The following is a 57088-nucleotide window of genomic DNA, read 5'->3' on the forward strand; positions in this document are numbered from 1 at the left end:
TCACGCCGTGGACGAATCCGACGAGCATCCACTGCGCGACCAGTGCCGCCTGCCGCTCGACGACGGATTCCAGAAAGGCCAGATACCGATTGCCGTCACCGCTCACCGGCAGGTGAGCGAGACCGGGGTAGTGGCGCTCGATGGCGTAGTCGGCCAGCGGCGCGAGGAGATCGCGTTGACGGGCGGCGAGTTCGAAGGTGCCGACCCGCAGGTGACTGGCCGCGATTCTCGCGAGCACCGCACCCGGCTCGGCGCCGTCGCGGTTGACGTCGCGTCCGGTGGCCACGACCGAGAGCGATCGGGTGGTCGGGATGCCGAGCGCGTGCATCGCCTCGCTGACGAGATACTCACGCAGCATCGGGCCGACTACCGCGAAGCCATCACCGCCACGCGAGAACGGTGTCGGCCCGGAGCCTTTCAACTGCAGGTCGAAGCGATGGCCGTCGTTGTCGATCAGCTCACCCAGGAGCAGGGCCCGCCCGTCGCCCAGGAGCGAGGCGTAACCGCCGAACTGGTGACCGGCGTAGGCGGTCGCCACCGGATTCGCGTCGGCGGGTGTCGCCGCGCCCGAGAGGACCGCGATACCGTCGTCGGCGCGCAGCGCGTCGCCGTTCAGCCCGAGAGACTCCGCGAGTTGCTCGTTCAGGACGAGGAGCGCCGGCTCGGGGACCGCGGCGCCCTTCCATGACACCGTCAACGGTTCCAAGGTCTCGGCGAAGGTGTTCTCGAGAGTGCCGATCGCGGTACTGGTCGAGGCGGGGGAGTCAGGTGGGGCCACGCGTCCCACCCTAGTCAGATTCCGGCGGCATCGACCGGTCACGATCCGAGCAGTTCCCGCCCGGGGTGGGCACCTCTCCAGGCGGTGATCGCCGCGTCCCACTGTGGTCCGTCGAGGGTCGTCACCGACGCCGGGAACAGGGCGTCCTCCTCTTTGGCGATGTGCGCGTACAGATCGAACATCTGTGTGCGGAACCGCTGCTGATCGGCCGGCGTCGCCAGATCCATCGTCCGGAGGAACTCATCGAGCACGCGATGCTCGGCGATCAGCGGATCGATGTACGGCGCGAACTCGTCGCCGCTGACCAGGAGTTGGGCGAACAATCCGTCCTCCTCGCCACGCCAGTGGGACCGCAGTTCCTCCGCGAGTTCGGCCGCCGACGCCGTCGCACGGGGGATGTCTCCGAGGTCGAGCGATCGAACGGCGTCGTCGGCGAGATTCACCGCTGTTTCGTGCTCGGCGGTGTAATCACGCAACAGCGGCATCTCACGGCATCCGCAGTACTGGCACATGGCACGCCCTTTCGCCGGTTCCTGTCAGCGTATCCATGCGGTTGCCTGACATCGGGCGAGTGCGGCGAAAGTACCGTCACGGATAGGCGATACCGGTGTACTGCTCGGCGAACTTCCAGAGTCGCGCGCCGACGGCCGCGTTGCGCACGACGGGGATGCTCGGCACCGGAACCGGAGCGCCGGTGAGCTCGAACGGGCCCGACGGACCGAAGTATTCGCCGCCGACGGCGTTCCGGTCAGTGGCGGCGCGGAGCACCGGGAGAGCGCCGGTGCGCGCGTCGTTGATGAACCAGCGCAGCAGTGGCCAGGCCAGTCTGCTGTGGTAGATGCGCTGAACGATCCGGGGTCGCTCGCGCATGACGCCGGTCCGCGCCGCACCGGGATGGGCGGCGAGCGAGATCGCCGACGGCCCGGCGGCGGTGAGTCGGCGATCCAGTTCCTGCGCGAAGATGAGCTGGGCGAGTTTGGCCTCGGCGTAGGCCCGCATCGGGGCGGTCGTGGTTCCGACTCCGAGGCGAGTGGGATCGAGGGCCTTCGAGCGATGCGCGAGACTGCCGACCGTCACCACCCGAGCCGCCGGAGCGTTGAGCAGTCCGTCGCGGAGAAGTCCGATGAGGGCGAAGTGCCCGAGAAACGTTGCTGCGAATGCTGATTCGACGCCATCTGCATCCCTGACCACCGCTGTCGGAATGTATCCGGCGTTCGCGACGACGATGTCGATGGTCGAGCGTTCGGCAGTGATCATGTCGGCGCATCGGCGGATGGACTCGGCATTCGCGAGATCCAGCGGAACCACGGAGACGTCGGCGCCAGGGCACTCGGCGACGAGTCGGCCACGAGCGTCCGCGGCGGTGCGTTCGTTCCTGCAGGCCATGACGACTGTCGCGCCCAGCTGTACGAGCCCGCGCGCCACCTCGAAACCGATTCCGGAATTGGCGCCTGTCACGATCGCGATCCGCCCGCTCTGATCGGACGCGTCGTCGATCGTCCACGGTGTCACGGCGCGCCTCTTCGGCATTCGTGGTCCTCCAACGCTGTTCTCGTCCAACCGCCTTGCGGCGGTCGGCACGACCACGCTACCGGTGCGCCAACACCTGCACGCCATCAGGATCGCCTCGACCGCCGGACTCCGTCGTCGGGTCAGTTCCGTCGGCGTGATCAGGCGCGATGCCGCGATCGGACGATCTGTGGATAGCGTGATTTACGGCATCTGTCAGCGCGCTTACTGTCCTGCCATGACTTTCAACGCAGAGCAGACACAGGCATGGTCACCGTCGAACCTGGACCGGGTTCGGTCCGAACTCCTGCACGGCTACCAGCGAATCGAACAGACGTTGGCGCAGGGTTCCGACGATGGCGACCTGATGGCCGGCACGATGGTCACCGGCGCGAAGCTCGCACTGGAGCGTGCTCGCCCGACGTGGTTGTCGTCGAACGCCGTGGACACTCTCAGTTGTATGTTGATCTCGCCGGCGAAGACGGACGCGTTGATCGGGGCCGGCCACTACGGATTCCTGGTCTTCGAGCATCCGATCACCGAGACGACGCTCGGTTCGGCGGAGCCGTCCGGGACCGGGCCGATCAACGGCCTCGTGTGGTGGGCGGCCGAGTTCGACGGCCACGGCCTCCGTCAGGACTCCGACGTACCGAATCTGGTGGTGGTGCACGCACTCTCGACCCGCGTCAGCAGTGAGCTGCCGTGGCAGCCGATGGTCTGGGAGGATTCCGAACTCACCGACCTCGGGATGTTTCCGCTGCCGCTGGGGACGGAGATGACGCCGCCCTCCGTCAAGCAAGACGACCTCGCTCCGGCCATTCAGCTGCTGCTCGCGTACGGACAGGCTGTCGAGTCGGGACGTGTCCTGTACGGGGACGTGGAGGGCTGCGCGCCGCAGCTTCCGGTGCCGCGGGAAGTCGTGGTCGTGTACCCGGCGACGGAGTGAGACACGCCGGGGTCACGCCCGGCGTGTGGACGCCGGTGCCTGGCCGGGAGCCGAGGCGGGAAGACCGAGTTCGGCGGCAGCGTCGTGAAGGCGGACGTCGTATGCAACGAATGCCGTCAGGGCACTGCCGAGCTGGGACGCCGCGGCCAGGTGGATTGCGTCGACGGACCGGAGGGTCGATGGGCCGATGACTGTCGCCTCGTCGACGACCGTCTCGCTGGTCGGAATTGAGTCGAGGCCGTCGAGCATCATCCTCGCGTCGTCCAGTAGCCCGGGCTCGTCCAGGCGCGCGACGGTACGCATGACTTCAACTCGCGCCAGATCGCCACTGACAAGGTTCTCGCCGGAATTGACCTGAGTGTCGAGCCAGCTGACAAGATCGGCCGACTCGGCCTCGGCGACCAGAAGTTTGACCAAAGCGGACGTATCCAGATAGATCACTGCTCGTCGCGCATCTCGGCAAGGACATCGGACACACTGCTGCGCCGACCGTGAAGAACCCGAGGCTGCATGTCGGTGATACGGCGTGGCCGCCGGGCCGGATTCAGAACGCCGGCGCCGATCAATGACTGTCGCGACCGCACCTCTGCAGGCACTGGCACCAACCGAGCGACAAGGCGACCGTGGTTCGTGACCGAGCACATTTAGTGCCATCGGAGTGTTCATGGGTGATGAAAGGTCTCCGAGGGATCAAAGGGAGCGGGTCAGGCCACGGATTATTCGTCACAGTGACAAATTGAACCGGGGGGCGACCCCAGAACGAACAGACTCCCAGCCGGTTTCCCGGTCGACGCAGCGCGTGCACACACGGCCTGGCCGACCGAATCTGTCGGTGCCTGTGATTTATGGTGGCAGCACGGGTGGACGGTTGAGAGGATCGCCGCGTCGACGTTAGGACCGAGGCGACAAGTGTTCGAGCTGCATGCGTGACGAACCCAGGTCGTCGTGACTGGAGTCAGAGATCTTTTCCGTTCTGAGTTTCGTTCTCGGTCAAGCTGAGCAAGACGTTCGTTTCCCGAGTGATGGCCGGATGCACCTAGACATGAGGTTTCGGCAGACGTTCTTCAGGACGAACTGGTAACGAGACGTGTTTGGCTGAACTCGTCGTAGTTAACGTGCCGATAAGATACATTATGTAAAGTCAACCTCTGCGTATTGCACCAGATGAATCATCATCGGCGTTCGGCCCCCGGCCCCCACTGCCGACGCTACACCAGCAACAATCAGCAAGAACGTAGAGAATCCGCAGGCGGAATGCCGCCGCTCGTCGCGCGCCAAGTGCTTCAGAGATGGTTGCGGAGCGGTTCCATCCAATGCTTCGACCTGCGGGTATTGCCTTCTCGTCTCATCAGATGCATCATTGAATCATCAAATGAAACCGGTTTTTCGGAGGTTTCGATGCAGGTCGACGAGGTCGGACGCGTTCATCTCGTGGAGTCTGTGCCCCTGCTGCGGCCGGACGAACGGGTCGTGGAGTCGATGCTGGACGGCTGGCGCAACCAGCAGTTGTCACGCAATCTTCAGTTCGACACGATCGATCAGCGAGCGCGGTGTGTGCGCCGTTTCATCGAGCACTCCAACGAAGAACCGTGGAACTGGACGCCGGCCATGGTCGAAGAGTTCTCCGCCGACCTGCGGTCAATCCATCATGTTGCGCACGCGACGCTGCGTGGTTATCACGCCGCGTTGCGCGCGTTCTGCTCGTACATCAGCAACCCGGACTACGGCTGGGACCTGGTGTGCGAGCAACTGTTCGGCACTCACCCGGCACAGGTCTTTCACGATTGGAACACCGCTCGACACATACAGCAGTATGACGGCCAGCCGACCAAGCGGCCCTATACAAAGCAGGAACTCGACGCCCTGTTCGAGCACGCCGATGATGAGGTCGCCCGGATAGGTTCGACCAGTCGCAAAGGCTGGCAGGCTGCCTATCGCGACGCAACGATGATGAAGCTCTCCTACGGGTACGGGTTGCGATTCAACGAGGTCCGCCACCTGCAGACCGTCGATTTCGCCCGCAATCCGCACGCCCGGGAGTTCGGACGCTTCGGGGTGTGCAAGATCCGATACGGCAAGGCTCACCGAGGGTCGCCTCCCAAGCCTCGCTCGATACTGACCGTATGGCGGTGGACACCGCCGGTCATCGAGGACTGGCTGGCCAATGGCCGCGGCGATCCCGACTGCCTGGACATGTTCCCCAGCGAGCGCGGCGGGCTCGTCGTCGAATCAACATTGCTGCGACGAGTACGCCGGTACTGCACGGACGTCGGTATTCCCGAGGGTGTAGACCTGCATTCGTTTCGCCGCTCGTACGCGACGCATCTGCTTGAGGACGACTGGGACCCGCGGTTCGTTCAGGACCAGATGGGCCACGAGTACGCCTCAACCACTGGGATCTATCAGTTCACATCTGATGAGTTCCGCCGGTCGACGTTGCGATCAGCACTCGATCGAACGATGCACCAGGCACTGCACAGCGCAGAGGAAGGCACCCCGAAATGAAGAGACACGTCGACTACACATGGCGCCTGGCCGAGCTGATGGCAGCTCGAGGGATGAACAACACCACGGACCTCATTCCGCTCCTCGCCGAACGCGACATCTCTCTCTCACGGCCACAGGTCTACCGCCTGGTCAACCAGAGACCCGAACGCGTCTCACTGCAACTGATCGCGGCCCTGTGCGACATCTTCGGCTGCGGCCCCGACGCCCTGGTCACCGTTACCGCGGTCAACGCACGCGAACGACACACCGCAACCAACAGCGGCCCGAACGTCGTACCACTCGACCGCACAACGCGCCCACGGCGGGCCAACATCCTCGATGAATAGGTTCGAAATGAGGTAACCGAGATGCGCCCACACGGATTGAAACCGCACACACCAACCCGCGGCCGACCCCGGCTGGCCGATGGCAAATGGATCTGCGACCGATGCGGACGATCCACTACCCGCATCCAAGCTCGCTGGCCCGAAGGTCGCGTGTGTTTCACCTGCTGGTTCACCGCGATTCATACTCACGGGATCTGCCCCGCATGCGGCGCCGAACGACTCCTCCCCGGCCCCACCACACCATCAGGAATCCCCTTGTGCGCACCGTGCGCTGGTATTACCGATGAGTTTCACTGCCGACGATGCGGAGAAGAGAACGGCCACCATCGCCGCGACATCTGTGCGCGGTGTGCGGTCCGCGAGGACCTGTACGGACTACTCGGCGGCAAACCTTCCGATCCGGTGCTGATAGGCCTCGTCGATGCCCTCTGCTCAGCAAAGCGTCCGGAATCGACGATCGTCTGGAAGCGCTCACCACGAGTCCAGGCCCTGCTGCGCGGCCTCGGCGACGGGTCGATCGCCGCAACGCATGACGGTCTCGACGAGCATCCCGGCCGGGCCACCGAGCATCTGCGGGCTCTCATGCAGCACCACGAGCTCCTCCCGCCGAGAGACCCGTGGCTCCCCCGGTTCGAGCACTGGATCGAGGACAAACTCGATGGGCTGCCCACCGAGGTCGCTCAACCAGCACGACATTTCGCGACGTGGCACCATCTGCGGCGTATTCGCCAGATCGCCGATTCGGGCCAAGACACCCAGCCCGCCGTTCGATCAGCCAAGCAGGAGATCACCGAAACGGTGAAGTTCCTGAGCTGGCTCCATGAGGCCCACGGTCGAACGATCCAGACGTGCACGCAACACGACGTCGACCAATGGATCGCCGCCGGACCGACGACTCGGCACGCCATCCGCACGTTCCTGGTCGTCAGCAAACGCACCAAGCTCAACACCACCGTGACTCTCGATCCTCGATACGCGCAGACCTGTCCAGCGCTCACCCAGGACCAGCGCATCGCCTGGATCGGCGAACTCGTCACCACTCGCAGTGAGGCACTTCCCTATCGAGTCGCCGGCGTCTTGATTCTGCTCTACGCTCAGCCACTCAAAGGGATCGTCCGAACCCGCACCGCAGACATCGCCGATGGCGACCCCATGACCATCATTTTCGGTCGACACCCCGTCGACGTTCCCGAACCGTTCGCTGAACTCGTTCGCGAACTGCTGCACAGCAGAACAAATCTCCGAACCAGCGACGATGACAACCCCTGGCTGTTCCCCGGAACTCACGCGGGCCACCACCTGCATCCCGACACAATCATGCACCGTCTACGCCACCTCGGGCTGAGTAACCTCGGCGCCCGCAACAGCGCTCTGGACGATTTGGTCGTCGAATGCCCACCACCGGTCGTCGCTGACGCCCTGGGCTACAGCCATCAGGTCGCGTTCAATCATGCCGAACACTCAGCCGGAACGTGGGCACGCTACACAGGTCGACGGATCCGATGACACCCCGCTCAAACGAGAACTGATCGTTCAGCAGCAGGTGTTGAGGACCCCGCGAAGCGCTTCGAGATTGACAGGTTCAGCCCGGTAGAAATTGTTCACACCGCGACGTTGCGAGGTGACTAGGCCTGCGCCGCGGAGCTGGTTGAGGTGATGCGTCGCGGTGCCGCCGGAGACACCTACCGCACAGGCGAGATCGCTGGCGGTCATCTCGCGAGTCGGATCTGTCATCAGCAGAGACATCATCCGGATGCGAGTCGGGTCGGCGAGAGCTTTGAGTCGCAGCGCGAGCTCGACCGCATTCTCGGTCGACATCGGCCCGGCCGCCAGAGGTGCGCAGCAGATCGGAGCACTGACGTCGATCACTGGCAATGACTTGGGCATATTTCCAAGCTACCAAAGCCTTTGACATACATCAAAGCTATGGGTACAACGGAGTGGTCAGACACTTCGACATTCCTCAAAGCCTTGGAGGCTCTCATGTCCCGCGTTCAACTCGCCCTCAACGTCGACGACCTGGAAGCGTCGATCGCGTTCTACAGCAAGCTGTTCAACACCGCCCCCGCGAAGGTCAAGCCCGGCTATGCGAACTTCGCGATCGATGAACCCGCACTGAAGCTGGTCCTGCTGGAGAACCGCGGCGAGGGTGGCACCATCAACCACCTCGGCGTCGAGGTCGACTCCAGCGAGACCGTGCACGGCGAGATCGCTCGCCTGACCGGCGAAGGACTGTTCACCGAGGAGCAGATCAACACCACCTGTTGCTTCGCCACTCAAGACAAAGTGTGGGTCGGCGCTCCTGACGGTGAACGCTGGGAGGTCTACACCGTCCTGGCCGACTCGGACACCTTCGGCGAGGCACCCGCGCTCGCCTCAGAAGGCTCCGACCTGGGCCTGACGCAGGCGTCGCAGGACTCGTCAGCGTGCTGCACACCGGCTTCCTCGTGCTGCTGAACCTGCGGTGATTTCGAGCTGGCGAGGGGCGTCACTGCTGGGTGGCGCCCCTCGTGTTGCGACCAATATCGATCAATGTCAATATCGATGCATGTCGAAACCATTGGGGATTGAGATCCCGCCGGTGCGGTGTTCGTCGCTGGTGCGGGAGCCGTTGACGCCCGAACGGTCGGTGCAGGCGGCCGTGGTGTTCAAAGCGCTGGCCGATCCGGTGCGGTTGCAGTTGTTCAGTTTGATCGCCAGCCATGACGGCGGCCAGGCGTGTGTGTGCGACATCTCTCCGGCGGTCGATGTCTCGCAGCCGACGGTCTCCCATCACCTGAAGGTCCTGCGGACCGCCGGCCTCCTGGAGTCCGAGCGCCGCGGATCCTGGGTGCACTACCGGGTTGTGCCAGCTGCCCTCGACATCGTTGCCGCCATCGTGGCACCACTGACCGGGAAGGCTCTGGCATGAGCGTCCAGACGCCGAGCCGCAGCGTCGCCGGCAAGTTGTCGACGCTAGATCGGTTCCTTCCGGTGTGGATCGGGTTGGCGATGGTCGCCGGGCTGCTGCTCGGCCGCCTCATTCCGGGCCTGAACACCGCCATCGACAAGATCCAGATCGACGGGATCTCCCTGCCGATCGCACTCGGGTTGCTGATCATGATGTACCCGGTGCTGGCGAAAGTCCGCTACGACCGCCTCGACACCGTGACCGGAGACCGCCGCCTGCTCATCGGATCGCTGGTCCTGAACTGGGTGGTCGGCCCGGCACTGATGTTCGCCCTGGCGTGGCTGCTGCTGCCGGACCTGCCCGAGTATCGCACCGGCTTGATCATCGTCGGCCTGGCCCGCTGCATCGCGATGGTCATCATCTGGAACGACCTCGCGTGCGGTGACCGCGAGGCCGCGGCCGTGCTGGTGGCGATCAACTCGGTGTTCCAGGTCCTGATGTTCGCCGTCCTGGGCTGGTTCTACCTGTCGGTCCTGCCCGGCTGGCTCGGCCTTGAACAGACCACCATCGACACCTCACCATGGCAGATCGCCAAATCAGTACTGATCTTCCTCGGCATTCCCCTGCTCGCCGGCTACCTCAGCCGCCGGATCGGCGAACGCCGCCGCGGCCGCGACTGGTACGAACAATCGTTCCTGCCTCGCATCGGACCGTGGGCCCTGTACGGGCTGCTGTTCACGATCGTGCTGCTGTTCAGCCTCCAAGGCGACCAGATCACCTCCCGCCCCGGCGACGTCGCCCGCATCGCACTTCCGCTGCTGGCCTACTTCGCGATCATGTGGGGCGGCGGCTACCTCCTCGGCGCCCTCCTGGGCCTGGGTTACGAGCGCACCACCACCCTCGCGTTCACCGCCGCGGGCAACAACTTCGAACTCGCGATCGCCGTCGCGATCGGCACCTACGGCGCCACCTCCGGCCAAGCCCTCGCCGGCGTCGTCGGGCCCCTCATCGAGGTCCCCGTCCTGGTCGCCCTGGTCTACGTCTCACTCGCCCTCCGAAAACGCTTCACCCCCACCACTTCTCAGCCCACCGAAAGGGATTTGCCATGACACCGTCCGTGCTGTTCGTGTGCGTCAAGAACGGAGGCAAGTCCGTGATGGCCGAAGGTCTCCTGCGCCAGGCCGCGGGCGATGCGATCGAGGTGCACTCAGCCGGCACACGCCCCGGCACCGCCGTCAACGCCCTCTCCGCCGAGGCTCTCGCCGAGGTCGGCGTCGACATCACCGGTCACGTCCCGGTCGGCATCGACCCGGCCCTGCTCGCTCGCGTCGACAAAGTGATCACCCTGGGTCGAGAAGCCGTCGTCGACGTCCCCGGAGTCACCGTCATCAACTGGGATACCGACGAGCCCTCCGAACGCGGCATCGACGGCATCGAACGCATGCGCCTAGTCCGCGACGACATCACCGCCCGCGTCCGAAACCTCAGCAATGAACTTACGAAGTAAGCCCTCGTTCAATAGACGACGGAAGCAACGCTGACTCGGTTCCGGTCTCGGCCGCTATACGCACGGATGCAATACGCAGGGTGTCCACTAGTAGCTTGACAACCCGCTGGTATAGCGAAAAGCGCTCGCTACCGCGCAGTCTCGCTCGATACGATTCCGACCGATTCACTTGCTGGGAGTCTGCTCCTGAGGCTGGTCGGTTGAGTTCCAGTAGAAGGGTAGGAAGCGCCTGATGGCCTGTCGGATTAGCGAGCTGGTGCTCGAGTGTCACGACCCTGGCGTTGTCTACAGCCATCGTTCGACGTGGCTGCATTCTCAGGCGGCGTGCATCTCGAATGCGTTCCTCCTCATTATCGGAATCGGCGTGGAGCCCAACGTCGACCTCGCCGCCGCCGCAGACCTTCGACCTCGCCGCCGCAGACCTTGCCGTTGACATGGCGTCGTCATCGACGGCCACGCTTGGACCAGTGATCCCGACGTCGTGGCCGCCGGGGATTGCGCCAGCCACGACATGGCCCGCTACGGACGTCGCATTCGCCTGGAGTCCGTGCCGAGCGCCGCCGAGTGGGCCAAGGTCGCTGCCGCGACCATCTGCGGAAAGCCTAAGGAGATAAAGGCGCTCCCCTGGTTCTGGTCGGATCAATACGATCTCAAGCTCCAGATCGCCGGGCTCAACACTGGATACGACGAAGTCGTCCTCAGTGGAAACCCGACCCGTGACTGCGACTTCACCTGCTACTACCTACGCAGTGCGGAGCTGATTGCGGCGGACTGCATCAATCGTCCCCGCGATTTCATGTTCAGTAAGCGGGTCATCACCCAGCAGCTCCCCATCGGCCGCGCCGAACTGTCACCCGCCGGTGCAGTGTGAGGCGACTCTGCCTTGAGGGCGATCGATGTGAGTCGGCGAGCGATACGCAATTCGAAAGGACGAACAGGTCCAAACCTCATTCGGCGCGTCCACTGACGAAAAGTCGCGGCTTCGATAGCCTGGCTCGCGAATCGGCCTTTCCCGCCGAGCTCGACATCGACCCATGGGCTATGCATGCCCCAACCTGGAACGCATCCTGGCAATTGACTGGTCTTCGACACCAACGCCCCGCGACTCGGAAAGGACGGCATATGCTCCGCAAGACCTACATCCAGGGTTACCCCCATCAGATCGGGGGCCACTGTGGTTCAGGCGCGATGCGAGATCTGCTGCACTGGCACGATCTCGGGTGGGACGGACCGCCCAGCGAAGGGCTCGTATTTACCCTCGGGGGCGCCTTGGGGTTGTCCTATCTTCGATCGAATGCCCTCGTTCCACCGCTGTATCTGGTGGGACGAGGTGCCGACTTCGAAGTCGACCTACCCCGCCGGCTCGGCGGGCAGGTCCAGGTCCTCACCACCGATGATCCAGAGGAGGGATGGTCGTGGGTACGCGACGAAATCGACTCCGGTCGACCAAGCCTGGTGTGGGGCGACATCGCCGAGCTACCGTATCTGAGGGTCCAGATGCAGATGAGCCGCCACGACATCGTCGTAATCGGCTACGACGAGGACGCGGGCGTAGCGTTCGTCGTAGACAACGACCGGGCCGAGGTGCAGGCGGTCCCCTTCCACTCGCTGGCTCGGGCCAGGTCTTCGACGTCGTTCCCACAGCCGACGCGCCACTGCACGTATCGCATTACCTGGCCGAGCGAGCTCCCCACTATCGGCGACACTGCAGCGGCAGCGTTTCGGCAGTCTGCTGACAACTTGCGTCAGGCATCGGGGGCAAGCATCGCCGATCTCACCGCAGCCAGCGGTGCCGAGGGCTTGGCCGCTGCGGCAGCGCTGGCCGCCGACGTCCACGCCTGGGCCGACCTTCCAGATGACGAACTTGAAATCTTACTGTTCGGCCTCGGCGCGTTCATCGAGAAGGCAGGCACCGGCGGCGGGTTGTTCCGACGCTTACTCGCCGAGGGGTGCGCTGAGGTCGCAAGACTGACTGGCGACCTCGCCACAGCAGACCTGGCGCAAGCCGCCGACTGCTGTGCGCGGGCCTGGACCGAGACCGCGCGCGCCGGGATCCAGCGCGGTGCTGATGTGCGAGCTCGCCTAGATGCGGTGGCCGAGGCCGCCGGTCGACTGCCAAAGGAGGAGACTGATCTTGTCGAGGCTTTGGAACTTGCGTCCAGCTCGTTGGCGACTGCAGACCACTAACCGTCGTCTCGTGGAAATAAGATCAGGAGCCCATTATGTAAGACGAAGTTGTTGTAGAGAACGGCGTTACACGGGGAACACGTTTTGTTGCGGTGGAACTTTGATATATCTCTCAAAAGAGAACGCTAGTGACAAATACACCATGGACGCATCCCGCCGGCACACTCGACGGGGTCGCTGCGCGACCAGCTCATCGAACTGATGTGAGTAGTTCGACCAGGACAACGACGCCGAGCAACGAACCGACACCGACGCCATGATCAGGACCATCACCAGGTTCGCTTCGATCAGTGAACTCGAGTGGGCCGGCAGGCTGCCTGAACATATGGGCGGTGGAGAACAGCAAAGGCCTCGGCCATCCTGTCGCTGTGGCTGCTCGAGCAGGGGAATCGGTTGTCGATGTCCCTCCACCGAGACCGCCCGAGTGCGCCAGCTCTCCCGCGCGGCGGGCCGCTGATGCGGTGCGGGCGGCGCAGCGGGACCGGCAACAGGTACTCGACTGTGAGGCGGCGGGTGACAGCCGGGGTTGCAGCAACCACAAGGTGAGCCCGGCAGGTCGTCCCACGCCGCGGCGATCGCGCCGCCGTGCGCCATCGCCGAGAGTCGTGACATGCAGGGGCGCTGCGGCAAAGAGGGAAGCTTGTCGGCTGAGCAGCGGGTAATCGACCAGTACCGCCAACCATTTGAAGCCATTCTGCAAAGCTCTCATGCCCGCGAGGAACTAGACGACTTCGACATCGAACTCGCAATGTGCCAACTTCTCGGACCGCTGGTATTTCGCACGAAGAACCGGGCTACGAAACATCGACCGGCACGACTGCGCGCACATCGTTGACGACTTCCTCGCCGCCCACCAACGCACACACACCCCTCAACCGGAACGCACGATCAACCCGACCGCAACGCAAAGAATCGGTCGAATCGCGCCGCCACTGGCAAAACAAGTTCGGCGAATGGCTCGCTGCCAAACATGGTCAGTCCACTTAGCGGCGGGACGCGAACCCGGGATGACTGAATGGCAGACCACGTGAGAAGGCGACGCCTATGGTCGCGCCCGCGCCATCGATGATTCCCCACGTCGTTTCCAACAGGTGTGCGGCGAAGAACTTGTCGTCCACCCCTTGCTCACGACCGCCGTCGGTCCACCACTGCGTCGCAGATAGACCAGAACCCAGAATGGACGCCACGGCCATGGGAATAATCGAGGTATCTGCATGAATACGCTGCAGAGATTCAGTAAACCGACCGGCGATGACCTCCATCACCGACCTCAATTGCTCCGCAACTCCGCCGCTTCCCGATCCGGAGTACTCAAACAAATGATTCGCCATGAGAAATCTGACGACCACGGGATGTTGCCCGACGAGCGCGACGTACGACTGGATAGACGAGCGAACCATGTCGTCGACCGAAGCATGTTCTTGCTCGGCAAAAATTGTGACTTGCGCCGACTCCCACATCAACGCCCCGAGCTTCGCCGCCACCGCCCCGTTCAAGCCCGCTTTGTCGCCGAAATAGCGGTACAGCTTCGGTTTAGATACCTCGGCCTCCGCAGCGATGTCGTCCATGCTGACGCCTACGCCACAGCGTTCGATGGCCCGTATGGCCGCCTCGACCAGCTGTGCGCGTACCGCGACCCGATGTTCATCCCACCGCGTGCTACGGGCATCACGCACCCGACGCTGTACCTGAGATGGTGCGGAGGAAACGCGACGGACGACTGACATTGTGGAAGCAACGATACCGGAAGGGCCCTCCCCCCGCAATCATCAGCTATGTGCGTCCGGTCATAGGCATCAAGAGTTAGCCTTTCTCCGTGGCTGCGTCCAATCGCGCCACCGCTTCGTTGAAATCGTTCGGTGCCTCCATGTTGATCATGTGACCGATCTGCGGCAACACCACGAAATCGTGCAGCTGGCCGCGCTGCTGCAGCCGTTCGGCGAGATCGGTGGAATGAACCTCGGGTGTCAACCTGTCGGCAGAGCCCACGATCACTGTCGTCGGAACCGCAAGTGAGTCGACTCCTTTGCTGACATCGATAGTGGCCAGGACCCTGCCCCACATTCCCCGAACCGCAGGGGGGCAACGCAGTACTATCTCAGAACACTCAGCCACAACGTCGGCCGACGCGTGTGGACCCATCGTCCCGTACTTCACCAACCGCTGGTTGAAGCGCGTGTCGAGCATCTCCGGCCCCGCCATGGCGAGCCCGGCTGCGAAGGCCCGCTCCAATGAGGCGCGGAATCGGCGCGGCGACCTAATCAGCGTCGATCTACTTACCAACTGGGAGGGTCCAGTGCTCGCCAAGACGGCACCGCGGGACAGGAGGGGCACCGACTCCGGGTGCTCGGCAGCCCAACCCATGACCGACATCCCGCCCATACTGTGACCGGTCACCAATGCCTTACGACTCGACGTGACGACAGCCCGCAGGACAGCCTCGAGGTCGTCGCCGAGGACCGACGAAGAGAAAGGGGTATGACCCCGGTCACTCCAGCCGTGCCCTCGTTGGTCATATACCACCACACGGTGTGTGTTGGCGAAGTGTTCGATCTGAGGTCTCCAGAATCGGCCCTGGCAAGCCCACCCGTGGCTGAACACCAACAGCGGCGCATCATCACCCAGCCCGTACTCCTCAACGAACAGCCTTGTGCCGTCAGTGGAGAGAACCTCCCGCGACCGCCGCGACAGTAGGCCAGCTCCCGAAGAGTCAGAGGTCATCGAGTCAGAGGTCATCGAAGCTCACCGTCACAGCGTCGGTGAGCGGAAGTGCCTGGCACGCGAGTCGCTCACCGTCCTCAATGTCATCGTCGACGAGGATGTTGTTCTGCACCATGTCGACATCACCCTCGATGAGCTTGCACACACACGCGCTGCACGCGCCCTCTCGACACGAGTACGGGGCGTTGTGCCCTCGTGAGAGCAGCACATCGAGCAGCGGCGTGTTACGTGGCCACTCCGTGGTGATGCACTCTCCGTTGAGATAAACCGTGGCCGTCGCCACACCCTCATCGTCACTGAGTCGACGCAGTGTGGCGGTGTCGAACGGGTCACCCGCCAGCGACTGGAACACCTCCCGATGTACATCCGAATGGTCCACTCCACACGCGGTGGCAGACCTTTCCACCAGATCCATGAAGGGGGAAGGGCCGCAGGTGAAGATCACCGATCCCTTGTGATCACGAATCATCTTCTCGACAGCCTCGGATGTGGGGATCCCGTTCTCCGACTCAAGCCAGTCGACCAAAGTGAACCGCTCGGGGAATTCGGATCTGATCTGCTGAAGCTGGCGCTCGTACATGATCGAATCGGCGTCAAGGTTCGCGTAGAACAGGACGACTTCCCCACTGCCCGACACCAGTGCCGACTTCACCAGCGACAGGATCGGCGTGATGCCGCTTCCGCCGGCGAAGAAAAGCATGTCGACGTCGAGGCTCTTAGCGGTAAACTTTCCCGACGGCGTCAGTACGGTCATTTCCATGCCGACGGAGACGTTGTCGCACAACCAGTTTGACGCGTATCCCCCAGCGGTGCGCTTCACCCCGATCTCGAGGCGGAAGTCATCGACATGAGGTGAACTGCTCAGCGAATAGCATCGTGCGACGTGGCCCGTCTGGTCGGACGGGATCTTCAGCGTAATGAACTGCCCGGGTAGATGCTTGAAATCGTCGACGATCTCGTCAGGCACTTCGAAGGCGATGCTCACCGAGTCCTTGGTCTCTTGCACGACCTCCGACACGGTCAGCGTCCGCGATCGCGCGGTGGTGCCCGGCCGATTCTCCTGCTCGACGGTCATTTGATGATTCCCCGCTTGCGAGCGAAGGCGTAGCCCGCGCGGGTGATAGGCGCAGAGATGTCCTGGTAGCGCGGACCCACAACGCGTGCGACAAAGTCGAAGCCCCGTGCGTCTGCGCCGATCAGCACTCGGGGCTTCTTCTTGTCCATTCCCTTGAGGATGGTGGACGCCGCTTTCTCCGGAGTGGTCCTGGCGATGCTGTTGAACATTGTGGCAATGGTGGCGGTATCTGCCCCCATATCGGATACACCCCGAGCGTTATTGACGATATTTGTCTTGACGCCGCCGGGGTGAACGCATGTCACTGTGACCGGATGCCGACTGATCTTCATCTCTTGGCGAAGCGCTTCGGTGAAGCCACGCACACCGAACTTGGCGGCGTTGTAAGCACTTTGACTGGGAATACCGACCAGACCGAAGACGCTGGAGGTATTCACCAGATGACCATCACCGGAGGCGATCAGATAAGGCAGGAAGGCCTTCGTCCCATTGACGACACCGCCGAAATTGATACCCATCAGCCAGTCAAAGTCCTCCCAAGACATGTCAACAACGTCGGCGCCGAGGGCGACGCCGGCGTTGTTGAACACCATGTTCACGCACCCGAAAGATGACTGGACGCTGTCGGCGTAATCCTGGAAGGCAGCACGATCTGCCACGTCCAACACGGCGGTCTCGACTTTCGCCCGATGCGCGGTACGGCACATAGCCGCCGTCTCCGCGAGATGCACCTCGTCGACGTCGGACAAGGAAAGGCTGGCCCCGCGTGCGGCAAGTTGAAGCGCAAGGGACCGGCCGATCCCTGAAGCGGCTCCCGTGACGACTGCGACCTGGTTCGCATAGTTATCTGTTGTCGAACTACTCACTGTTGAATACTCACTTCTCGATGACCTACGGCTGGGTTGTCAGGCGATCTCGTACTCGGCGGGCTTGAAGTCCTTCGTCGCTCGCCAGTACTGCCAGGTGAACCCGGGCCACACCGTACGGTTGACACCCTGCGAGTCCAGATACCAGCTCGTACACCCGCCGTTGGTCCATACCCCCTTGGCGAGCTTGTGCTGAATGTTCTTGTTGAAGTGTTCTTGAACCTCGGGCCGCACATCTACACGCTGCGCTCCGCGACTGTCGACGGCGTCGATGGCCTTCATGATGTACTTGATCTGCTGCTCGATCATGAATACGACAGAGTTGTGTCCAAGACCTGTGTTGGGCCCGAGCAGGAAGAACAGGTTCGGGAAGCCCTCGGTGGTGATGCCGAGGTGGGTGTTGATGCCCGTCCGGTGCCAGTGCGACGGCAAGTCTTCGCCCCGGGCGCCCTTGAGCGCGAGTTGATCGAATCCGTCTGTGACATGGAACCCTGTGGCGTAAATGATCACATCGACAGGATGTGACACGCCGTCAGCGGTGACGATAGAATCCGCGGTGACCTTTTCAATCCGATCACTGATCACTGTCGTGTTGGGCGCGGCGAGTGCAGGGTAGTAGTCGTTCGATCCCAGGATGCGTTTGCATCCGATGCGGTAGGACGGCATCAGCTTTCTGCGTAGCTCAGGGTCGGCGATAGAACGCTCGATGTTCCATTTCGCCACTTTTTCGATTGGTCGCATAAGGTTGGAGTGGCCGTTGAGCCCGAAGGCCAGGCTCTCTGCGCCCCAGTAGACCGACCACCGAGCGAGGCGGCGTGTGATAGGGATCTTGCTGAGCACGGTCCGAAGTGCCGTCGGCACCGCGAAGTTCTTGCGTGGAAGTACCCAAGCCGGGGTTCGCTGGAAGACCGTGAGTGTGCCGGCCTCCTTCTGCACGAATGGCACGAACTGAATCGCGCTGGCACCGGTGCCAATGACGGCCACCCGCTTGCCCTGGAGATCCACCGTGTGGTCCCACTTTGCCGAATGGAATGCCTGGCCGGCGAACTCATCGATTCCGGGGATGTTCGGATAGTTCGGGATGTGCAGAGCGCCGACACCGGACACGACGTACTGCGCGATGTACTCCCGGCCCGACTCGGTACGCAGGTGCCACCGAGATTCGGACTCGCTCCAGTATCCGGAGACCAACTTCTGCCCAAAATGGATCTTCTGAGTGACACCACGCTTGTCGGAGATCTCTTTCAGGTACTGCTCGATTTCGGGCTGCGAAGACCACACCTTCGACCAACTACCGCGGCTCTCGAACGAGTAGGAGTACATCAGTGACGGCACGTCGCATGCGCATCCTGGATAGGTGTTGTCGCGCCACGTCCCACCGACAGAGTCGGCCTTTTCCAGCACGATGAAATCGCTATACCCGCGCCGGCGGAGCTGCACGGCCATACCGAGGCCAGAGAAGCCGCTGCCGATGATGAGTACCTTGGTAGTTATGGGCTCGGCTATTCCCGGGTCTGTCGCCGTGGCGGCGCGCGCCGCGCGCTTGGTGTTGGAGGACGGCATTGAGTGAAAATCTCCTGATCAAATACAGCAAACGGACCTGCACGGCGCGGGAACGCGTCGCAGGTGTGAGAATGTCATCCACCCGAGCCCACGAACGGAGACATCCGAACGTGGGGTCGGGGGATGGACTGGTGGCCGCGCGGACCCGGCCGGGTGTGGTTAGCGCAGATCGTCGGGCAGGCTGCGCGTTGCGCGCCACATCGCCATCGTGAACTTCCCCTCCATCATCCCGGCCTCGTGGAAGAACCGGATCATCGGCTCGGACATGAACTGCAAATTGACCCGATAGTTCGGGCTCGTCTGCTGCGTCCAGAGGCCGCGCAGACGGTTGATTCCGACAGCGGGGTACACCTTCGGATTGATGAGCAACGGGTACGCAAAGTTCGCAACGGCCGCCAATACGCCTCGATGCCAAGCGCGCGAGATGCGTCCGCGACGCTGCATCCCCTCCACCATTTCCAGCCGCGCGAAGGTGATGTGGCGGGCCTCTTCGAGAACGTGGATCTTCATGAGCTGGCGCAGCTGCGGCTGCATTTTCGGGTCATTCATCGCCTCACGCTGAGCGCGGTCGAGTATCTCTTCGATGAGCAATGTCGCGCCGGATACAGACGGGCCGAGAGGCACAAAATGCAGAATCTTCGCGAAGCCCAAGAATCCCTTCGGCAACTTGTACGGCGCCAGTCCCGTCTTGTTGATCAACCGGGCAAACATCGTCGAGTGACGTGCCTCGTCGCCGATCTCGTTAAGGGCGTAGAGGGCCCTTTGATCTGTCAGGGCACCTTTGGCAGATGTTCGGAGCAGCGCCGAGCTGAGCAGATTCTCCGCGTAGATACCGAAGCTGAGAATGCTCACGATCTCGTGACGCCCGAGCTCCACCTTCTGCTCATCGCTCATCCTCTCCCACAGCTTGGTGCCGTAGAGCGAGACACGATGCTCGGGCAGGAAGTACTTTCCCTCCTCCCAGGGCGAGTCCCAATCGATGTCGATCTCCGCGTCATAGAATTTTTCGGCCGCCGCCCGCAGCAGTCGGCCGGCAGATCTCTGCATGTCGACAGGCTTGCGGGCGCTGACACGCGCAACGCCTTCCGTCGAGAAGTCGGGCTTGATCTCCACATTTTGAACGGTCATGTGACACCTCCGTTGTGTTCCGGGCCGAGTTGAGTCTCGACTTCATACCCGATACTCTGGGTACCCGATACTGCTAGTGTCACTGCCAGTGTGTTCTTTTGTCAAGGCTTGATGTGAAGAAAGTGAGCTTTACGTGTCTGACGACCACGATCTCGACTACTCCGGCGTGGGCACCTTGGTGTGCCGCGGCAAGGAGATTGCTGTCCGGGTGAAAATCAAAGGCTATTTCCAGCCCCTCAACGGCTTGTACACCTGGTACGGCAGGATCGACAAAAATGATGCGCTCGACGCCCTCCTCGCGGGCAGGCGCACGGTTGCTGTCTTCGTGACACCAGAGGGCCGCGCCGAGTGCGTCGTGGGCGATCCTGATTTCTGGGACCGCTATCGCATTACGGGCACGAGCAGGCCGCCGTACCACATCCCCACCACGCTCGAAGACGTGGAGTCGATAGCAGAGAGTGAACATCACAGCTGACCGACCCGCACGGAGCCGCCTGTGGGGCGTTCCCCCAATCCAATGAGTCCGAGAGGAAGTTCGTACGTGGCCAGGTCGTCGATCGTTCACAACCGTCCATCAAGGCGTTCTGCCGGCACCGGTGAGTACAGCGCTCAACTGGAAAAGGTCGCCTGGTTCACGTTGCGGCGCAAGGGATTCGTGGCGTCGGTCTGGGTCGTGGTTGCGGTCGGCTTAGCGGTGCTATTCCCGCAGCTGGAGTCCGTGATCCGACAGCAGTCGGTGGACCCGATACCCGCGGGCGTACCGTCATTTCAGACGCTCGACCGGATGGGTGAGGCGTTCAATGAGAAGGGGGCCAAGACCACCGTCTTCGTCGCCATGGAGAACGACAGGGGTTTCTCGGACGCCACCCGCGCCAGGTATGACGAATTGGTGACCGCACTGCGTGCGGACACGGAACACGTCATCGCAGTCCGCGATCTGCTCGGCGACCCGCTCACGGAGAGTCAGGCGCTGAGCAAAGACAAGAAGGCGTGGTATCTGCCTATCGGTGTCACCGGGACGTTGGGCGGGCCGGACGCTGCCAACGCCGTGGAAGCGGTCCGTGACACCGCGAACGAAATCTTCAGTGGTACCGACACGATTGTTCGGGTGACCGGTCCACCTGCCACGTTCACCGACCAGCTCGCGGTGGGTGAGACCGATCTGGTCGTGATCACGCTCGCCACGGTGCTGTTGATCGCCGGGATCCTGCTGGTCGTCTACCGATCGATCTTCACCGCTCTCATGCCGCTGCTGGTGGTCGGCATGAGCCTGGCAGTGGGCCGCGGGGTGCTCTCGGGTCTGGGCGAATTGGGCATGCCCGTGTCTCAATTCACCTCGATGTTCATGACGGTAATCATCTTCGGCGCCGGAGTCGACTACTCCGTATTCCTCATAAGCCGGTATCACGAGGGCATCCGGGCGGGCGATACCCCTGACGTGGCCATTGCGAACGCCAACGCAACGATCGGTCGCGTGGTGCTCGCGTCCGCAACGACAGTTGCCTTTGCTTTCTTAGCGATGGCGTTCGCCAAGCTCAGCGTGTTCAACACGCTCGGCCCGGCGTGCGCGATCTCTATCGCCTTCGGCTTCCTGGCAACCGTCACTTTGCTGCCCCCCGTGCTGTCGTTCGCGGCAAAGCGTGGCGCGGGGCTACCTCGTCGTGACCTCACCAGACGGTACTGGCATCGGGTGGGAACGGGGGTGATCCGGCGTCCGGTCCCGCTGCTCGCGGTGAGCCTGGTGGCACTGATCGCTCTCGGCCTCATCGCGACCACCATGACGATCACCTATGACGATCGGGAAGGTCAGCCGCCGGACACCGGAAGCAACGAGGGATACGCGCTGCTGAACCGGCACTTTCCCAAAGACACCATCATCTCCGAATTCCTTCTGGTGGAGTCGAACAAAGACATGCGCACCGGCCAGGGACTGGCCGATCTTGAACAGATGGCGTCGCGCGTCGCGCAGACTCCCGGTGTCACCCGCGTTATCGGGGTGACTCGCCCGACGGGTGAGAAGCTTGAGCAGGCTGAGTTGTCATGGCAGAACGACCAGATCGGTAGTGGTATCACCGAACAGACCGGTGACGCACAGTCGCGGAAGGGCGAACTGGAGCTACTGAGGACCGGGTCCTCACAACTCGCCGACGGTCTTGCTTTGCTGAACGAGCAAATCACCACCAACCTCGCGCCGCTGTCGGGGTTGCTCGAGCAGGCCTCGTCGGCCGGCGAGCAGCTCAGCCAGTATCGTCCGCTCGTCGATCAGCTGGCTGCTGCGGCGCCCGCACTCGATGAGTTTTCCCAACAAGCTCCCGAGCTGTCTCGAGTGGCACGACAAGCACAGTCGGCTGCCGACTCCGTCGCACCGGCGTTGAGTGCACTCGATGCTCCCTGGTGCGTCCAGATCCCGCAGTGTTCGGCCTTGCAGACACAGACCTCGGACATCCGCGCATTGGCCGACAACCAGTCCCTCGGTCGTTTCGCGGACTTCGCTACCCAGCTCGGTGGAGTTGAGGGCCCGGGAACGGCGGACCTCGCGCAGTTGCAGAGCTCATTGAACGTCCTCGACTCCGCGCTGCAGACGATCAACGGCCAGGACCTCGGCAGTCGGTTGTCACAGCTCCAGACGGGCGTCCGAGCGCTCGCCGACGGGGCCCGACAGCTGTCCGGCGGTGTGAGCGCATTGGTGGACAGCAACGTACAGCTGCTGGCGGGCCTGTCTCAAGTGGCCGCCCAGCTACGCGCGCCCGCCCGGGACATCGGCAACACTGACTCGGCAACGGGATTCTACCTACCCGCCGACGCGTTCAAGGATCAACAGTTCAGCCAAGTGGCGCGCCAGTTCATCTCGCCGGATGGCAAGACTGCTCGCTTTGTAGTGCAGACCGCCTACGATCCGTATACCGCGGATGCCATGACGTTGGCGAACAGTCTGTCGAAGGTGGCCGAGGACGCCATGCCGAACACCACGCTGCAGGGTGCGCGCGCATCTGTCGCCGGGTTCCCGGCGATCAACGCCGACATCCAACGACTTCTGGCGTACGATTTCAAGTTACTCGGATTCGGAACGCTCCTGATAGTCGGCCTGATCCTAATGCTCTTACTCAGGGCGATCGTCGCACCGATCTATCTACTGGCCACTGTCGTTCTCAACTACGCAGCCGCTCTGGGCATCGGTGTCCTAGTTCTGCAACACATTTTCGGCAATGAAATTGCCTGGCCGGTCCCGCTGGTGTCTTTCATCGTTCTAGTGGCAGTGGGGGCCGACTACAACATGCTGTTGGTTTCCCGGCTCAGAGAGGAATCGGTGGCCAATACCCGGCTCGGAGTTCTGCGCACCGTCGCATACACCGGCTCGGTCATCACCTCGGCCGGTTTGATCTTCGCGGCGAGCATGTTCGGACTCATGCTGGGATCGATCGACGTGATGGTGCAGATCGGCTTCATCATCGGTATCGGGTTACTCCTGGACACCTTTCTCGTCCGCACGATTGTCGTCCCTGCGCTGGCAGCATTGTTCGGCGAGGTGAGCTGGTGGCCAGGGAGGGTGCACCGCCCGGCCGGTGAGCCGGATTCCACCGAGGGCGGGCTTCGGGTGCGACACCGGGTGACGGTCGACTGACCGGCGGCGAGCGGCGAGGTTTCCGTCATCCCCCACGCTTGGATTTGCATGCACGAACCTGTCGGCGAATCCCTCGATTAACGACTTGCCGCACCGGCGCACCACCGCAGGCGACCAGACTAATCGACGAAAGATCCACATCCAGGGTGCGATGCCCGGCGGGACCGGTTGCCACCAACGGCACCAGGAAACTGGCTCTTCCTGATTGACGGTGCGTAGAACGGGTTCTACCGGGCACAAGATGTAGGTCGGGTTCGGCGGCGGCGAGCCGGGGATGCGGGCGGGTCCTGTGGTGTGAAGATGAAAGCTCCTACACCTCATCACTCACACCGACAGGACCCTCGTTGCAGCGTAGCGCCATTGCCGACACGATTTGCCGCACGATCGAACTCGGGGTGACGATCACCGATGCCGCTCTCGACGGCGAGGATCGCACACACCTGTTCTGCGAGGTCTTGGCCCCGAAGAGTAGCTGCCCGAGGTGCGAGCGGGCGGGTCGGTTGCGTGATCATGTCGATCGTGAGGTGGCAGATCTACCGATCGTGGGCCATCCGACCCGGTTGCATCTGAGGGTGCCGCGCTACGCCTGCGAGAACGGCGCGTGTGGTCAGGGCATCTTTCGCGCCGACATCTCGGCGATCGTCGCGCCGCACGATCGCGTGGATTCTTCGGCGGATGATTCTGGACAAGATGAGCGTCTCTGCGGTCGCCGCGTCGGTCGGGTTGGGCTGGAACACCGTGAATGCCCTCGCGTTGCAGGCGGCGCGTACGGTGGCTTCGGCGCCTGGCCGACTCGACGGTGTCAGGGTTCTCGGTGTTGATGAGCACAAGTGGAAACATGTTCGCGGCAATGGTGATTCGAGTTTCGTGACCGTGCTGGTCGACCTCACACCGATTGTGGATGGGACCGGGTCGGCGCGCTTGCTGGATATGGTGGCCGGCCGGTCCAAAGCGGCGTTGAAGGACTGGCTCGATGCCCGCGATGACTCCTTTCGGGACCGGATCCGGGTGGTCACCATGGACGGATTCACCGGGTATCGCACCGCGACCGCCGAGGCATTGGATAAGGCGCGGGCGGTGATGGACCCGTTCCACGTGGTCCATCTGGCCGCCGAGAAGCTCACAGTGTGTCGTCAACGCGTGCAACACGATACGTGTGGGCACCGCGGCCGCACGGGTGATCCGCTCTACGGTATCCGCCGACCACTGCTGACCCGGATCGCGTTGCTGACAGACAAGCAGAAGGCCCGGCTACGTAGCGGGTTGGAGGCTCACGAGGAGCACGTGGCCGTCTCGGTCACCTACGCGATCTACCAAGAGCTGATCAACGCCTACGGCCAGGAGAACAAGCGTGACGGCAAGGTCGCGATGTACAAGCTGCTCAAACGGATTCATACCGGCGTTCCGTCCGGGCTGGCAGAGTTGGCCCAACTCGGCCGATCATTATGGGCGCGGCGTGCCGAGATCTTGGCCTACTTCGACACCGGCGCCTCCAACGGACCCGTCGAAGCGATCAACGGCCGCCTGGAACACCTCCGCGGGATCGCGTTGGGCTTCCGCAACCTCAACCACTACATCTTGCGGTCACTCATCCACTCCGGCGGCCTCGCACAACACCTCGACGCACTCTGAATCAGGAAGAGCCAGGAAACTATCAGTGATGATGGCCCGCCGGTCCTCAGCGTGGTTCGCCGATGAGCTCAAGTCGGACGCTGAGACAACCGCAACGTTCAGGGTGCGCAGGACGGCACCTTGAACGGAACTGCAGCGTACGCGCCTCCAAGAGGTTCCACAGCAAAGTGGCGACACGGTCATCGTCGCCAACACCGGTGCTACCCAAGAGCATTGGTCAGTTGACCCGCATCGTCCCTCAAGGGACCAGTACGGCTCGAGCCGGTTCGTTTCCGCCCGTAGGTGATCACCTTGTCTTACGGCGTCATTCGGTCGCGACGTGGCGGAGAATCGACGTCACCGTCAAAGGTGACCGTCCTGCATCGTGTTCTTCATGGGAACTCCTTCTGCGGAGCAGGCAGTCTCAGTCTTATTCAGCTGGGCCATAGTTCTGGATCTGCCAGCCCCCAGCCGTTTTCGACACGACCACCTTCAACAACGTCGGCAGTTCACTCGGTTGCGGGTTCTGCACGTTCTGCGTCTTCTGGCTCGCGAAGACCATCACCGTGTACTCGCCGTCGGTGTCACCGGTGACGCTGGTGGCCAGCACGCGTCCCGACGCCTGCACCTGGGCCTGCTGCATGATCTGCGTCAGCGTCGGTCGAACCTCGTCGTAACGCTTGACGAGCGCCTCACCTGCGTTCTCCTTGACCGCCGCAAAAAAGGCGTCGGTGTTCTGATAGCTGTAGGTCAGGGACTTGGTCGTGTAATCCGAGGCGGCCTCCGCCGCCGCAGCCCGTTGCGCGGCGTCATTTTCCAATACCGACTTCGCGTCGTCGGCCTCGAGGTAGAGGTAGGCGAACACGCCGACCAGCACAGCGAGCACCACGATCACGGCCGAAACGACCACGGCAGCACGTGATCGCGGCCATACTGACCAGCGACGCCCACTCGGCGAGGGGGAGTCGACGTCGCTGTCGTCAACCCCCGTCGCGGCTACGGAAGCGGTTTTGGCGTTGTCGTCCACCAGCAGATCGCTATCCGTCGCCGCTGCTGCCGCGGCGTCCTCGACCTCAGTGGGCTCGGTGTGCGGTTCGGTCTCGTCATTTGTCATCTGGGGCCTTCTGTGTACTTGTGGTGACAGTCCGCGTGGGACATGGTTGTCACCGTGGTGACGGCGACACGGTGAGGGGGACCTCCGCGCGACCTGGTCCCGACGCCGGGAAGGTTCGGGCGAGGAGGTCGCCGATCGACCCGAAGTCGACGTAGGTGTCCGCGACCTTCGCGGTCGCCGGTTTCACCGCCCGGGTGATCGTCAGCAGATCCGGCTGCAGGATCTGGATATAGCCGCTGAGCTTTTCCACAAGCTTCAACACCGGAGGCCACTTGTCGTACGAAGTAGTTGTAAACTCGATGAACGCCCGTTGAATGCGCGCCAGTCCGTTTACGGCGTCAGGGGTGCGCACAGCTGCCGTACTGAGGACGTCCCCGGTATTGGACATGAGGCCGAGCAGGAACTCGGCGTTGTCCGCGGTCACCCGGACGGACCCATCTTTGCCGACGAAATTGACTAAACGGTGCATCATGTCGCCGATCGTGTCGAGGTCTTCCTGCCGTCCGGCGACGGCCTCGGCGACGGTCTTGTTGATGGACTCGATCGATGCCGGGTCGAGTCCATCTGCCACTGCAGCCATCTTCGGCAACACCTGGGGCACCGATTGCGACACGTGCACCGCGTCCGCGGGCACCACATCTCCGTTGTGGAAGTACCCGCCGGTGGCCGTGCCCGTGGGCACGAAGTTGATGTACTGTTCCCCCGCGAGCGACAGATTCTGGATAGACATCCCGCTGTCCTGGGGGATCTTGTGGTCCGAATCGATCGTCATCTCGACCTTAAGTGCCGAATCCACGACGTTGATGGAGGCCACTTTTCCGACGGGTACTCCCCGCACCATCACCGGCGACGTGTCCAGTAGACCGCCGGAGTTGTCGATGAAGGCGGTTAACGAGTACTCGGAGCGGGTGGGGTTGACGCGTGCCACGCCGACGACGAGGTAGCCGAGCCCTACGACGAACACGACGGCGAGAGCCACCATCGATATGAGCGTGCTGCTGCTGCGGTTCACGGCATCATTCCGATCGATTTCAACACGGTTATGAACGATTCGGCGTCACGCCGCGCCAGGTCCCGACCATCGATGGAGATGTCCGAGAGGTTAATGTCCGGCGACCCCACGAATGGAATGAGTTTGTCGCGGATGACGCGCGTTGCCTGCTCCGTGACGGACTTCGAGTAGATGTCGGAGTTGGCGATCGAAGCGATCACCGGGGCGATCGCGGCCACCGACTCCTTGATGCGTGAGTACTCCGGATCCACGATCCTGCCCGCGGCCGTAGCGAAATCACGCAAGTTGGCGATGAGTAGCGCGACGTCGATCAAGGAGTAGCCGAGGCCATAGAAGTTGCGTCCGCCCTTGGTCAGCATCCGGTCGATTCCCGACGGGTCGTCCAAGATCACTTTCAGAGTCTCATCAGCCGACCTCAACACTACGTCGAGCTGGTCGGTGTTCGAGGAGACCTCCGAGACGGTCTCCAGCGTTGTCCGATACAGGGCGTCGAATTCCTGCGGATCCTTGGGGAACGTGGTGTTCAATGTCGAGATTGCGGTGTGGATCTTGTCGAGCTCACCGCCGCCGAGGACATTCGCCATCCCGCGCATGACGTCCTCGACATTTGCTGCCGGCTCGGTCCGTGCCAGCGGGATCACCGAACCCGACCGCAGCAACGCACCCGTCGACGGCTCGACTGGGGGAAGGATGGCAACGTAGATCTCACCAAGGAGAGTGTCTTGACGCAGCTCAGCTCGCGATTCGCCCGGCAGCTGAGTGTTGTTCTTGATGCGAGCTTTGACGACCGCATGCCCGTTCTCGTACGTGACATCCTCGACGGCTCCGACGCTGAGCCCCTCTGAGAGGACTTTTGCGAGGGCCGGCAGGTTGAGTGCGCTGGTGAACTCCATCTCGATGTCGTAGCCGTTGCCGTCGGAGGTCCCTATGGTCGGCGGATTGTCGGCGTTGATCCCACACGACGTCACGAACACCATCGCTGCCATCAGTACGACCATCATGGGTCCGAAGCGTGAGCGGTTGACCGAGATCATCAGGCCCCTCCCCCCATCATCCCGGCGATCGTCCTTGACGCATCGCCGGGCCCGCAGACGCCGTTTGCCGCCGACGCGGCGCAGCCACTGACGAGGCTTCGCAAAGGCAGCGACACTGCGAATGCCCGCACGATCGACTTGGCATCGGGGTGTTTCACGATGAGGTCTGCCGTGCGGGCTGCGACCGCTGCCACCATGTCCGGCTGCTCTCCCATGCCGGCGATGAGCGGAACGGCAGCATCACCGATCGCGAATATTGGGGGCCCGAAATCCGATGCGAACCGCGAGAGGATCGGTACGAACGTCCCCGCGTACTCGACTGCCGCGCCGAACGTCTGACCGAACGCGACGATGACATTGATGGCACCCACGAAGTTGTCGAAGAGGGCGGTCAGCTCTTTGTCGTTCTCGGTTGCCACCCCCGTCAGTGTTGCGAGGTTCCCGACGATCCTGCGAATCTGTCCATCCCGCTTGGCCGGGTCGTTGATGAGCGTGGCAGAGTCCTTGATGATCCCGGCCACGTCACCCTGTGTCCCTTCCAGATTGCGGGCGACGAGCTTGAGGGACTGCAGGACGGCGTCGGTGTTCCTGCCGTTGTCCTTGACCAGGTCCTCGGACAAGTTGCTGATCGAATCGAGCGTCTGACTGACGCCCAGCGGGGTTCTCGTCTTACTCAACGGAATGCACTGATTCGTCTCATATCGGGCTCCACCGGAGTACGGCTTGCTGAACTCGATCTGACGTTCGGTCACGATGGACGTCGACACCAGAGTCGCGCCGACGTCGGCAGACAGCGGCACGCTCTTGTCGATCCGCATGTCGATCCTTACACCGGACTGACCTTCATTCTGGTGCACCCCGACGACGCTGCCCACCTTCTTGCCGAGCATGGCGACTGCGTTGCCTTTGAAGACGCCCGATGCATCGGTGAACTCTGCGCACAGGGCGCGCGTGTCGTCGGACGCCGTCCGCCCTATCCCGATACCAGCGACCACCACAACCACCACGGCGATCAGGAGCAGCAGTCTTCGGACCCAGGTGGTCAGCATTTGTCGTCACCACTCGGAATGCACACACGAACCTCTGGTTCTGGGGTGGCCGGCGCACCGACCGGCGCCTGGAGGAGGACGCCGAGGCGCTGAGTGATCTGATCGACCTGTGTCAGGGCATTGGAGTAGCCCGGCAGCTCTGTCGACACCTTGTCCAGGAGCGTCTTGAACTGTTGCACGGACGGTTCGATCCCATCGCGGTACGCCACGAGCGGCCTCGTCAGAAGTTTGAACAGACGCCTGAGATAGTCGAACCCGCCGCGGACGTTCTGGATATCAGGTCCCAGCGTACTGGCCAGGAAGCTGAGTTGACGGAGAAAGTCGACCAGCACCTGTTTTTGGTCGGCGAAAGCTTTGACGTATTCATCCGATAGAGCGACCGTTTTGTCGAGCTGACCGTACTGTCGCTCTAGAAGGTCCATCAAACTGCTGGTGTTCCTCAGTGCGTCGGGAATGTTTGTGTTGCCGTCGGAGAACGCATTCTGCAGCAGCGACGCAGTTTGACGGAGATCGACGCCGTTCACATCACGGAACACCGGCGTCGTCGTCTCGAGCGTGTTGGAGATGTCGTAGGTACTCGATGTCTGAACAAGGGGGATGGCCCCCGACAGCGCGGTCGGTCCTGACCCTGGGTCCAGATCGAGAACTCGCCCGCCGATCGGCGTGATCAGGCGAACCGCTGCGGTAGCATCCGAACGGACTGACACCGAGTCGTCGAGTCGAAATTTGACTGTGATAACCGTTCCCGTGAGGTCCACCGACGACACCCTCCCTTGTCTTATCCCCGCTATACGCACCTGATCACCCGACTCCAGCCCGCCGGTGTTGACCAGATGGGCCGAGTACACCTTTTGACCGGGCGGTGAGATATACACGGCCCCGGCGATCACCAGACCGACCACCACCGTCACCACCACCACACCGGCGACGATGAGGTCGCGTCTGCGTTCGGGCTGGTGATGCGATCGATTTCGATTGAACAACCTCACTGACACACCACCAATCGTTGCCCCATAAGCGCAATCTTCGCTGTATCCGGCAGGGGCAGAAGACCTTTCGAACATTGCGCCTCGCTCGGCGTGGAGTTCGTCGCAGCGGTCAGCGAGTCCATAAGGGGCTTGAGCAGCACCGCACCGTTGAGTAGACCCTCTAACTCCCCGGGTTCTCGCGCCAGACGCTGATAGATCGCCGCGAAACTCTGGTCGTACGTTGACTCAAGTTGCTCGCCGGTGATGACCGTCTTCGACATGGACCGGTTGACCTCGCGTAGCGACTCTCGCAGCCGGTCACTCACGCGGCTGAAGGCGTCGACGATCGATCCCAGCTTGTCGACGAGTTCGACCATCTCCGCCGAGCGGCCTTCGAGCTGGTCGGAGACCTGGCCAAGACTCGTCACAATATTCGTGATGATCTCAGACCGCTGGTTCCCGTAGGCGGTGATGTTGGCGACCTGCTTCAGAACAGGCGATATACCCCTTCCATCACCTTGAGCAACGCGCAATAAATTGGACTGCAGTTCATTGATCTCGTCGGCATTAAGCGTGTCGAACACCGGCTTGAATCCGTTGAACAAGGTGGACACATCAAATGAGGGAACAGTCTTGTCGAGCGCCACCTGTGTGAGTGCCCCCTGTGTCTTCCCCTGTTCCGCACCGATCAATTCGACATATCGCTGTCCCAGAAGATTCTGATAACGCACGGCGGCGGTGGTGTTCGATGTGATCGTGACGTCGTCGTTCAGTTGGAAATGAACGACCGCCGTGGCCCCTTTCAGGTCGATCGCCGTCACATAACCGACCTTGACTCCAGCCAGCCGCACACCGTCGCGAGGCTTGAGCCCGGATGCATCGGAGAAGACCGCAGATCGTTCAGAACTCGGTCCATCCGAGCTGGGTTCGAGGATGGCGATGATCACGTAGGTGAGAACGCCGATGACTGCGGCGAACGCGACGATCTTGATGATGGTGGGAGTTAACGACTTGAGCTTCATCTACCTCGGTCCTCCTACTGCAAGCGCGCTCTGCAGCGCAGGTGACGTCTGCACTACCAGGGCGACCTGAAGTTGCACTCGCTCGCCGACCTGCGGCGTGGCCTTGTCGATGCTGTCCAGGATCTGCGGGATGGTGTAAACGGTCCGCGCGAGCCCCGATGCCGATCTGGCGACCGGCCTCGCCAAATCGAGGCCGACGTCCAGTAGTGAACTCAACGCCGGGTAGTTTTTGCTCAACAGTCCTCCGAGTCCGCCGAACAGGACCTCGCCGGTGTCGTTGAGGTTGCCCTTGGTCTGTTTGATGGCCTCGTCGGTGGCGAAGAAGTCCGCGATGTCGACGTTCATGAGGATGCCCGGAATGAACGGCTTCATGAAGTCGGCAACACCCTCGGACACGTCTGCCGCGATCGCCAAATCCTGGCCCACTGGCCGCTGTTGAACGTCCCGAGTGAGCTGCGCGATCTGGAACATGAGTTTGCCGGCGTCGGCAAACGTTTGGGAATCGTCGACCACAAACTTCACCACAGAATTGAACGCTGGCTGATCGAGAGCATTGACCAGCTTGGAAAGTTTTCGAATCAGGGTCGATACCGAAGTTTGTTCGGACTGCTGCTTGCTCACATAGACACTGCCACCATCACGGATGAGCGCTCCCCGCCCAGGGTCGACAACCTCGAGTGCCGTCGGCCCCAGCGCGCTGGCGGACGTGTAATTCACCGCCAAGCCCTGACTCAACCGGATGTCGTCGTTCGCTCCGGTGAGCTCGATTTTCACATTTGTGCTTTGGTCGCGCACCGACACCGAGGACACCTTGCCCACCGTGAAGCCCCGATACTTCACCTCCGATCCGCCCTTCAACCCGTCACCAATCGCGTCGGTGGTGATCGTCACTGTCTTGTTATCTTCAAATTTTCCGGTTGCGTTTGACACCAGAAAATAGGCCGCAACCACCACTACGACGAGGACCCCAATCCCACGCAGTGTCAAATTTGTTATTGAGGGCGCGCGCCCTGACGGATCTTTATAAACAGCCACTTCAACCCCTAGCCCGAAATCCTGACGCCCGAATCGAAGCCCCACATCAGCAGGGTCAAGATCATGTCCTCCACAACAATGACGATGAGACTGCTGCGGATCGCTCGACCAGACGCGCGGCCGACGCCTTCTGCTCCACCGGTGGCGTAGAAACCCTGGTAGCTGTGGACGATGACGACCGATACCACGAAAATTAGGACCTTGATGACTGAGAACACCAGATCCTGCGGTTTGAGGAACGCATTGAAATAGAAGTCGTAGGTGCCACCTGACTGACCGTGCATAAGGATGACGACCAGTTTGGCCGCGACGAAACTGAGTATCAGCGTCACGATGTAGAGGGGAATGATAGTGGTGATCGCTGCGACCACGCGCGTGCTGACGACGTACGGAATCGGCCGCACCGCCATCGACTCGAGTGCGTCGATCTCTTCGGCGATGCGCATAGAACCGATCTCCGCAGTGAGGCGACAGCCGGCCTGGGCTGCAAAGCCGATCGCAGCGATCATCGGTGCCAACTCCCGAGTGTTGGCGTATGACGAGATGAACCCGGTAAGAGACCCCATCCCCACCAGGTCCAGCGAGGCGTAACCCTGAATGCCGATAGATGCCCCCACAGCCATTCCGAGAATGACCAGCACGACCGCGGTACCCCCGCCGACCAGAACAGCGCCTCGTCCCCAAGCAAACTCCTGTATGTACAAAAGCGTCTGTCGTCGATAGGTGGTCGCGACGTGACGAATTCCTGCGACGGTGTCGATGATGAACGTGGTGATGTGCCCGAGTTGTGCAGGGACTTCGGCGAGGGGCGTCACAGAACGCACGATCGGACGAGTGACAGAAGTGAAACGGGTGGATGGTACTGCGGTCACGTGTTCTCCGTCATCCGATGGTCTGCGGGACGAACATAATTGTCAGCTGGGTGATGACCACGTTGATGACGAAGCACGCCACCACCCCCAGGACCACGGTGGCGTTGACAGATTCGGCCACACCCTTCGGGCCGCCTTTCGTGGACAGACCCCGGTGACATGCGATCGCCACGACCACGAGACCGAACACCACTGACTTGATCAGTGCCACCACGATGTCCGCCGACGAGGCGAACGAGGCGAACGAGGCGACGTAACTTCCCGGCGTGATGCCCTGGACGTTGACGCTCAGGATGTAGCCGGCCACGAGACCGGTAAACACGATCAGCATGCACAACATTGGAGCGACGATGAGAACCGCAACGAACCGCGGTGCGACGACTCGACGGGTCGGATTGAGTCCAAGAGTTTCCATGGCATCGATTTCTTCACGGACGGTGCGTGCGCCAAGGTCAGAGGCGATGGCCGACCCTGCCGCACCACCGAGCAGCAGCGCTGTCACGATCGGGGCCCCCTGCTGAATGATCCCGAGTCCACCAGCGGCGCCGGCGATGGACGTGGCCCCGACCTGCTGGGTCAGACTTCCCACCTGCACCGAGACGATAACGCCGAACGGAATCGCCACCAGGATCGCCGGCAACGTCGTGACGGTGATGACGAACCAGGTCTGTACAACGACCTCCCGAAACGGAAATCGTCCGGTGACAATGTCATACACGGTCCACCGCAGTGCCTGGCCGGCGAGCATGGTCGTGTTCCCGAAGGTCGCAAGACTATCCGTCGCACGACCAGTGACTCCCGTAGCGATACTGCTCTCCTTCATATGGCTGCACAGCCCTTCAATGGTGTGCATCACAGTATCAGGTACTTCGAGTACTTCAATACATGATTCGGAGATTCCTGCCGGAGTTAGCGCACTGGCCGGGTCAACGTCGGACAGCGAATCGGTGAAGTCGTCCGTCGCCGCATTTACCGAAGCTCTCGGAGACATCGAGCAGCCCGGCCAGGGCTTCCCCGCCGGATCTCGGGGCGGTCCAATACCAGCAGCGGATGGAACCGAACGTTTTTGGCTCTTCGCAGTTGAGGGTGTAGAGGTGGTCGGCGCCGCGTGCTGCTCGTTATAGGAATGATCAGGGTGAGTGCCCACCGCGCCATCTCGATGACATCGAGGACCATCGTGGTGCGACGACGGGGGTCACAGGTACCCACCGACGCGGCCCTCGTTCAGCAGCGGTCCGAGCGGCGCTGACGTCCACCCACGAGGTTGTCCGTCAAAATACCTTGGTCGCCGAACAACTCCGAGCGCCAGGTCTTGAGCAGATAGTCTGTGGGGTTGTCGCTGGGATGGAACCCGCGACGCGTGTAGGTTCCTAACTCGCGCAATACATCTCGGTTGATCCACGGGTTGGTGCGCATAGCCGCCACGCTTCGCAGAAGACGAACCGGGTTGTACGTGGCGCGATCGGTGAGCATTGACGCCAGCGTGGACACGGTGACAAGTCCCAGAAACGTGATGTGGATCCCGCGCATCGTGCCGATACGCAGAGCTTCGCTGCCACCGATGGTCCGGTAGACGTCGAACGCCACCGCTTTGTGTTCGACCTCCTCGTAGGCGTGCCACAGCAGGAGTCCCCGCACCTCGTCGGAGGTGAGTAGCGCGCGTGCCTCGGTATTCGTGAGGAGCAGAGAGGCCAGGGTCGCCGTGTAGTGCTCGAGGCCGGCGGTCATGGCCAAGGAGAATTTGTGCGGCGCGTGACGGTAGATCATCGCCAGCGCTCGCTTGGTGAGGCGGTCATTGATCCGAGTGGGGTAACCCATTTCCTGGAGATGCTCGTTGATCTCGCGGTGCTCGCGTCCGTGTGTAGCCTCTTGGCCGATGAACCCGTCGACCTGCGCCCTCAATGTCGCGTGGGCGATCTCATCCTTGTAGTACTTCACCGACCGGATGAAGAAGTCCTCGCCCTCCGGGAAGACCGATGACAGCATGGACACGACGTGACTCATGATCAGGTCGTCGGAGACATAGTGTCGGTTCATGGAGCCCTGCGGATAGGAGAACTTGATCCGCCTTGCACGGATGGGCGCTGCCTTGAAGTCGACCACACCGGCGTCGTCGGTAGAGCTGATGGCGGGTTGCTCCGCGTCCATGCTGTCCTCCGGTCCCGTTCCGCCACACCAGAATATGTGTGTCAGCAGCCACAGCTCGATTCCCAACTATCAGTCCGCAGAGACAGTGTTGTCAATGGTCGATAAGGCCCCGATGGGGGTGCCGCGGTCGGCGAACGCACACTTGATGGCACCTGCCCAGGCCGAAGTAGACGCCCTGTGGGGCCGCGCCGAAGGACCCCAGCCGGCATAGGCTGACATCGCCAACTTGCGCTACGTACAACGCTCGGCCGACCAGCTGCGGCCGCGCGCAGCTGGTGCGCCTGGCCAGCAAGCAGTTTGTCCGGGATCGGGAACTGGACCTGGGTGCTTCAGGGTACTTGAGAGAACTAACCCGTGAACCGCGATCATTTCGCCCGCCCCACCTCCGGCATGTGGTCTTGTCTCACGACCGCCGGTGCGCTTGGCTCTGATGAGCTATCGAATCCACCTCACAGAAGGACACCCAATGCCCAACCAGACCACGTCCGTTCCCGCCGCTGCCGGAGCCGTCTTGGCCGCGACCGGCTTAGCACACTTGGTGGTGCCGCAGGCGTTTCATGCCATCACCGCGTCGGCGTTCCCGAAGGACACCACCACGTGGACCAAGCGGAACGGGGTCACCGAGGCCGTCGTGGGCACCGCGATCGCGATTCCGGCGACGCGGAAGGCGGGGCTGGTCGCACTGGGCGCCTACGTTGCGTTCCTCGGTTCGCGGATAGTTCTCGCGAGACGGTGACACTCACCCGGTGCTGGACTGATTTCGGTCCACCGGGAGTTCTGACGGGCCACCGCCGCCGGGTCGATGCCCGGCGGGGCGGTGGGAGATCACGATTGGATCTGTACGTCCCCGACCCACCACCTACGAGGTGAAGCCGGGGATCGGGTACTGCCCGTTGAGGCTGTGCTGGCCTACGTCGGCGATCTTGTATGCCTCTGGGGCGTGCCGGGTGTGGGTACGCACGTTGCGCAGAAACGGTCGAAGCCGTACTTGGGATTGATCCCGCGCCGTACCGATCACCTCGAAGATCCCGCTGTTGAGGTTGAGCGCGGCAGTGGTCGCCAACGCCTTGACCCCGGACACCTTCACCATCAGTTCGCCGCGGTCCTCCGGGTGAGAGCATCACCACTTGTCCCAGGCCCGTCTGCAGCAGGAGCGTCGCTTCGCGGGCGATGGAGTCATCGCCCTTGCAATGCGGTGGTGGATTCGCCGTGGGAGCGAAGCGTGTAGGGATCGCGATGGCGATCAGGTCACCCTCGACTTCAATGATGTAAGGAGTCCCGCGCGGCGGAGCGTCGCCCACTCCACGAGAGTTCGCTCAACACTCGCGGCGTGGAGCGTCTAATCGGGCCCTTGTGGCTCGGTGACGAAGACGAGACCAGCACGACGGTAAGCAACATCGGCCCCCATCCGGGTAGCCGGGTAACCATCCGCCACCTCGTGTCTCAGCATGACAGCGGGCTCGTCGTCAGTGACAGAAACCGGCCAGCATCCGCTGCGTGAACGGCGGAGTAGGTGCGGCGGCCGCAACTGCCAACATGTCGGCGACCGAGGTGAACTTGTCGCGCGGGCGGCGCCCTCCGCCACGCTTGATTTCGGCTTCGTCGATGGCCCTCCATCCGGCCGCGTTCACCACATCTGGTCTGCGGCTGCGCACCAGTTTCGCCAACGCGTGGGGCCTTGTGCGCGGCGCGGTCAACAGACCGGCGTTGTAATCATCGACGACGCTTTGTACCGTCTCCGCCGCGCACGACTTGTTGGTGCCGATGAAACCGTTGGGGCCGCGCTTGATCCAGCCCGCCACGTAGCTGCCTGGCACCGGCTGTGCCGTTTGCGGATCGATGACCCGGCCCCCGTCGTTGGGTATCACGGCGGCGACGTCATCGAACGGTAGATCGCGAATGGCCTTCCCGCGGTATCCGATCGATGTCAGCACCAGGCCGGCGTCGAGATGACAGATTCGATCCGAACCCGTCACTGTGAAGTCGATGCCGCTCACGAGGGCAGTGCCGAGGATGCGCGCGGGCGTCAACCGGTATGCTAACCGGATCTGCGGGCGCGTCGCGGGCACTGACGCGTCTCCGAGCTTGCTCAGTACCTCCAGTTTGTTTCGGATCAGCGGGTCCTCCGCCGTGGCGAGGTCGGCCTGCACGAGAGCTTGGTCGGTCGCATCGAGAACCACGTCGCACGTCGATGTTAGCCCGATCAATTCCGGCAGGGTGAAAGCGGACTGCGCCGGCCCGCGGCGGGCTGCGATCACCACTTCGTTGACCTTCGACTGCCGCAGTGCGGCCAGCGCGTGATCGGCGATGTCCGTGCGCGCCAATGCGTCCGGATCAGTCGTCAAAATGCGGGCTACGTCGAGCGCGACGTTGCCGTTGCCGACCAGCACCACTCGTTCATGTTCCAGCGTGACAGGGAGATCTGTGTATTCGGGATGTCCGTTGATCCACGCGACCATTTCGGTGGCCGTGCCGGTGCCGGGCAGTCCCATGCCGTCGACGTCGAGTCTGCGATCGTTCGGCGCTCCGACGGCATACACCACCGCGTGATGGTGGGCCAAGAGTTCGGAGTGGGACACATCCGATCCCACCTCGACGTTGAGGTAGAAGGTGAATCCAGGCGATCGGCTCACTTCGTCGAAAAGCCGCGTGACCCGCTTGGTGTTCTGATGGTCGGGTGCGACGCCGGCCCGCACCAGCCCATAGGGCGTCGGGAGACGTTCGAAGACGTTGACCCGTACGCCTGACTGGGTTAACAGTTCGTCGGCGGCATACATCGCCGCCGGACCAGAGCCAACGATCGCTACCGTCAATGGATCAGACTCGCGTGCATCGACTTTCGGCGCGGCGATGACCGGCGCCAGCTTAGACGTCGGCGGAACCCTCTCGCCTGCGGGCCGATCCGGGTAGAACGCCGCGTTGAGGGAGACAAACGGCAATTGTTCAGGCCGCAGCTTTGCCTGCGGCACTATCGCCCCGACCGGGCAGGCAGATACACATGCGCCGCAGTCGACACACGAGACCGGATCGATGTACAACATCTCAGCGGTGGCGAACCCGGGTTCGTCTGGCGACGGATGAATACAGTTGACCGGGCAGGCGTACACACAGGAGGCGTCGCTACAGCACGACTGGGTGATCACATGGGGCATGTACGCCGCCCTACGCTACGGCGGACACGTGCTGGCGCTGCGGCTCGCTACGGTAGCGACTCGGCTTGCCGTCGATCTTGCAGATCCGCCAAACGATCTTGGCGAGCGGATTGATCAGTCCCGTGTCGTGGCACAGCATCCGGACGTCACCGAACATGTCACGTAGCGTTTGCCGCGACTCCGGCGAATTGAAGAAGACCTCCTTGCGCACCGAGCGTGGAATATCGAACTCCTTCCAGAACTCCCGCGGCGGAACCATGATGGCCGAACACAGCACGCGCATCATCACCGGCACAAACATCGACAGCAAGAACCGCTTCCCTCGCGACAAATGCGGCACCCGCTTACGCAGGTACTCATGCGCGAACGAGATGTGCCGCGCCTCTTCGGCCACGTGGATCGCCATCACCCGCTCCATGATCGGGTGCAGCTGTTTACCCTCGCGCAGAACGTTCTTCTGCGTGTGATCGATGGGTTCTTCACCGGCGAGAATGCCGAACCAGAACGGGATCGGCAGCGGCCCGGCCATCAACGGGACGACCGGTTGGGACCACCTCAGCAATCTTGGCATCCCGGGCACGTCGACGCCGATGCGGTTCACCATCTCCTGGAACATCATGGTGTGGTTGCACTCTTCGGCGGCCTCGTGCAGGCAGTAGCGGTACTCGGGCGACCCGTTGGGCGTCCAGAACGCGTAGTCCATCAGGCCGCGGATCAGGACCAACTCGAAGTGCAGGCCGACCTTGGCAACGTTGGCCTGACGCCACATACCGATCTCGATCTGGCGCTCGACCGCTTGCGCTTGATACCACGGGTGACGTCCGAGCGGATCGGTCCCAGGAAGGATCCACCGCTCGTCATTGGGTGTCACCGCGAACTCGGGTGCATCCCAATCGATATCGATATAGGGGTTGAAATGCCGTCGCACTGACCCCTCAGACAGTGTGTTGAGCATGTCGGTGTACACGGTGTCGTCGAGCACATCCATGTTGCTACGCCAACGTTTGATGATGCCGGTTCTAGCCATAAGAAGCCTCCCCTGAGGTTGATGTTTCTACGGCTTTTATACGTACACGATACCGCAAGTATCGGATATCGGAAATGCCCCGGTCGTGCGATGACCGAAACCGCCCCGATCCAGGGCCGCGCGATAGGGAGCGGTGGCTGGCAAGACGGCTAACCAGCGAGACGCAAAGACGGCATGACGGCCTGGGCCGCGCGGTCGCTACAGGCGCGTGTGTACAGGAATGGAACGTATATGTACACGCGGAGGGTCGGACGGTGTTGAAATCATCGAATTGTGCACATGTCAGAACAGAGCGGGCGGGCGGTGTCGTCGTGCGCCGGTTGCCCCCGTGTCGCTTCGGCGGGCTCGTTTTTCAACCGGAACCGACACCTCCCTCAGGACAGTTCTTACCGCTGACAGCTGATCTTGACGGCTGATGGTGACCAGGTGATCGTAGGGGCCGCTCAACCGGCTACGACGCCGTCCTGGCCGAGCTAGATCGCCAATCGGCCAACCACCGGCCGTCAAGCACCAAGTCTGGCTTTTGTTGGTGCACGAAGGCGGCAGCGAGGGGCTCTCGCTCTGGCACGGCGGCCCACATATTTCGTGTTCTCCGGCCCACTGGGACGACGGGCAAGACGACCATCGGCCGCATCCTCGCAGCGGATGGGGGTCAATAGTGCTGCGCCTCGTGATCTACGGTCTATGCATGGTGGCAGCAGCTGTGAGATACGTGCCGGCCCGAGTCGCGCATACTGCTTTACAACGACCACGTACGCCGGGCGAGCTCGTCAATACACTTCGCACCGGGTCGCCGGCCAGGCGGCTACGGTATTCAACCGTCCTCGTCACTGGCTCTTCGTCGGGCATCGGCGCTGCGGCAGCTGAAGAGTTCGCCCGTCGTGGAGCCCACGTCTTGATGGTGGCGCGTCGTGCGCACAGCCTAGACGAGCTCGTCACGCGTATCCGGGCCGCGGGCGGCTATGCCGACGCCTGTCCGGCGGATCTCTCCGACACCGACGACACGGCTCGCCTGATCCAGCACGTGCTCGCCGAGTACGGCTGCCCAGACATCGTCGTGAACAACGCCGGGCGGTCGATTCGCCGCGAGGTCCTCGACTCGACGGATCGGCTGCACGACTATCAGCGCACCATGGCGGTCAACTACTTCGGTCCCGTGCAGCTGACGTTAGGGTTCCTACCTGCCATGAAGGAGCGCGGCAGCGGCCACTTCATCAACGTCTCCACCTGGGGGATCCCAATGGGCGCTATGCCCAAGTTCTCGGCATACGCGGGATCGAAGGCCGCGATTACCGCCTTCGGACGCAGCATAGCGTCGGAGTTGCGTGGCACAGGGGTCTCTGTGACGACCGTCTTCTTCCCGCTCGTGCGGACACCGATGATCGAGCCCACCAACGAATACCACCAAATTCCCGCGCTCACCGCGGTCGAGGCTGCGGACTGGCTCGTGCACGCGGCTGTGTATCGCGATCTGGAGGTCATGCCGCGAGTGGCACGGCTTCTCCGACGAGTGGGCGCGGCCTCGTCGAGAGTCGCGGACCGGCTTGTGGAACGTAATGCGCCCTGACGTGTGCCCCAGATGGTGGCCCACGGCGAGGTGATCAACTCGGCGAGGAGGGCCGATGTGCGACACGGGGATACCTGACTCGTCGGTGCGATCGGCCCGAGGCTCTGCTGCACGACGGTCCACTTAGCCTGGTCCCGCCGCCGGGCTGTCGGGGTGGTGCCCCGGACCTGCGATCTCGGCCAACGTGTCGGCACGACATATGCGACGCCACGCGCCACCCGACGATCATCCGGGAGTAGACGTCGGTAATGAAGCACACATACCCCACCCCGCACCAGGTCGGCACGTACGTCAGATCGGCACCCACAGATGATTGGGTGCGGTCGCGGTGAAGTTGCGTTTGACCAGATCCGGATGCCGTGGCGTATCTGGATCGGCTTTCGTGGTGCGCACCTGCTTTCCCCGGCGGACCCCTTCGATGCCGGCGAGCCGCATCAACTGGGCGACCTGGTCGCGGCCGACGGCGTGACCGCGCCCGGCGCGCGGCCGTCCACAGCTTGCGGTCACCGTAGACCCGGTAGTTGTCCTCCCCCAGCTGTTCAAGAGCCGGACCCATCACCCGCGTCACGTCGCGTCCGCGCCGACGGCGCGCGGGCCTTGGTCACGTAGTACGTACTCGGGGCCCACCGGCACCCCTGCTGAGCGCAGGACAGCACTAATGGGCTCGACCCCAAACCAAGCGGAAGTAGAACTCTGAAGCCCACACCGTGTGGAATCCGGTGCCGAGGATCGAGAGACCATATGTACTCACAGCATTCCTTCCGCTACAGGTCGCCGCCCGGCGCGCGACGCGGGAGATTAGTGCGTCGTCGGCGTATCGTCGTGGTCACTTACCTGCTGCGGAATAGCCGTCTCTACAACGTGGTTCGGAGAACTCTTACCCAACGTGCTCGTGAAGTGCTCCAGCGTGACGACGATGAAGAGCCCAACCGCCGACGCGACGCGCTGGCCGGTTGTCGCCTCTCGCAGTTCGGCCCGGACTTTGAGTTTGCGGCCCGTCCGGGACACGAGATCGGCACTGACCTCGTACCGGGTGCCCAGCAACACGGGGGCGAAGAACTCGGTGTCGAGTTTGCGAGTTACCGCCATCTCGCCCACGACGTAGAGCAGCATCCCCACCATGTCATCGAGGACGGTGACCACGGCGCCACCGTGTGCTATTCCGGGGGCGCCGCGATGTCTACCATCGAATACATGCACGGCAACCACGCCATCTCCACGCCGTCGGGCCTGCAAGCGGTATCCGTGCGGATTGTCGGTACCGCACCCAAGACACCATGGGTGGTGCGCCTCCAGTTCTGCACCGTCGACTACGTCGCCGCGGTTCTGGAATGCGTTCCACCAGTGGACCGTTAGCTGCTCATCGGTTGGACTGTCGATGACGATGCCTCCTGAAAATCAACACGCAGCTTGTTTTTGACGTCCCGCCAGAGCGCGCCACGGTCATCAAACGGGCGAATCCGAGCACTTTGACTCGTTTCGACTCAAGTTAGTCGATCTCACACCGAGAGCAAACACGCACATCAGTTGTTACTGATCGCAGCAGGCGTTCGCAACCGACATCTTTGCCCACGAGCTGCGGCAGTCAGCAGTACCGCCTTCGGGACGCAGTACGCCCTCGACCCGGAGGCTTGAGACCGCGTCTCGTCAAAGCCCTCGAAGTCGCCCCGAACTGCGAGAGGCGACGCCCGGCCACGCGCGTCGCGTCAGAGGTTGGGCTCTTCATCGTCGGCACGCCGGCCCAATCCCTCACCGTGTCTTCTGTCCCCAGCCGAGCCGCCCATTCAGCGAGGTCGCGAAGCGAACCCGCACCGCAACGCTCTCCCTTACTGTGACGGCAGGAATCAGCACCTCATCATCGCGTGTCTACCGGCGAAGCTGTCGATCCTCGGAAGGACAATCCGCTAGCCAAATCACTGCAATCGTTCATGGTCAGGCGTCAAGGACCCGCAGCACGCTGGTGTAGTCCTCGGGTTTTGGAACAGCATGGTGCGAGCGGCGATCGGGCATAGATCTCGGTGAGCTGCACACCGCTGTTCCCCTCGATGATGGGTCTCCGATCGTGATGTCGTGTCAATGAACGTCACCACACCGCCGAGCAGCCCCCCATCAGCGCGCCGCGCGACCATCTCACTGGCCTGCCCAATCGAGTCCAGCCCATCGACAGCCTGGACACTACTTGCAGTGCTCGACACTCCTCCTCACTAGATGGTTGACAAAATCGAGTGGAGGACCAGATACTGTAGGTATCTGATACTCAGGGTTTCGAGTACCTGATACCATAGTCCTGATGCGATCAACGAGGGTGACTTTGACGCCAATGGCGCTACTCCGCGGTTGGCCCCCGATTTTCGTGGCAATACCGGCAGCCACTAGTAAGTCGCCTAACCGACTGCCCAGTTTGGCACGGGGGCACTACCCACAAGATGGCCACCTATCACGCAGAGCTGGCCATCTGTGCGCAGCGAAAGTTAATTATTTGGGACAAGGTTTCGCGCATGACATTCGCGGAACACGTCCCTGTAACCAGTGTCCTGAGGAGGCCGTTTCATGCTCATCCGCCGCATTGCCCGTCCCATGCTCGCGACCGCGTTCATCGCCACCGGGATTAATGCGATCCGCCGCCCGGAACAGCTAGCCGAAACCACCCAGCCGTTTGTCGACAAAGCAAAAACCCAACTGCCCCTGCAGGCCGCGGATCTGATCCCGTCCGACGCGCAGGTGCTGGTCCGGATCAACGGCGCGATTCACATCATCGGTGGTCTGGCGCTGGCCACCGGCAAGTTCCCGCGGCTCGCCTCTCTGACCCTCGCAGGCGTCATCATTCCGACTACGCTGGCCGGAAACGGTTTCTGGAACGAGACCGATCTGGACGAGCGGGCCGAGCAGCAGGCCCATTTCATCAAGAACGTGGGACTCTTGGGCGGGCTGCTGATCACAACCGTCGACACCGAAGGGAAGCCTTCGCTGGCATGGCGCGGACGCAAGGCAGCAGCCATCGCGAGTGACAAGGTCACCGCGGTGCTGCCGTCGACCGCCGCCAGTGCGACAACGGCCGGTGTCCTGGCCGGTCGTGCGTCGCACATCGCCGAGGTCGTCACAGAACGCGCCGGCGAGCTCGCCGAGGTCGCTACTGAACGCACCGCGTCGCTGAGCAAAGCGGCTGCGGAAAAACAGGCCAAACTGGGCGAACGAGCCGGTAAGAAGTAGGCGAAGTTGGCGATGCAGCTGCCAAGCCGGAGGCCAACATTACCCATCGTCATAATTCTCACCGCTTCGTCCGCCGATTCTTGGCCAAATAGAACCGATAAGAAAACAGTCCCCGTTAGATATGCCCCTAAGTCGCAGACGCCGATAAACAGTATCGGCACTTGTTGTGTCAACAATGCCGGAGGCCGAAGAATCATGAGTTTCAAGAGTCCCTTTCCCCCTGTGGAGATCTCCGAGGATTCGATCTACGAGACGTTGTTCGGGTCGATCAGCGAGGAGGACCTGGATCGGACCGCGCTGATCGACGCCGGCGCCACCGAGGGCACCACCTACCGCGAGCTGATCGGCCGGATCAACGCCTTCGCCGGAGCCCTGGCGGCGCGTGGCATCGAGGTGGGCGACAAGGTTGCACTGCTGTCGCCGAACACCTCGGCGTTCGCGTTCGTGTTCCACGGCATCCTGCGTGCGGGCGCCACTGCAACCACCGTCAACGCGCTGTTCACCGCGCCCGAGATCGCCAAGCAGCTCACCGACTCGGGTGCCAAGATGCTCATCACGATCACCCAGCTCGGTGACCAGGCCAAGGCGGCAGCAGCGCAGGTCGGTCTGCCCGAGAGCGCGGTGATCTTGCTGAACGGGCCCGGAGAGGCCGAGAGCCCTCACCCGAACGCGCTCGATCTGCTGGGTGCCGGCCTTGCGGCACCGGACGTCAGCTTCGACCCGGCCACCCATCTTGCGGTCCTGCCGTACAGCTCGGGCACCACCGGCAACCCCAAGGGTGTGATGTTGACCCATCGCAACCTGGTCGCCAACGTGGCGCAGAGCCAGCCGCTGCTGAACATGTCCCACGACGACTCGGTCCTCGCGGTGCTGCCGTTCTTCCACATCTACGGGATGACGGTGCTGCTCAACCTCGCGCTGTACAACCGGGCGAGGCTCGTGGTGATGCCGCGTTTCGATCTGGTGCAGTTCCTCGAATCCATCCAGAACTACAAGTGCAGCTATGTGTTCATCGCGCCGCCCGTGGCGGTCGCGCTGGCCAAGCACCCGCTGATCGACGACTACGACCTGTCGTCGGTCAACACCATCATGTCGGGTGCCGCGCCACTGGACGAGGTGCTGGGCAATGCTGTCGCCAAGCGCCTGAACACCCGGGTCATCCAGGGCTACGGCATGAGCGAGCTGAGCCCGGTCAGCCACGCCATGCCCAGCAAACCCGGCGACGGCCCGGAGGCGCCGCTGTCGTCGTGCGGTTGGCCCATCCCGAACACGGTCAACAAGATCGTCGATCCGGCCACCGGCGACGAGATCGACATCCCGGCCGAAGGACTCAGCGAGCCGGGTGAGCTGTGGGTGGCGGGCCCGAACGTCATGGCGGGCTACCTGAACAACGACAAGGCCACCAAGGAGACCATCGACGACGACGGGTTCCTGCACACCGGCGACATGGCGCGGGTCGATGCGAACGGCTGCGTCTACATCGTCGACCGGCTCAAAGAACTCATCAAGTACAAGGGCTACCAGGTGCCGCCCGCCGAACTCGAGGCGTTGCTGCTCACCCACGACGATGTCGCGGACGTTGCGGTCATCGGCGTGATCGAGGCCGACACCGGCGAGGAGATCCCGAAGGCGTTTGTGGTCAAGCGTGAAGGCTCCGATCTCACCGGTGAGCAGGTGATCGAGTTCGTCGCCTCTCAGGTTGCTCCGCACAAGAAGGTCCGCGAGGTCGAGTTCATCGACGCCATCCCGAAGAGCGCGGCAGGCAAGATCCTCCGCAAGGACCTGCGTAGAGCCACGGGTGATTGATCGAGTGGTGGCGAGGTAATCGCACTCCTGGTCGCCGCACCATCAGAAACTGATCGCGAACGTGTCACACCAATGTCCGCCGAGCTATAACGACCGTGAAGATGGTGTCCCGCAACAGCTGCGGGGTCAGGCGCAGACCGGTCACGGTGTCGCAGAGAGCGAACGTCGCCTCGTGGCAGTGAAACTCAGTGCGCTTGGCCGACCCATCGGGCTCGAGTTCGAACCCGCCGATCTGACGCATCAGCGGCATGAGCTCATCGGGTGTCGAGCCGTTCCGCTCAGCGGCGAATAGCGTGTCGAACCATGTTCGGCTCTCGCCGTCGACCTACCGAAAGAAGTACGAGTTCTCGCTGCCGTGATGAACAACGATTTCCGGCCTGCCGAAAGTGGTTGCATCAGTTCCGGAGTCGCCCCGATATAGCCGTTGCTTTCGTACATAATTGTCCAGTCGCAGTGCTGGACGAGACCGGCCAGGAGATTGTCTGAACCGATCTCCTCCCACGACTCCAACGAGCGCAACAGGAGCGTTGCGAGGTCGCACTGGGCGGGTTGGCTGACCGTAGGCAGAGCGTCGATCCGCTCAGGCAGCGTCGCGTTGCTGATGACCGTCACACAGAATGCGTTGTTCAGCTCCGGCACCTTCTTGGTCTACGCATAGTCCCGGTATGTCACATCGCTCATGGCAGTCACCCTAGCTAGACGGGTCAAACCCAAGCCGCGGGCGGTGCAGTAGGCCGGCGCGATGCTTCCCAGGTTTGTGTCGGCAGGGTTCGTCCTTTGAGGGAGCAGTCGCCGTGTGGTGTCCAGTATTCGCGTTCGGGTTCGCTGGCGGCTCTGATGACGGCGTCGCTGGCGAGGATCCGTCCCGGCGTGTGTTTGGCGAGGTCGGTGAGGCGTGATGCCTCGTTGACCGCGTCGCCTATGACGGTGTATTCCAGGCGTTGGTCGGTGCCGAGGTTTCCGGCGAAGACGGGGCCGGTGGCGAGTCCGATCCCGATGTCGAGTTCCCCGTCGGCCAGGACGCGGTCGCGGATCTGCCGTGCGGCGTGGAGTGCGGAGTCAGCGGCATCGGCTCGGGCGACGGGCGCCCCGAAGATGCAGAGTGCGGCGTCTCCCTCGAATTTGTTGACCAGCCCGTGGTGGCTCTCGGTTGCCGCGATCACTTCTGCGAGGAGGCGGTTGAGCTTGTCGACGAATTCTTGCGGTGAGATCTGGTGGGCGAGTGCCGTCGAGTTGGTTACGTCGACGAACAGTGCTGTTATCTCCCGGATTTCGCCGGTCAGGTCGGCTCCTCGGTCGAGTGCGCGTTGCGCGACGTCTCTTCCGACGTGCCGTCCGAACAGGTCGCGCAGTCGGTCCTGCTCCTGGAGTCCGCGGACCATGTCGTTCACGGTGGATTGCAGTACCCCGATTTCGCTGCTGTCGTCGACGGGCACGCGCACGTCGAGCCGGCCCTGCCCGATGCGGCGGAGTGCACCGCGCATCTGGTGGATCGGTTGTGCGACGGCGCGGGCCAGCAGTGTTTCCGCGAGGGCCCCGGATACGAGTCCGAGGGCGGCGAGGTAGGTCGCGGCGCGGATGCGGTCGGGCGGTGCCGCATCGGGATAGTGCAGGAGCGCGATGGCCGCGGCCAATGGCAGCGCGGAGGTCAGCACCCAGGTCAAGATCAGCCGGGAGATGACTGACGTTCGTGGTGGCGCGTGTGGGGTGTCGACGGCCAGGATCGTGGCCATCACTGGACGGAGTGCACGTTCGACGAAGAGGTAGTTGTATCCGACGGTGGCAAGTCCGCCCAATGTCATGAGTAGGGTTCCGCCGAGGGCCTCCCAGACGGGCAGGAGCGCGAAGGCCGAGCCGGACATCGCGAGGATGCCCCCGGCCCACAGAGATCCGATGAGGACGGTGGACTCGGTGGGCAATCGCAGGGTGTGGCGGGCGTGGTCGGGTGTCGGCGCAGAGGAGGTGTCCAGCCACCCGAGGCTGCGTCGACGCAGGGCGAGGACGCCGCGAACTGCGACGAGCAGAGCCACGACCACATAGACCGCCAGGATCTGCAGAAGCGTTCCGAGCTGGGCACCGAATCGGTGCGGTGCGCCGCCCAGAACGATCAGCAGCGCGACGACGACGGCCCCGCCCACGCTCGAGCCCACGGTCAGCAGTGGTAGACCCCACTTCGTGCGTAACAGCACCGGAACTGGCTGGGCCGCATTGTGGGCTTCTGGTGGGTGTGGCCGCCCGGGGTGAGGACGGGCACTGGTGTGCCGCATTACCGATGCATCTTCTTTCGGTCGTGTCAGCGGTCCGGCGGGTGCGGTGACGGTCTGTCCGGCCCGTCATGGTCGAGCGCGGAGGTGAGGCGGTCGAGTAGGTCCTGGACGGCGCCGGGGGCGCCATGTTGGGCGAAGTGCTCGATCGACACGGCGATGAACACCGCGTGGGCGGTGAACAATGCGGTGCCGTCATCGGCGGTGGCGGTCGCCTTAAGGTGCAGTTTGCGGCCGTCGATCTCCCGGACGTGGGCGCTGATGCGCAGGGGCCGGTGCAGCGGGACGGGGGCGAGGTAGTCGACGGTGAGGCTCCGGGTCACTGCCGGGGTGCGGGCGATCCAGAGGCCGAAGCCGAACAGGTCGTCGCAGGCGGCGGCCACTGCCCCGCCGTGCGCGAGGCCGGGCGCACCGATGTGGCGTTCGTCGAACGTCACATCGGTGTAGACCTCGTCGCCGGAGCGGAACACCACCAGTTGCAGGCCGGCGAGATTGTCTGGCCCGCACCCCATGCAGGTCGGCGAGTGCGGCGGCAGCGGTAGCTGGGTCACGGGCGTTCCTTCTCGACGGTGCTGGCTAGCGGCGGGCGCGGGATCCGACTGCGCTGGGCCGGTTCAGCCGGGCTCCTCGATGCGCCTGCGTCCGGGGAAGCGCGGCCGGGCGCCCAGACCAGCAGGATCGCGGCACCCGCCGCCGCGATGAGTGCGAGGACGATCGCGGACTGCTCGACGCCGTGCAGGAACGCGGACTTGGCGAAGTCGGCGAGTTGCTGGCCGGCCGGTCCCGCCCGATCGGCGACCTCGAGGGCACCGGCGAGTGAGTCGGCGACCGGGCCCCGCGCCTCCGGTGGGAGCCGCGCGATCGCCGGGGCGATGTTGTGGCTGTACCCGGCGGCCAAGACACTGCCGGCGACCGCGATGCCGATCGCCGCGCCGATCTCGCGAGTGGCGTCGTTGACCGCCGCGGCGACCCCGTGCTTTTCGACCGCGGTGTCCGCGACGATAGCCGCCGTCGCCGGCGCCGCGGTCAGGCCCAGACCCGTGCTCATGATCAGCGTCGGCCACATCACGTCGACGTAGGTGGAGTCCAAATCCAGCCGGCTGATGAAGTAGAACCCCGCGGCGATGGCGAGCAGACCGGTCACCGTCATCAACCGCAACCCCAGCCGGGTCGTCATCCACGGTGCGACCGCCGACAAGAGCACCAACGGCACCATCATCGGCGCCAAGGCCAGCGCTGAACCCAACGGGCTGTATCCAAAGATCAACTGCAGGTATTGGACGAGGACCAGGAAGACACCGAACGTCACCAGGAACTGGATGGTGATGGAGAACGATCCGCTCCCGAAGCCCCGACGGGCGAAGAACCGCACATCGAGCAGCGGATGATCCGCCCGCAACTCCCACACTACGAACACCACTGTGGCCACCACCCCCAGCCCGAACCCGGCGACCACCACGGGATCCGACCAGCCGCGTACTGGGGCTTCGATGATGGCGAGCACCACTAGTCCGACCGCGAACACCACCGCGACCGATCCCATCACATCCATCAACGGCGGATTTTCCTGGCGGGATTCAGGAATGGTGAAGGCACACAACAGCAGAAACACCCCCACCGCGGTCAGGCCGACGAAGATCGACTGCCACGACCAGTAGTCGAGCAGCAGCCCCGACCCGAGAATCCCCAGCAGACCCCCGGACCCGGCGACCCCCGCCCAGATCCCGACCGCGCGTCCCCGCTGCTGCTCGGGGAATCCCGCAGTCAGGATCGACAGCGTGGACGGCATCATGAACGCCGCACCCACCCCGGCCGCGGCCCGCGCCGCGATCAACCACCACGGGGTCGATACCAACAGTGGCACCACCGAGGCCAGCGAAAACAGCGCCAACCCCACGATCAGCACCGCCCGCCGGCCGTAGCGGTCACCCAGGGCCCCGGCGGGCAACACCAGACACGCCAACACCAGCGTGTACCCGTCGACCACCCAGGTGAGCTGTGTTTGCGTCGCCCCGGTGGCTACCGCAATGTTCGGCAGCGCGGTGTACAGGGCCGCCATTGAGGCGACCACCAGGGCCACCGACAGGCACGAGACAACCAACGTCCACTTCTGCGCCCGCGACAGCAGCACTCGATTCTCGGCGGTCATGCACCCACCTCCACGTAACGCTACAGTTGGTAGCGGTTCACTACTATGAGTAGCACAATGTGGGGTGAGGAGATAGTGCCTGCACTGATCCGAGGGCACAATTACGAGTGCACAATTACGAGGTGGGCGAAAAGATGATCAACCAGAACACCGACGACGAGGACTGGCTCGTCGATCCCCGCAAGGCACGCTCACGCGCACGACTGCTCGATGCGGCGACGTCCCTGCTCTCGACCGGCGGCATCGAGGCCGTCACGGTCGACGCGGTCACCAAGGCGTCCAAAGTCGCGCGGACCACTCTCTACCGGCACTTCACTGACAGCACCCAGCTCCTGGCCGCGGCGTTCGAGCGTCTGCTGCCCCCGGTCACCGCGCCGCCGGCGTCCGGAACGATCCGTGAACAGTTGATCGAACTGCTGGACCGTCAGGCCAAGCTCATCGAGGAAGCCCCCGCCCAACTGACGATGCTCGGTTGGCTCGCCCTCGGGTCCGCCCAACCTGGCACGGCCGGGACGGCATCGCATCCCGAAGAGGACCGGAACCCAGTCAATTCTCTTCGCGCACGGGTGGTCAACCAATACCGCGAACCGTTCGACCGGATCCTGGGCAGCCCCGAAGCCCAGCAAGAACTCGGTCGCTTCGACACCAATCTCGCCCTGACCCAACTCGTCGGACCCATCGTCTTCACCCGACTCACCGCACTCCCACCGATCGGCCCGGCTGAACGCCAGCAACTCGTCGACGACTTCCTCGCTGCACGCTCCGCGCACGCGCGCTGACCGTGACCCCGCACTGATCTCTGCTTCAGCACCCGCCCGAGTCGGCGGGCTGGGGCGTCAACTCGGCGACCAGCGCTTCGACGCGGTTCTTGATCTCGTCGCGGATCGGGCCGAACCGCTTCGGCGCCTGGCCAACCGGGTCGTCAAGGACCCAATCCGGTAGCTCTTGCCGGAAAAGATGGGGGCAGCTGTCACCGCAGCCCATGGTGATCACCACATCGAGGCTTGCGCGGCATCGGAATTGATGCTGTCGGCGGGGGCGCTTCGGCGGAGCGGACCTCGATCGCATCGCCGGTATCGGATGTTCGGAGACGTCTCTGCGTTCTGCGCACTGGGACTGATCGCTCTCATCTGCTCGGAGTGGGTCTTCTTCGCTGGTCTATTTCGTGGTTCTCGGCGACCGCGAGACACTGCACGCCGCGTCGAGGCCTTGCTCAAGGCGCTCGCCGTGCCGCTGCGGGCCTGGCGCAGGAAGTAACACCCCGTTCCCTATGGGTACGGAAAACGTGATCTCGCCGTAAGGCGCCCGCCCACTCACCGGGTGCGCACCCTCCAGTCCCCGGGCGTTCTTTGCTAACCCCGTGGTCGAACCCGTTCGGCGCCCGGGGCTCTTTACGCCCAAAATCACTTCATAACAACGTGTTCGGCTGCGAATGCCGAAAATTGAGCCATTTGTTTCAGTGCTCCTTACGCAAAATCCACTGCGGGCGTGAAGCCCTCGATTAACCTTGGCTCAATCACACGAGACGGTGAGAATAGAAAGTGAAAACTATTGCAGGACAATGTATTTAACGCTATACTCGAGATAATGGGGATGGCACTGAAGAAGGGTTCGTCGAATAATGATGGTTCCAATATTGACCGTCCGCCAGCCGCCCGCACAGCGGCATGAAGAGCTGAAACCCAGTGAGCAGTTACAACGTCATAACCCCGGAAGGGAGTGCTGGGTGCCAGCGAGCTCCACAGCCTGACCGGCACCCACTCCCCTTCTCCTAAGCCTTCTTTGAACGGAGCCCACGCCATGACCACAGAGCGTCGAAGCACCTACGCCGACCGAGCAGCCCACTTCGAGGCCCTGGCTATCACCGCGCACGCCGCCGGCGACACCGATCAGGCCGCTCACCTCGAGGCAATGGCCCAACGGGCGCACAAAGCCCACGAGGACCGCGCGTGGGGGCACGCCGAGGGACTGATCTACGACCACGACGAATGCTGCATCGAATGCACCGAACACATCAGCGACCCCCACGGCCCTGGCTGCGTCTATGCCGACGCCGCCCACGCCACCGCCTGACCCGCGCGAACCAATGACTGACGAGGAGGACCCCATGACCATCACCGCCAGTGACATGGTTACCGACCCAGCGGCGACCGCCGGCGAGATGCCCGCAGACGACGAGGTCGTCCTGACCGTCGATCAGTTCCCCAGCCACCTCGGCGCCGACGTCACCACCGAAGACGCCATCACCACCAACGTCGAGGCCGCGTTCCTCACCGCACTGATGTGGGCACCAAAAGAGGTGGCCCAGCAAGTCCGTCAGATCATGACCGGACCCGACCGATGGAACCCGTTCTGGAGCCCCGCGCATGTCGAAATCTTCGACGCCGTGAGCAGTGTCCTGGACGAGGGTGGCCTGGCAACTCCGGTCCTGGTCCAGGCCCGCCTGTACGAGACCGGCCTCCTGGCCCGCGTCGAGCAGCACCTCCTGGCCATCCTGTCCCCCGCCCAGGGCCCGCTGATCGGTGGTGTGGAACTGCCGCACCTGGCCGCCAAAGTGATCGACCAGTGGTACCGCTGCGGCTACGCAGGCCTGCTGGCCCGCATGTCGCAGATCCGCGAAACCGTCAGCGTCGAGGAACTCGCCGGGCATTGGGAAAGCCTCACCGGCCACCAGCAGCGTGCCGAAGAACTGTGGCTGACCAAACGTGACCAGCTCGCCCGCCTGCACCAGGGCATCGCATGAGCACCGACTACATAAGCGGGGGTCCGGTGTTGCGGGCCGAGGATCTACACAAGATGGCCTGGCACATGCACCACGACGAAGGCATGAGCTGGGAACAGATCGCCGCCGAGCTCGAGGAACCCCTCGCCGCCGTCGAGCGGATGGCCGCCGCCTACGAACAACTCACCGACTCTGCGGCGGCTCAGGCCCAACACACCTTGTTCTAACCCGTAGAATTGCTCTAACGACCCGAGGAGCACTCGCGATGGCCACAACTACGACCCGAACCGAAGAGCAAATTGTTGCTGCGGTTGCTGCTGGGCACGAGATGGCCGGCATGCCCCTAACTGCTGCTGATGAAGCCGCTGTGCGCCGCGTTGTCCGGGGAGAAACTACCGGAGACCAAGAGGTCGCCACCTTGCTGGCGGAGCTCCGTAACCGCTAAATGCCGCCCAGTAGCGGTGAAGCCGGGCCGGTTCAGGAGAACCTTCCCCAACGCCCACTCAGCCTTCACTACCCTGATCGTGCGTATTGACCCCACCGACCGCTTGTGCGTCACAGGGTCAATCACCACCGGTGGTGTTGTCTCAGCCAGCGCACGCCCGCTGTGTATCTAACGGTGGCGACAGCAGGATGCGCAGAGCGCTTGCATGGGTGACCCCCGCAGTGGTGGTTGTCGAACTGTCTTTGGTGGCTGGTGGAGTGTTGAGTCCGGCGCGGGCGGTCTTGCTGTTCGTGCTCGCGGAAGCGGCAATCGCGGTCGTTGGGCTGACTGTGATTGTGGCAGCCGTGCACCACTATCGGAGCGCTGCAAGCACAGGGACCGGCAGTCGGTGGGAAGCAGCTCAGTCTGCGCTGCGATCAGTGCTCCCCCGGCGTGCCGCACAGGCGATTGGGATTGAAGCCAGAGCATGGTGGGCGTTAGCTCGCTGGCTGCGGCATCGCCGCCCGGGCCGCGGTGAGTTCTCCTACGGCCACGATCTTCGCCCGCTGCTCGCCATGTCCTTTCAGCATTGGGGTTGTGGTGTGAAGGGCAGGTGGCGGCCAGCCTCAGGTTGGGCGGGCGCCGGTGGCTGCTTTTCAACCACCACCGGACCGCCTACGCTGGAATGGCTCACTTTGGTTGCAGAGACCTCGGTCGCGCCCTCGGCGTGATTGAGGAACGATTGCTGAGCACTCAGCGAACCCCCGGGTCGTGCGCGTCAGACCACAATCTCCGCGTACGTCCGGGGGTTCGCCTTTTCTCACTGGGTTGCCGCCGGGAAGCTGTAGGTGCGAAATCTGCGCCGACGTTCGGTCGCGCTCGCAATGAATGGCCCAAGGGGCAGGTCGGCCCGGTCGCATCGGTCAGCGACATGCAGACAAACCCGACCGGTTGCGCTGGGCAGCCGCCAAGGGGCACTGCGGCGCCGTTAGCTATGACTGTGGCCACTGTCTGCTTGTCGATGCGATCGACGCCTTGGTCTGTCATTTCTCCCCCAACCCCGGACTCCATGGGAGCAGTCTATGCATATTTTGAGGTTAGGTTCAATCACTGAATGGTTAATTTGGGGATATTGTCGCAACTGAATGTGGCACGATTTGGGTAAGCGGCCAAGGTTTGGGCGACCTGTCGCGCCCTGGTTCCGTTACTTGAGGTTCCGACCGCATAGGCTTCTACGCGTGACGACGAGCCCTAATGCAGTGCGCTTTGGCCGCATTGTGGCTGCGCGTCGTCGGGAGCTCGGATTGACCAGCGAAGAACTGAGTGACGCGGGCGGGCCCACGCGTGTCACGCTGCGGAAGCTGGAAGCTGGTACGACTCCTCAACCTGGTCTTAAAACATTCGCCAAACTCGACAAGGTCTTGAAGTGGCGCCCAGGCTCGGCTGCGAGGACTTTCGACGGCGGGGAACCTGACCCACTCGACCAGAGGCGGCGTAAGCCGACAGTGGATTTACCGATCACAGCTACGGACACCACTGTCACGCTTCGCACCGAAGTCGTTGCCGAGCTGATCGAGAAGGTCAGTGCACTGGAGCGAATCGCCAAGCGCTTCAACGATGATCAAGATCTCCAAGGCGCAGTGACAGGTTTGCAGCTTTTTGGCGACCGGGTGTTGCGTGCCTGGATCATTGGGCAGGCCGAAATGCTCCGCCTGCGTGGGGATTCGCCTAGTGCTGACCCGATATTCACGCGAATGCTTGGCGACTATCTCAATCGCGAACCACCAGCAGATGATCCCCGTGACACCGATGACTTGCTCTACCTGAGGTGGCTGTTGGGCATGGCGGTTAAGATCTCGGAAGAGCAGGAATCACGAATCGATATGTATGATCGCGCATTCAGACGCTGTGGTGGACTCGAGTCTGGACGTGCAGTGGGGGGCAAGTAAGGCAAAACCTGGATGGAAGGGCTCGAACAGTGGCACTCACTCACGCTGACCGACTCAATCGGCTGTTCGCGTACTACCATGCGAGGCTCGAACCAGAGCTGACTGAGCAAGCCATGGCCACGATTGTCGGCCAGGCCTTGTCGCACCGCGACGAGTACCCCGATCACTATCAGGTCGATCCGAAACTATTGGTCGACGTTCGCCAAGGCAAACGCGACCTGCCTTTAGACATAGCTGATGCCATCTGCGATCAGGTTGGCGCTCACCGTGATTACTTCCGTGGTCCAGACCATGAGGTACACGCGATAGACCAAACGCTTCGGCTCTGGACGATTGCTCGAGACCTCGGCCTCAACCACCTGGCTTGCCGATCGGTTGCTCCTGAACACATCGATTTCTTGATCGATGAGCTGACTGCTGCTCTTGATCCGTCCATCGCGCCGGTGACTGCGATCCGCTAGTGCTCGTCAGCTCAGCCCAGTACTCGTCCCAGGGCCGGGCTGTGCAGGGAGTGGTCCGCTGAGGTCCAAATGACGAGCTGTTCGCTTCGTCTGAATACGCTCGTTCATAACGCAATTCACGCCATGTTTCGTCTCTGGTGAGGGACGTCAGGACGCGACTTCCCACCGTGGCCTCACTCGTTCGCGTTGCGTTTCGACACTGGTGACCAAAATGATTGAGTCACAATGGGTTACGCCGATAACATAGATTATGTTAAGTAGAACCCTGCGTATTGCAACAGATGAATCACTGCGGCTCCCCCATGCCCGGGCGCTTCGTTCATTCTATGGCGTCGGGACCAGCGGATACGTACCGGTTAGGCCAGCCGCCTTCCGGCGAGACCCCATGAGTCGCGTGGGCAGTTGCCCGGTCTTGATCGATTTCGTTGTCATTTTGACCTGCGGGTATTGACCTGCCGTCTCATTGGATGCATCATTGAATCATCAGATGAAACCGTTTCTGGTGGAGGTTCCGATGCGAATCGATGAGGTTGGCCGAGTACATCTGGTTGAATCTGTGCCGCTTCTGCGGCCGGAGGAGCGTGTCGTCGAGCTGATGCTCGACGGGTGGCGGAACCAGCAGCTGTCCAGGAACTTGCAGTTCTCGACAATCGATCGGCGAGTGCGCTGCGTGCAGAGGTTCATCGAGCATTCGAACGAGGAGCCGTGGAACTGGACACCGGCGATGGTTGAGGAGTTTTCCGCCGATCTTCGGTCGGTTCGTCATGTGATGCACTCGACGTTGCGCGGCTACCACGGCACACTGCGGGCATTCTGTTCCTACATCAGCAACCCTGACTACGGGTGGGACCGCGTCTGTGAGCAGC

At 62.7% G+C, this 57088-nt stretch carries 52 protein-coding genes and 7 pseudogenes (2 of these 59 running past the window's edge); 26 read left to right on the plus strand and 33 right to left on the minus strand.

All coding sequences use genetic code 11. The features are described 5' to 3' along the window. From SCNU_RS05435 to SCNU_RS05445, 3 genes are all read right to left on the minus strand, one after another. Positions 1-778, minus strand: partial view of a protein adenylyltransferase SelO gene (locus tag SCNU_RS05435; RefSeq protein ID WP_040517684.1) — the 5' portion only. Its footprint begins 725 nt before the window's first position; 778 of the gene's 1503 nt are visible here — the first part of the coding sequence; it begins with the start codon at positions 776-778; its stop codon lies off the left edge, out of view. A 38-nt stretch (positions 779-816) separates the two neighbouring features. Then, complete coding sequence (locus tag SCNU_RS05440) at positions 817-1263, minus strand: hemerythrin domain-containing protein (protein ID WP_009678356.1); 447 nt, start codon at positions 1261-1263, stop codon at positions 817-819. A 103-nt stretch (positions 1264-1366) separates the two neighbouring features. Continuing rightward, complete coding sequence (locus SCNU_RS05445; RefSeq protein WP_009678357.1) at positions 1367-2308, minus strand: oxidoreductase; 942 nt, start codon at positions 2306-2308, stop codon at positions 1367-1369. 217 nt (positions 2309-2525) lie between these two features. Here SCNU_RS05445 and SCNU_RS05450 point away from each other — a divergent pair, with 217 nt between their 5' ends. Then, positions 2526-3233, plus strand: coding sequence for a hypothetical protein (locus tag SCNU_RS05450; protein ID WP_040517686.1), 708 nt, complete (start codon positions 2526-2528; stop codon positions 3231-3233). A gap of 12 nt (positions 3234-3245) precedes the next feature. Here the strand turns inward: SCNU_RS05450 and SCNU_RS05455 are convergent, their stop codons facing one another. Next, a complete protein-coding gene (locus tag SCNU_RS05455) occupies positions 3246-3674 on the minus strand; it encodes a type II toxin-antitoxin system VapC family toxin (RefSeq protein WP_009678359.1) in 429 nt (142 codons plus the stop codon). Between the two features lie 957 nt (positions 3675-4631). On the opposite strand from SCNU_RS05455, the gene SCNU_RS05460 reads away from it, so the two are divergent. The 3 genes from SCNU_RS05460 to SCNU_RS05470 all read left to right on the plus strand — a co-directional run bounded on the left by SCNU_RS05460 (position 4632) and on the right by SCNU_RS05470 (position 7573). Further along, on the plus strand, positions 4632-5738 hold the full coding sequence (locus SCNU_RS05460; RefSeq protein ID WP_009678360.1) for a tyrosine-type recombinase/integrase: 1107 nt from the start codon (positions 4632-4634) through the stop codon (positions 5736-5738). After that, on the plus strand, positions 5735-6067 hold the full coding sequence (locus SCNU_RS05465) for a helix-turn-helix domain-containing protein (RefSeq protein ID WP_009678361.1): 333 nt from the start codon (positions 5735-5737) through the stop codon (positions 6065-6067). Before SCNU_RS05460 ends, SCNU_RS05465 begins: the two co-directional genes overlap by 4 nt. A 150-nt stretch (positions 6068-6217) precedes the next feature. Then, positions 6218-7573 (plus strand): hypothetical protein, encoded by a 1356-nt coding sequence (locus SCNU_RS05470; RefSeq protein WP_337998781.1) that lies wholly within the window; start codon positions 6218-6220, stop codon positions 7571-7573. A gap of 27 nt (positions 7574-7600) precedes the next feature. Here SCNU_RS05470 and SCNU_RS05475 read toward each other — a convergent pair whose 3' ends face one another. Continuing rightward, positions 7601-7954 (minus strand): Rv2640c family ArsR-like transcriptional regulator, encoded by a 354-nt coding sequence (locus SCNU_RS05475; RefSeq protein ID WP_040517687.1) that lies wholly within the window; start codon positions 7952-7954, stop codon positions 7601-7603. A gap of 96 nt (positions 7955-8050) precedes the next feature. On the opposite strand from SCNU_RS05475, the gene SCNU_RS05480 reads away from it, so the two are divergent. From SCNU_RS05480 to SCNU_RS05505, 6 genes and pseudogenes are all read left to right on the plus strand, one after another. Further along, the gene (locus SCNU_RS05480; RefSeq protein ID WP_009678365.1) at positions 8051-8524 is read left to right on the plus strand and encodes an ArsI/CadI family heavy metal resistance metalloenzyme; all 474 of its coding nucleotides are present in this window, start codon (positions 8051-8053) and stop codon (positions 8522-8524) included. Between the two features lie 91 nt (positions 8525-8615). Continuing rightward, complete coding sequence (locus SCNU_RS05485) at positions 8616-8978, plus strand: ArsR/SmtB family transcription factor (protein ID WP_050792756.1); 363 nt, start codon at positions 8616-8618, stop codon at positions 8976-8978. Beyond that, positions 8975-10066 (plus strand): ACR3 family arsenite efflux transporter, encoded by a 1092-nt coding sequence (gene arsB, locus SCNU_RS05490; RefSeq protein ID WP_009678367.1) that lies wholly within the window; start codon positions 8975-8977, stop codon positions 10064-10066. The genes SCNU_RS05485 and arsB overlap by 4 nt, the downstream gene beginning before the upstream one ends. Beyond that, positions 10063-10464, plus strand: a complete 402-nt coding sequence (locus tag SCNU_RS05495; protein ID WP_009678368.1) for an arsenate-mycothiol transferase ArsC — start codon at positions 10063-10065, stop codon at positions 10462-10464. Before arsB ends, SCNU_RS05495 begins: the two co-directional genes overlap by 4 nt. A 337-nt stretch (positions 10465-10801) precedes the next feature. Next, positions 10802-11335 (plus strand): annotated as a pseudogene (locus tag SCNU_RS05500) (oxidoreductase C-terminal domain-containing protein); the annotation flags it as partial. 251 nt (positions 11336-11586) lie between these two features. After that, on the plus strand, positions 11587-12651 hold the full coding sequence (locus SCNU_RS05505) for a BtrH N-terminal domain-containing protein (RefSeq protein WP_009678370.1): 1065 nt from the start codon (positions 11587-11589) through the stop codon (positions 12649-12651). A 428-nt stretch (positions 12652-13079) separates the two neighbouring features. Here SCNU_RS05505 and SCNU_RS20785 read toward each other — a convergent pair. Next, positions 13080-13245: pseudogene (locus tag SCNU_RS20785) on the minus strand (PaaI family thioesterase); the annotation flags it as partial. 61 nt (positions 13246-13306) lie between these two features. Between SCNU_RS20785 and SCNU_RS21095 the strand changes: the two are divergent. After that, positions 13307-13523: pseudogene (locus SCNU_RS21095) on the plus strand (TetR family transcriptional regulator); the annotation flags it as partial. 111 nt (positions 13524-13634) lie between these two features. Here SCNU_RS21095 and SCNU_RS05510 read toward each other — a convergent pair. The 6 genes from SCNU_RS05510 to SCNU_RS05535 form a co-directional block, all read right to left on the minus strand. Continuing rightward, entirely contained in the window at positions 13635-14378 is a 744-nt protein-coding gene (locus SCNU_RS05510) for a TetR/AcrR family transcriptional regulator (protein ID WP_030175636.1), read from the minus strand. 76 nt (positions 14379-14454) lie between these two features. Beyond that, the gene (locus tag SCNU_RS05515; RefSeq protein ID WP_009678372.1) at positions 14455-15372 is read right to left on the minus strand and encodes an alpha/beta fold hydrolase; all 918 of its coding nucleotides are present in this window, start codon (positions 15370-15372) and stop codon (positions 14455-14457) included. A gap of 4 nt (positions 15373-15376) precedes the next feature. Then, complete coding sequence (locus SCNU_RS05520) at positions 15377-16447, minus strand: ferredoxin--NADP reductase (RefSeq protein ID WP_009678373.1); 1071 nt, start codon at positions 16445-16447, stop codon at positions 15377-15379. Continuing rightward, the gene (locus SCNU_RS05525) at positions 16444-17313 is read right to left on the minus strand and encodes an SDR family NAD(P)-dependent oxidoreductase (protein WP_009678374.1); all 870 of its coding nucleotides are present in this window, start codon (positions 17311-17313) and stop codon (positions 16444-16446) included. The genes SCNU_RS05520 and SCNU_RS05525 overlap by 4 nt, the downstream gene beginning before the upstream one ends. 39 nt (positions 17314-17352) lie before the next feature. After that, positions 17353-18876, minus strand: a complete 1524-nt coding sequence (locus tag SCNU_RS05530) for a flavin-containing monooxygenase (protein WP_040517693.1) — start codon at positions 18874-18876, stop codon at positions 17353-17355. A gap of 159 nt (positions 18877-19035) precedes the next feature. Further along, complete coding sequence (locus SCNU_RS05535) at positions 19036-20004, minus strand: AurF N-oxygenase family protein (protein WP_009678377.1); 969 nt, start codon at positions 20002-20004, stop codon at positions 19036-19038. A 133-nt stretch (positions 20005-20137) separates the two neighbouring features. On the opposite strand from SCNU_RS05535, the gene SCNU_RS05540 reads away from it, so the two are divergent. The 3 genes and pseudogenes from SCNU_RS05540 (at position 20138) to SCNU_RS05550 (ending at position 25258) form a co-directional block, all read left to right on the plus strand. Further along, complete coding sequence (locus tag SCNU_RS05540) at positions 20138-20479, plus strand: DUF4873 domain-containing protein (protein ID WP_009678378.1); 342 nt, start codon at positions 20138-20140, stop codon at positions 20477-20479. Positions 20480-20521: 42 nt separating this feature from the next. After that, entirely contained in the window at positions 20522-23626 is a 3105-nt protein-coding gene (locus SCNU_RS05545) for an MMPL/RND family transporter (protein WP_083812556.1), read from the plus strand. 344 nt (positions 23627-23970) lie between these two features. Beyond that, positions 23971-25258: pseudogene (locus SCNU_RS05550) on the plus strand (ISL3 family transposase). A gap of 409 nt (positions 25259-25667) precedes the next feature. On the opposite strand, the gene SCNU_RS05555 reads toward SCNU_RS05550, so the two are convergent. The 10 genes from SCNU_RS05555 to SCNU_RS05600 all read right to left on the minus strand — a co-directional run bounded on the left by SCNU_RS05555 (position 25668) and on the right by SCNU_RS05600 (position 35491). Continuing rightward, positions 25668-26351, minus strand: coding sequence for a hypothetical protein (locus SCNU_RS05555; RefSeq protein ID WP_175284076.1), 684 nt, complete (start codon positions 26349-26351; stop codon positions 25668-25670). A 49-nt stretch (positions 26352-26400) separates the two neighbouring features. After that, positions 26401-27333 (minus strand): MlaD family protein, encoded by a 933-nt coding sequence (locus tag SCNU_RS05560; RefSeq protein WP_030175667.1) that lies wholly within the window; start codon positions 27331-27333, stop codon positions 26401-26403. 26 nt (positions 27334-27359) lie between these two features. Then, positions 27360-28397 (minus strand): MlaD family protein, encoded by a 1038-nt coding sequence (locus SCNU_RS05565; protein WP_009678382.1) that lies wholly within the window; start codon positions 28395-28397, stop codon positions 27360-27362. Further along, positions 28397-29446 carry an MlaD family protein gene (locus SCNU_RS05570; RefSeq protein ID WP_009678383.1) on the minus strand — a complete coding sequence of 350 codons (1050 nt, stop codon included), beginning with the start codon at positions 29444-29446 and terminating at the stop codon, positions 28397-28399. The genes SCNU_RS05565 and SCNU_RS05570 overlap by 1 nt, the downstream gene beginning before the upstream one ends. Continuing rightward, on the minus strand, positions 29440-30435 hold the full coding sequence (locus SCNU_RS05575; protein ID WP_009678384.1) for an MlaD family protein: 996 nt from the start codon (positions 30433-30435) through the stop codon (positions 29440-29442). Before SCNU_RS05575 ends, SCNU_RS05570 begins: the two co-directional genes overlap by 7 nt. After that, positions 30432-31436, minus strand: a complete 1005-nt coding sequence (locus SCNU_RS05580; RefSeq protein ID WP_009678385.1) for an MlaD family protein — start codon at positions 31434-31436, stop codon at positions 30432-30434. The genes SCNU_RS05575 and SCNU_RS05580 overlap by 4 nt, the downstream gene beginning before the upstream one ends. Further along, on the minus strand, positions 31437-32471 hold the full coding sequence (locus SCNU_RS05585; protein ID WP_040517696.1) for an MlaD family protein: 1035 nt from the start codon (positions 32469-32471) through the stop codon (positions 31437-31439). It lies immediately after the preceding gene. Positions 32472-32479: 8 nt separating this feature from the next. After that, the gene (locus tag SCNU_RS05590; protein ID WP_040517697.1) at positions 32480-33343 is read right to left on the minus strand and encodes an ABC transporter permease; all 864 of its coding nucleotides are present in this window, start codon (positions 33341-33343) and stop codon (positions 32480-32482) included. A 10-nt stretch (positions 33344-33353) separates the two neighbouring features. Beyond that, a complete protein-coding gene (locus SCNU_RS05595) occupies positions 33354-34091 on the minus strand; it encodes an MlaE family ABC transporter permease (RefSeq protein WP_009678388.1) in 738 nt (245 codons plus the stop codon). A 476-nt stretch (positions 34092-34567) separates the two neighbouring features. Next, positions 34568-35491, minus strand: coding sequence for a metal-dependent hydrolase (locus SCNU_RS05600; protein WP_009678389.1), 924 nt, complete (start codon positions 35489-35491; stop codon positions 34568-34570). 466 nt (positions 35492-35957) lie between these two features. Between SCNU_RS05600 and SCNU_RS05605 the strand changes: the two genes are divergently transcribed. Continuing rightward, positions 35958-36227 (plus strand): hypothetical protein, encoded by a 270-nt coding sequence (locus SCNU_RS05605; protein WP_009678390.1) that lies wholly within the window; start codon positions 35958-35960, stop codon positions 36225-36227. Positions 36228-36350: 123 nt separating this feature from the next. Here SCNU_RS05605 and SCNU_RS20795 read toward each other — a convergent pair whose 3' ends face one another. From SCNU_RS20795 to SCNU_RS05620, 3 genes are all read right to left on the minus strand, one after another. Then, complete coding sequence (locus tag SCNU_RS20795) at positions 36351-36581, minus strand: hypothetical protein (protein WP_008382249.1); 231 nt, start codon at positions 36579-36581, stop codon at positions 36351-36353. Between the two features lie 376 nt (positions 36582-36957). Further along, on the minus strand, positions 36958-38643 hold the full coding sequence (locus SCNU_RS05615) for an FAD-dependent oxidoreductase (protein WP_030175684.1): 1686 nt from the start codon (positions 38641-38643) through the stop codon (positions 36958-36960). A 10-nt stretch (positions 38644-38653) separates the two neighbouring features. After that, positions 38654-39670, minus strand: coding sequence for an AurF N-oxygenase family protein (locus SCNU_RS05620; RefSeq protein WP_009678392.1), 1017 nt, complete (start codon positions 39668-39670; stop codon positions 38654-38656). A gap of 688 nt (positions 39671-40358) precedes the next feature. Between SCNU_RS05620 and SCNU_RS05625 the strand changes: the two genes are divergently transcribed. Then, positions 40359-41237, plus strand: a complete 879-nt coding sequence (locus SCNU_RS05625; protein ID WP_030175686.1) for an SDR family NAD(P)-dependent oxidoreductase — start codon at positions 40359-40361, stop codon at positions 41235-41237. A gap of 196 nt (positions 41238-41433) precedes the next feature. Here SCNU_RS05625 and SCNU_RS20320 read toward each other — a convergent pair. Both SCNU_RS20320 and SCNU_RS20800 read right to left on the minus strand, forming a co-directional pair. Next, a pseudogene (locus SCNU_RS20320) lies at positions 41434-41860 on the minus strand (IS3 family transposase); the annotation flags it as partial. Between the two features lie 175 nt (positions 41861-42035). Further along, the gene (locus SCNU_RS20800) at positions 42036-42446 is read right to left on the minus strand and encodes a PaaI family thioesterase (RefSeq protein ID WP_008382404.1); all 411 of its coding nucleotides are present in this window, start codon (positions 42444-42446) and stop codon (positions 42036-42038) included. On the opposite strand from SCNU_RS20800, the gene SCNU_RS21030 reads away from it, so the two are divergent. The 3 genes from SCNU_RS21030 (at position 42414) to SCNU_RS05645 (ending at position 46253) form a co-directional block, all read left to right on the plus strand. After that, on the plus strand, positions 42414-42593 hold the full coding sequence (locus SCNU_RS21030; protein ID WP_197038146.1) for a hypothetical protein: 180 nt from the start codon (positions 42414-42416) through the stop codon (positions 42591-42593). The genes SCNU_RS20800 and SCNU_RS21030 overlap by 33 nt on opposite strands. A 1194-nt stretch (positions 42594-43787) precedes the next feature. After that, positions 43788-44447, plus strand: a complete 660-nt coding sequence (locus SCNU_RS05640; protein WP_008382215.1) for a DoxX family protein — start codon at positions 43788-43790, stop codon at positions 44445-44447. Positions 44448-44642: 195 nt separating this feature from the next. Continuing rightward, positions 44643-46253 carry an AMP-binding protein gene (locus SCNU_RS05645; RefSeq protein ID WP_008382214.1) on the plus strand — a complete coding sequence of 537 codons (1611 nt, stop codon included), beginning with the start codon at positions 44643-44645 and terminating at the stop codon, positions 46251-46253. A gap of 64 nt (positions 46254-46317) precedes the next feature. Here the strand turns inward: SCNU_RS05645 and SCNU_RS20980 are convergent. The 5 genes and pseudogenes from SCNU_RS20980 to SCNU_RS05665 all read right to left on the minus strand — a co-directional run. After that, positions 46318-46563: pseudogene (locus SCNU_RS20980) on the minus strand (DUF6461 domain-containing protein); the annotation flags it as partial. Continuing rightward, positions 46494-46892 carry a DUF6461 domain-containing protein gene (locus SCNU_RS21100; RefSeq protein ID WP_008382211.1) on the minus strand — a complete coding sequence of 133 codons (399 nt, stop codon included), beginning with the start codon at positions 46890-46892 and terminating at the stop codon, positions 46494-46496. The gene SCNU_RS21100 and the pseudogene SCNU_RS20980, both read right to left, overlap by 70 nt. Before the next feature lie 65 nt (positions 46893-46957). Continuing rightward, positions 46958-48403 (minus strand): adenylate/guanylate cyclase domain-containing protein, encoded by a 1446-nt coding sequence (locus tag SCNU_RS05655; RefSeq protein WP_238526339.1) that lies wholly within the window; start codon positions 48401-48403, stop codon positions 46958-46960. Positions 48404-48546: 143 nt separating this feature from the next. Next, positions 48547-49068 (minus strand): PaaI family thioesterase, encoded by a 522-nt coding sequence (locus SCNU_RS05660; protein WP_008382209.1) that lies wholly within the window; start codon positions 49066-49068, stop codon positions 48547-48549. After that, on the minus strand, positions 49065-50666 hold the full coding sequence (locus SCNU_RS05665; protein ID WP_009678398.1) for an MFS transporter: 1602 nt from the start codon (positions 50664-50666) through the stop codon (positions 49065-49067). Before SCNU_RS05665 ends, SCNU_RS05660 begins: the two co-directional genes overlap by 4 nt. Before the next feature lie 134 nt (positions 50667-50800). On the opposite strand from SCNU_RS05665, the gene SCNU_RS05670 reads away from it, so the two are divergent. After that, positions 50801-51445, plus strand: coding sequence for a TetR/AcrR family transcriptional regulator (locus SCNU_RS05670; protein WP_030175337.1), 645 nt, complete (start codon positions 50801-50803; stop codon positions 51443-51445). Positions 51446-51470: 25 nt separating this feature from the next. Here the strand turns inward: SCNU_RS05670 and SCNU_RS05675 are convergent. Then, positions 51471-51738, minus strand: a pseudogene (locus SCNU_RS05675) (low molecular weight phosphatase family protein); the annotation flags it as partial. 728 nt (positions 51739-52466) lie between these two features. On the opposite strand from SCNU_RS05675, the gene SCNU_RS05680 reads away from it, so the two are divergent. The 6 genes from SCNU_RS05680 to SCNU_RS05710 form a co-directional block, all read left to right on the plus strand. Then, a complete protein-coding gene (locus SCNU_RS05680; RefSeq protein ID WP_009678401.1) occupies positions 52467-52739 on the plus strand; it encodes a hypothetical protein in 273 nt (90 codons plus the stop codon). A gap of 34 nt (positions 52740-52773) precedes the next feature. Beyond that, positions 52774-53409 carry a DnaB-like helicase N-terminal domain-containing protein gene (locus SCNU_RS05685; protein ID WP_009678402.1) on the plus strand — a complete coding sequence of 212 codons (636 nt, stop codon included), beginning with the start codon at positions 52774-52776 and terminating at the stop codon, positions 53407-53409. Beyond that, positions 53406-53615, plus strand: a complete 210-nt coding sequence (locus tag SCNU_RS05690) for a hypothetical protein (protein ID WP_009678403.1) — start codon at positions 53406-53408, stop codon at positions 53613-53615. Before SCNU_RS05685 ends, SCNU_RS05690 begins: the two co-directional genes overlap by 4 nt. 1435 nt (positions 53616-55050) lie before the next feature. After that, complete coding sequence (locus SCNU_RS20400) at positions 55051-55761, plus strand: helix-turn-helix domain-containing protein (RefSeq protein WP_175284077.1); 711 nt, start codon at positions 55051-55053, stop codon at positions 55759-55761. A 113-nt stretch (positions 55762-55874) separates the two neighbouring features. Then, positions 55875-56222 carry a hypothetical protein gene (locus tag SCNU_RS05705; RefSeq protein ID WP_139025827.1) on the plus strand — a complete coding sequence of 116 codons (348 nt, stop codon included), beginning with the start codon at positions 55875-55877 and terminating at the stop codon, positions 56220-56222. Positions 56223-56736: 514 nt separating this feature from the next. Beyond that, positions 56737-57088, plus strand: partial view of a tyrosine-type recombinase/integrase gene (locus SCNU_RS05710; protein ID WP_040517778.1) — the beginning only. 755 nt of this gene lie beyond the right edge of the window; only the first 352 of its 1107 coding nucleotides appear in the window; the start codon lies at positions 56737-56739; its stop codon lies off the right edge, out of view.

This window comes from Gordonia neofelifaecis NRRL B-59395 (assembly GCF_000192435.1).
Classification (GTDB): domain Bacteria; phylum Actinomycetota; class Actinomycetes; order Mycobacteriales; family Mycobacteriaceae; genus Gordonia; species Gordonia neofelifaecis.

Excerpts from the sequence above, each read along its gene's own strand:
- SCNU_RS05685 (WP_009678402.1), top strand. The coding sequence starts at position 52,774 with ATGACCATCACCGCCAGTGACATGGTTACCGACCCAGCGGCGACCGCC.
- SCNU_RS05485 (WP_050792756.1), top strand. The coding sequence starts at position 8,616 with ATGTCGAAACCATTGGGGATTGAGATCCCGCCGGTGCGGTGTTCGTCG.
- SCNU_RS05450 (WP_040517686.1), top strand. The coding sequence starts at position 2,526 with ATGACTTTCAACGCAGAGCAGACACAGGCATGGTCACCGTCGAACCTG.
- SCNU_RS05560 (WP_030175667.1), bottom strand. The coding sequence starts at position 27,333 with ATGGTGGCTCTCGCCGTCGTGTTCGTCGTAGGGCTCGGCTACCTCGTC.
- SCNU_RS05625 (WP_030175686.1), top strand. The coding sequence starts at position 40,359 with ATGGTGGCAGCAGCTGTGAGATACGTGCCGGCCCGAGTCGCGCATACT.
- SCNU_RS05530 (WP_040517693.1), bottom strand. The coding sequence starts at position 18,876 with ATGCCGTCCTCCAACACCAAGCGCGCGGCGCGCGCCGCCACGGCGACA.
- SCNU_RS21030 (WP_197038146.1), top strand. The coding sequence starts at position 42,414 with ATGTCTACCATCGAATACATGCACGGCAACCACGCCATCTCCACGCCG.
- SCNU_RS05480 (WP_009678365.1), top strand. The coding sequence starts at position 8,051 with ATGTCCCGCGTTCAACTCGCCCTCAACGTCGACGACCTGGAAGCGTCG.
- SCNU_RS05440 (WP_009678356.1), bottom strand. The coding sequence starts at position 1,263 with ATGCCGCTGTTGCGTGATTACACCGCCGAGCACGAAACAGCGGTGAAT.
- SCNU_RS05595 (WP_009678388.1), bottom strand. The coding sequence starts at position 34,091 with ATGCTCGCCGGCCAGGCACTGCGGTGGACCGTGTATGACATTGTCACC.
- SCNU_RS05605 (WP_009678390.1), top strand. The coding sequence starts at position 35,958 with ATGCCCAACCAGACCACGTCCGTTCCCGCCGCTGCCGGAGCCGTCTTG.
- SCNU_RS05705 (WP_139025827.1), top strand. The coding sequence starts at position 55,875 with ATGGCCACGATTGTCGGCCAGGCCTTGTCGCACCGCGACGAGTACCCC.
- SCNU_RS05665 (WP_009678398.1), bottom strand. The coding sequence starts at position 50,666 with ATGACCGCCGAGAATCGAGTGCTGCTGTCGCGGGCGCAGAAGTGGACG.
- SCNU_RS05600 (WP_009678389.1), bottom strand. The coding sequence starts at position 35,491 with ATGGACGCGGAGCAACCCGCCATCAGCTCTACCGACGACGCCGGTGTG.
- SCNU_RS05620 (WP_009678392.1), bottom strand. The coding sequence starts at position 39,670 with ATGGCTAGAACCGGCATCATCAAACGTTGGCGTAGCAACATGGATGTG.
- SCNU_RS05545 (WP_083812556.1), top strand. The coding sequence starts at position 20,522 with ATGAGTCCGAGAGGAAGTTCGTACGTGGCCAGGTCGTCGATCGTTCAC.
- SCNU_RS05520 (WP_009678373.1), bottom strand. The coding sequence starts at position 16,447 with ATGACCGTCGAGCAGGAGAATCGGCCGGGCACCACCGCGCGATCGCGG.
- SCNU_RS05645 (WP_008382214.1), top strand. The coding sequence starts at position 44,643 with ATGAGTTTCAAGAGTCCCTTTCCCCCTGTGGAGATCTCCGAGGATTCG.
- SCNU_RS05670 (WP_030175337.1), top strand. The coding sequence starts at position 50,801 with ATGATCAACCAGAACACCGACGACGAGGACTGGCTCGTCGATCCCCGC.
- SCNU_RS05505 (WP_009678370.1), top strand. The coding sequence starts at position 11,587 with ATGCTCCGCAAGACCTACATCCAGGGTTACCCCCATCAGATCGGGGGC.
- SCNU_RS05510 (WP_030175636.1), bottom strand. The coding sequence starts at position 14,378 with ATGTCAGTCGTCCGTCGCGTTTCCTCCGCACCATCTCAGGTACAGCGT.
- SCNU_RS05690 (WP_009678403.1), top strand. The coding sequence starts at position 53,406 with ATGAGCACCGACTACATAAGCGGGGGTCCGGTGTTGCGGGCCGAGGAT.
- SCNU_RS05515 (WP_009678372.1), bottom strand. The coding sequence starts at position 15,372 with ATGACCTCTGACTCTTCGGGAGCTGGCCTACTGTCGCGGCGGTCGCGG.
- SCNU_RS05615 (WP_030175684.1), bottom strand. The coding sequence starts at position 38,643 with ATGCCCCATGTGATCACCCAGTCGTGCTGTAGCGACGCCTCCTGTGTG.
- SCNU_RS05475 (WP_040517687.1), bottom strand. The coding sequence starts at position 7,954 with ATGCCCAAGTCATTGCCAGTGATCGACGTCAGTGCTCCGATCTGCTGC.
- SCNU_RS05445 (WP_009678357.1), bottom strand. The coding sequence starts at position 2,308 with ATGCCGAAGAGGCGCGCCGTGACACCGTGGACGATCGACGACGCGTCC.
- SCNU_RS05640 (WP_008382215.1), top strand. The coding sequence starts at position 43,788 with ATGCTCATCCGCCGCATTGCCCGTCCCATGCTCGCGACCGCGTTCATC.
- SCNU_RS05535 (WP_009678377.1), bottom strand. The coding sequence starts at position 20,004 with ATGACCGTTCAAAATGTGGAGATCAAGCCCGACTTCTCGACGGAAGGC.
- SCNU_RS05680 (WP_009678401.1), top strand. The coding sequence starts at position 52,467 with ATGACCACAGAGCGTCGAAGCACCTACGCCGACCGAGCAGCCCACTTC.
- SCNU_RS05555 (WP_175284076.1), bottom strand. The coding sequence starts at position 26,351 with ATGACAAATGACGAGACCGAACCGCACACCGAGCCCACTGAGGTCGAG.
- SCNU_RS05580 (WP_009678385.1), bottom strand. The coding sequence starts at position 31,436 with ATGAAGCTCAAGTCGTTAACTCCCACCATCATCAAGATCGTCGCGTTC.
- SCNU_RS20795 (WP_008382249.1), bottom strand. The coding sequence starts at position 36,581 with ATGGTGAAGGTGTCCGGGGTCAAGGCGTTGGCGACCACTGCCGCGCTC.
- SCNU_RS05495 (WP_009678368.1), top strand. The coding sequence starts at position 10,063 with ATGACACCGTCCGTGCTGTTCGTGTGCGTCAAGAACGGAGGCAAGTCC.
- SCNU_RS05465 (WP_009678361.1), top strand. The coding sequence starts at position 5,735 with ATGAAGAGACACGTCGACTACACATGGCGCCTGGCCGAGCTGATGGCA.
- SCNU_RS05570 (WP_009678383.1), bottom strand. The coding sequence starts at position 29,446 with ATGCTGACCACCTGGGTCCGAAGACTGCTGCTCCTGATCGCCGTGGTG.
- SCNU_RS05460 (WP_009678360.1), top strand. The coding sequence starts at position 4,632 with ATGCAGGTCGACGAGGTCGGACGCGTTCATCTCGTGGAGTCTGTGCCC.
- arsB (WP_009678367.1), top strand. The coding sequence starts at position 8,975 with ATGAGCGTCCAGACGCCGAGCCGCAGCGTCGCCGGCAAGTTGTCGACG.
- SCNU_RS05565 (WP_009678382.1), bottom strand. The coding sequence starts at position 28,397 with ATGATCTCGGTCAACCGCTCACGCTTCGGACCCATGATGGTCGTACTG.